The organism is Rhizorhapis sp. SPR117 (genome assembly GCF_021742065.1).
This window is the reverse complement of sequence record NZ_JAKKIE010000030.1, coordinates 1-50136: the sequence shown is the minus strand read 5'-3', so window position 1 is coordinate 50136 and position 50136 is coordinate 1. Positions and strand designations below refer to the sequence as shown.

Sequence of the window (50136 nt, the reverse complement as noted above, 5' to 3'; positions counted from 1 at the left end):
TCCCCCTCCTCTCCTCGGCCGTTCGGCCGAGCAGGCGCGTAAGCGCCCCTTCCGAGACCCGCATTCGCGGCCTCGGGGGAGCCTTCGCCCGATTAGTGGATCGAGCCGAACAGCAAACGCTTGGCCTCGGCCTGATGAGTCCCGTCCCTGACGCCGATCGTCCCGCGCATATCATCGTACAACCTCGCAGCGAGGGTCTCAGGCACCTCGGCATAGGGTGCCACGACCGCAAGCGCGGCCTCGGGCGTCAGTAGTTCGCCTGGTTCCGTTCCGTGCCAAATCGTTGCTTCGCCCTCCTCCGGCTCGGCCTCGGTGCGGGTGAACACCTGCGCGAAGTAGGTTTGCAACGGCCGATCCCAACCGACGACGGCCTTGATGACGTCCGGCTGATCGTTCCTGGGCGTGAGTTCGTATCGGCTCATGATCAGCTCTTGCAAATGCGATGTTCGAGATGCCGGCCGGCCCCTTCGGCGCTGGCCAGCGCCCGCCGAACCGCGGTGACGGCACGCGACGCCTCCAATTCTGTCAGGAGGTTACGCGCGGCGCGCAAATGATCAATGGTGGGATTCCAGCTCTGGTGATCAGTAGATGGAGCCTTCCGCGACGGGCCGTGGTGCGCGCCCGAGAGGCCTGGGCCGAGCTGTGACGGTACGCTCCCTACTCGGAACCCGGGACTTCCTGACCGTGCTGGACCCCACGCCTCTCAACCAGCGCGGGCAACCGATCCTCGATCCAGTCTGTGAGCACCTCGACATGAGATGCGGCTTCCTGCCCAAACGGCGTCAGCGTATATTCCACATGCGGTGGCACCACGGGATAGCTACGCCGGATCACCAGGCCATCCCCTTCGAGCTGTTGCAGCGTCTGCGCGAGCATGCGCTCACTCACGCCGTTCACTTTGCGGCGCAACGCACTGAAGCGAAGTGTGCCTGTCTCCGTCGCCTATGCTGGCGGGACGCTGCCAGCGCATTGTCAGCGGTCAGGCGGCCGGGACCTGCTCCATACGGACGTCCATGGTCTCGCGGCCGATTACGGCCACGAATTGCGCGCCTTCGGGAACGAACCATTGGGTTCTGTATGCGAGTATGGCGCGCAGGCGCTCGAGAAGTGCTGCTTCATCGCCCAGCAGGAGACGGGTCGCCATTTCCTGCGCATCGAGCAGGAAGCGATCGTGTTGGGTATCCCAGCTGTCGGCCTCGCGGTCATCGCTCGAGGAGAAACAGGCATTGTCGAGGAGGTCGACAAGTTCGGCGGGGTTCACGGCCTCGGGGGAGGCGAACACGACATTGGCTTCCTCGAAATTCCAGAAATGCGCATCGTCATATTCGATCACGACCGGCGCCGGGATCACGATCGTTTCGCCGGTCTTCCCTGACAATTGCAGGACGAGGTCAAGACGGTCGGCCACACCATTTGTCAGACCGGGGAGTTCCCCGCTGTCATAGGTGAACGTCTCTCCATTCTGCTCGATTTCGAAGCGCAGGCCCGAGATTCGAGGCAATGCGTCATACCAGCTGTAACCTCGCATCGCATCGTCAGGCTCCGCCAGTCGCCCGTCAAAACGACCATCCCTTGCGAGCGCGAAATGGGCGCACTGTTCAATGGGAGGTCCGAAATCGTCGACCAAAATGAGATCGTTCGTCGAGGTCAGGTTCTGGCGGCTGGACCCGCTATTGTAGTCGGCCATCGCCGGCGCCCATGACTGAAGCTCGCTACGCGCCTCAGGGAGGAGGACACCGAGATCGATCGATTCTTGCCAGTCCGCGAAAGAAAGACGGTGGCTGCCGAGCGCCTGGATATGCCGGTAGATGGAGAGGCGGACCGCAGCGCGCAGATACTGCAGCGCGCTGTTCTCGACCATCTCCTTGCGGGCCGGAAGCACGAGCTGCAACTCGGGCGCATCGATAATGTCGATCTTGGCGGCCCAGTGGCGATCCTTCTCCGCCACCGTCGGGAGGAGCGAGGCGACGGTCACGCCATGGAAGTTGATGCTCGGGCTGAAATGCCGGTGAAGATAATTGCGATAGATGCCGATGCGGACGCCGTCCTGCTCGACGATCGTCTCTGCTCCCTTCAACCAGTCCTCGCGGGGCAGATCCTGGCCGTTGAGCTGAACCGGAAGCGGACAATAACGCGCGGCGCGTTGTGCGACGGTTTCGAGCGATTTGGGCCATTGCTCGTCGATCGGTACGCGGATCTCGGTTCCGAAAGGATGCGTACAGGGCGCAACGGCGATGGGCGCGCCGGACTCCCAGTCGCCAGAGGCGATGCGGATCGACCAACCATCGCCGGTCGAGCGTGGGCAGGAACGGACCTCGACGTCGCGACCAGCGAGGCTGAACACGCCCATGCCGGCGGGGTCCTCTCGCCGCGCGATATCGTCACCCCAACCGGACCGGCCGAGGGCGAGAATGACCGATGGATCTTCAATCCCGGCGCCATCGTCGACAATAGCGAGAAACGCAGCCTCATCGGCTTCGATGACTTTGAGGTCGACAGCGCTCGCACCTGCCCGGCGCGCGTTCTGGATGAGCTCGGAGAGAATGTCACCGAGCGTATTATTGAAAAGGCGCGTGACCTTGGTGACGGCGGCGGGATCAACCCGGCTGTGGATGACGGTGGGAAGGGACATCTGGGGCTCCTCGACAAGTGGAAATTCTCCACCTGCAGCCCTCCTCCACTTTTCCCGGACCGACGGGGCGCTTAGGGGTCGCCTCGCGCTCAATAATCCTCGGCGAGCATGATCGTGAGCACGCGCCGCGTGAGCGACGCGTCCGCTGGATCGTCCGATCCGAATTCGAGGGCGGGATCGTAATAGTCGATCTTGAAGAGGATGCGCTCGCCCCGAAGATCGAAGGCGCCGAAGTCTCGCTCGGGGCCGTCGTCTGGGGCGAAATCATACCGGCGGACGGCGGCGAGGAGTTCGGCCTGGGCAACGATTTCACGAACCGCGTCTCCTTCGCCTGCGAGACGTGAGAGGCATGTGCGGGTTACGATGAGGCGCGCGGCTGGATCGAAGCCCTGGCGGCAACGATCGTTCAAGCGGGCGATCTGTTCTGTAACAGGGATGGTCATGCTGCCTCCTTCAGGCAGGCGTTGAACTGCTCGAGCCACTCGGCCATCGCCGGGCGGTCGGGGAGTGGGACATGGGCCGCCACATCCTGGAACCGGATGAGATCGGCAGGCGCGTCACGGATGATCGCGTCGATATCGGCAGCGGGCAGGAGCTCCTCGGCGCGAATGAAATCGGTCATCCGGCCCGACCGCGTGCGCGTCGAGCGGCGCCACAGGCCTTCGACGGTCCTAAGGCGCGGGGCAGCCCTCGCCTCGACCAGCACGATCAATCGCAGACACCAGGCAGGAAGGGCGCGAACCTCATCCGGCTTCATCGCGCCGCAGATGAAGCAGCTCGATTTTGGCGGCACTGGAAGACCAGCCGCTTCGATCCGGGCAATACAGGCGGCGCGGTCCCAGCCCCATTCACGCAGGGGATAACGGCATTCGAAAAGGTCGCTTTCGATGGTCGAAGCGTGCGCGTATCGCCGCGTGTCGGCCGGCGATGCGTCGTAGCCGATGAGCCGGACGACCTTCTGACCTCGCGCCCAGGCGTCCTTGGCGGGCTCCCACTGCTTGAGAAAGGCGTCCTGCGGAGCGACCTTCCATTTGAGCGAGCACGAATGGCGCCCCAGAGAAATGCTCGGCAATGTGGCGTTCGTCAAAACGTTGGAGAGCAGATCGAAATAGGGCGGCCAGTGCTTGAAGCGGCGCGGTGTGTAGCGCACCGTCACATAGGGGATGCCCCGTGCCGCCATCCAGGCGGCGATCATCTTTTGGTAGGCGTAGGTCTCAGGTTTCTCGACGCCAGGATCGCCCGTGATCACGAGGTCGGGCGGCGTGCCCCGGCTTTCGAGTTCGAGAAGGAGCGCGGTGCTGTCGACACCGATGCCATAGGCCAGGACGACGGGTTGTGGCGCATCGACACGGATATAATCGAGCGCACGTGCGGGAACGGGGCCGGCCTCGGCCGGGACTGCGGTGAGATCGCGCATGGGGATATCCAAATGGGCTTGAGCAGAGCTTTTGCTCGATCACCCCTTCCCACTCCCCTCTCACCTGGACGGCTCGGCCTTCGAGCGCGAGGACGAGCGCACACCAGCGCTCTCGACCTAGGCGGAGCCGGCGACCGGACCGTCCGGCGCGTTGGCGAAACGATGCCTGTGTCAGCCGCAGCAGCCTAACTTCGCTGTCGGCATCGCCTGTCCGCAGCAGGCGTCGTCAGCGGCGTTTCCGGAAAGTGCGCTCAGCTTCGGGCTGTTCCCATAGTCCGTCGCATCGCCGCTGGTGTAGAATGCTTCCCACACCACACCCTGGGGATCGGCGATCCAGCTTTTTTCAGACTTGGCATAGCAACAGGTCGTCGCACCTTCCTCCAGAACCGGTCGATCGGCGGCGCTCAGGCGGCTGTAGACTTCCGCCAGTTCATCCTGGCTTTCGACCTGGATGCCGAGATGCTCGATGCCTTTGGCCGCATGGCTGTTGGCCGAGATCGCAAAGTTGACGCGCGGATCATCGAGCATCCATTTCGCGTAGTCGGGCTTCACCACCGTCGGCTCGCTGGCGAACAGCGTGGAATAGAAACGGATCGATTGGTCGAGATCTGCAACCCCGACGTGCACATGCAGGCGTTTCATGCGGACTTCCTTTCCGATGAGGATGTCGCTGGGGCTGCGCACGAAGCCTCGGTACCGCACGACGTGCTGCCGGCACAGCAGTTCTCCATGAGATAGCCCATGAGAGCGTTCATCCCCGCGTAGTTGGCAGAGTAGACGAGAGAGCGGCCGTTGCGCGTCTGGTTTATCAGTCCAGCCCGGTTGAGCTGAGCCAGATGAAACGAGAGCGACGAGTTGGGTATGTCCAGTTCGGCGGCGATAGCGCCGGCTGGAAGACCCTCAGCGCCCGCGCGCACCAGAAGCTTGAACAGCGCCAGGCGATGTTCCTGGGCGAGTGCTCCGAGAGCCAGGATTGCCTCACCGGGTTGCAACGGACTTCTCCTCATTTCGAGTAAAATCGAAACATGGCGTCCACCTTCACACGTCAACGTTAATTTCGAGTTTTATCGAAATAAGCGTTGTGCCTGTTACGCTTTCTCCTGTGGTGGAACCAGTGCGCCATCGATCGAGGCAAGGATTTCCGCGGGAGCAATGACCGGCCGATCCGCTTCGACCCGCTCCGAATAGCGATCGACCAGTTGATCGACATGCGGGCGGAGCAGGACAGTGAAACGCACCAACTCCTCTACCACGTCGACGATCCGGTCATAATAGCTCGACGGCTTCATCCGTCCGGCCTCGTCGAATTCGGTATAGGCTTTGGCCACGCTCGACTGGTTGGGGATGGTGAACATCCGCATCCAGCGGCCGAGGACGCGCAAGCTGTTCACGCTGTTGAACGATTGTGAACCTGCGGAAACCTGCATGACGGCAAGGGTGCGACCTTGCGTCGGGCGCCTGCCCTTCAATGCCAGCGGCAGGTGATCGATCTGAGATTTCATGATCCCGGTGATCTGGCCGTGCCGTTCCGGGCTGCACCAGATCTGTCCTTCGGACCAGAGCGAATGCTCGCGCAGTTCGTGAACCGCCGGATGATCGTCGTCCTGGACCTGATCGGGCATGGGCAGATCGGAGGGATCGAAGATCCGCGTCTCGCAGCCGAAGAACTGGAGCAGGCGCGCGGCCTCTTCAACCACGAACCGCGAATAGGATCGTTCGCGCAAGGAGCCATAGAGCAGCAGGATGCGCGGCGGCGGATCGAGTTCGCCCAGACCCAGCGTCGGACGACGATGAGCATATTCAGGCTTGAGCGCCGGAAGATGGTCGGGATCGGCAAGCGTCCGCAACCTGGCCAGACCCGTGTCGTTCATGCCCGGACCTCAGCCGGAACGCTGCCGGGAAACCAGCGCCGCCCGAACCAGAAGGCGACGTTTACCAGCAGGATCAGCACCGGCACTTCGACCAGCGGGCCAATGACTGCCGCGAAGGCCACCGGCGAGGCAAGCCCGAAGGCGGCGATGGCAACCGCGATGGCGAGTTCGAAATTGTTGCCCGCGGCCGTGAACGCCACTGCCGTCGTGCGCGGATAATCGCTCTCGATCAGCTTGCCCATGAAGAAGCTGACGCTGAACTGAACCACGAAGTAGATGGTGAGCGGAATGGCGATACGCAGTATGTCGCCCGGCAGTGTCACGATCTCATTGCCCTTGAGGCTGAACATGGCGACGATGGTGAACAGCAGTGCGACGAGCGTTATCGGACTTATTCTGGGCAGGAAACGGGTTTCATACCATTCGTTGCCCTTGGCTTTCACCAGCCATCTGCGCGTCAGAAATCCAGCCAAAAACGGTATGCCGAGGTAGATCAGCACCGCCTCGGCGATGGTCCAGAAACTGACATGGATGACGCTTCCCTCAAGCCCGAACAGCGGCGGCAGGAAAGCAAGGAAGAACCACGCATAAACACTGAAGAACAAGATCTGGAAGATCGAGTTGAACGCGACCAGCGCGGCCACATACTGGTTGTCGCCCCTGGCAAGCTGGTTCCAGACGATGACCATGGCAATGCAGCGGGCCAGCCCGATGAGGATCAGGCCCGTCATGTATTCCGGCTTGTCGCTAAGGAAGATGACCGCGAGCGCAAACATCAGCACCGGCCCGATGATCCAGTTCTGGATCAGCGAGATCGCCAGCACCCGCTTGTCTTCGAATACGCGCGGCAGTTCCTCATAACGCACCCGCGCGAGCGGCGGATACATCATCAGGATCAACCCGATAGCGATGGGCACGTTGGTCGTCCCCCAGGACAGGCTGTCGATCGCCTTGGGCAATCCTTCGAAGGTTGATCCCAGGCCGACGCCGAGCGCCATGGCGAGAAAAATCCAAAGGGTTAGATAGCGATCGAGGAACGACAGGCGTTCACGCTTGGGCTGTGCGGTCATCTTGATCCCTCGTTCAGCCGGTGACGCGATTGCCGGTGGCATCGATCACCTGTTCGCCGTCTTCCTTGGCGATGACGCCGCGCTGACCAGCCGGAATTAGGTCGAGTACCTCCTCGGATGGACGGCAGAGCTTCACACCCTGCGGCGAGACAACCAGCGGGCGGTTGATGAGGACCGGATGCTTCATCATCGCGTCGATCAAATGGACGTCGGAAAGATCAGGATTGTCGAGCTCAAGGTCGGCATAGGGCGTGCCCTTCTCGCGGAGCAGGGCGCGCGGCGTGATGCCGGCGCGGGCGATGAGGCTTTCCAGCAAGGCACGCGAAGGCGGAGTCTTGAGGTACTCAATGACATGCGGTTCGATCCCGGCATTGCGGATCATGGCCAGCGCATTGCGCGAGGTTCCGCATTCGGGATTATGGTAGATGACGATGTCGCCCGATTGATCCTGGTGGGTCATTCGCTTGCTCCTGCCTTGGCGCTGGCGCCCTCGCTTTGGCCGATTTCCTCGAGCTTTCGCCGCGTCGCCATCTCATCGAGGCTGGCGAGCGGGAGTGCGAGGAACAGCGAAATGCGGTTCTGCAAGTAGCGCAGCGCCTGCATGAAGGCATCGCGCTGACCAGCGCCTTCGACTGATGCCGGGTCCTCGATGCCCCAGTGCGCCGTCATCGGATGGCCGATCCATACGGGGCAGGTCTCGCCTGCGGCGTTATCGCAGACGGTGAAGATGAAATCGAATTGCGGCGCGTCCGGCGCGGCGAACTCTCCCCAGCCTTTCGAGCGCATGCCCGTTATGTCGAAGCCCATATTCTCAAGTACGGAAATAGCCATCGGGTGAACCTCACCCTTGGGCTGGCTGCCGGCACTCCAGGCGCGGAAGCGGCCTTCCCCCAGCTTGTTCATGACGGCTTCGCCGAGGATCGAGCGGGCACTGTTGCCGGTGCACAGGAAGAGCACGTTGTAGGTCTTGTCGGGGCCGATCGTGTCGGACATGAGAGCACCCTCAGGCATTGCAGTTGAGTTCGCCGAGCAGTTCGGCACACATTTCAGGGACGCCTTGACAGCAGTCCTGCATCAGGAAGGCGAGCAGCCGGCGCATCCCCTCATAATCGGCACGGTAGTGGATGAGCCGGCTTTCCCGCTCGGATTCCACCAGACCCGCCCGTTCGAGAATGCCCAGGTGATGCGACATGGTGGACGGCGGCACATTCGCGGCCTGCGCGATAGCACCGGCTATCAATCCCTCCGGGCCAGCCTTCACCAACATGCGAAAAACAGACAGGCGCGTGTCGTGCGCGAGCGCGCCGAGCGCCTCGACGGCCGAGACCTGCGGATTGAATTCCTTCATGATCTATTCCATCCTTCCAACCTCATCGAATAATCGTGGATAGCCCACATAGTCAATCGATATTTCGAGCATGATAGAATGATCTGCCGCCATGGGATAGCCGGTGGTCTGTTTGATCATGGCCGATGCAACCATGCGGAGGGGCGCATAAGCGCATGCGCATGATCAGGGTCCATCCACCGGAGACCTCTTGGTAGCCCTGGCCGAACCGACGAGACTCGCTGCGCTCGCGATCGTCAGGGACGGTCAGGAACATTGCGTATGCGAACTGATGGACCTGTTCGATATATCGCAATCCCGAATTTTCGCCAGCATGGGTCGCCATCGTCGATGTCGTGTTCGCCGCGCATGCCGATAGAAGCCCTCTTCCGATCAGACAGAAAGCCGCATGACATGATGATCCAGGTACTCCCATCCAGGCATTCGCCGGTAGTCCGTGCCGCAGGCTTGCCCCAAGCGGACGCTCTTCACCGCTGGCTGCAGGCCTGATGACCACGCAGCACGACATCGTCATCATCGGCGGTGGCCAGATGGGGTTGTCACTGGGCTATTATCTTCGCCGTGCAGGGGCCGATTTCGTGATCCTCGACGCCGAAGCTGGGCCCGGTGGTGCATGGCGCCATGGGTGGGATTCCCTGCGCCTGTTTTCCCCCGCCGGATACAGTTCGCTGCCGGGTTGGCTGATGCCGCCGCCCGCGCATGAGGGGTATCCCACGCGCGATGACGTCCTTGATTATCTCGCTCGCTATGAGGCCCGTTACGAATTCCACATCGAGCGTCCCGTCCGGGTGAAATCCATCGAACGGGCCAGCGATCGTCTGGAAGTCGTGACGGACAAGGGCAGGATTGCCGCACAGGCGGTTGTCAGCGCCACCGGCACCTGGTCTCACCCCTATATTCCCGAGATCGAGGGGCGCGATCTTTTCAACGGCGTGCAGGTCCATTCGGCCCACTATGTCCGGCCGGAGGATTACAGCTGCCAATCAGTGCTCGTGGTTGGCGGCGGCAATAGCGGCGCCCAGATCGTTGCCGAACTCGCGCCCGTAGCACGCACCCTCTGGGTAACGACCCACGACCCCCTGTTCCTGCCCGACGATGTGGATGGCCGCGTCCTGTTCGAACGCGCGGTTGCGCGGATGAAGGCTGGACCGGGCGATACACCCGTGGGCGGCATCGGCGACATCGTCATGGTCCCGCCGGTCAAGGAAGCACGCGCCCGCGGAGACCTGGCTTCTGTCCGGCCCTTCGAACGGATGACGGCCGAGGGTGTTGTCTGGCCAGATGGTTCCAGGATGGCCGTCGATGCGATCATCTGGTGCACCGGCTTTCGGCCCGCGCTCGATCACCTGGCGATGCATGGCGTGGTCGAGGACGATGGCCGGGTGCTGGTCGATGGCCAACGGTCGATCAAGGAACCCCGCCTGTGGCTTGCGGGCTATGGCGACTGGTGCGGACCGGGATCGGCCACGCTCATGGGCGCAGCCAGGACCGCCCGCGACCTTGCCGGAATGCTCGGCAATGTGGTGTTGGTCAAAACGTTGGAAAGCAGTCGAAATAGGGCGGCCAGCGCTTGAAGCGGCGCGGTGCGGAGCGCACCGTCGCATAGGAAACGCCTCGCGCAGCATGGCGACGGCACCGGAACCAATTTGGACGGTGAGCCCGCCTCACTCCGCCTCTCGGCCCCTGCTTTGCAGCTAAATCAAGCATGGTTCCACAATGATGTACTATACATCAAATTACCATCTTCACACATTTTATAGAAATATGGTAACTCACTAAGCACATTCCGAACATGCATAGCGGCTCGCGCCTGGAACCGATTCCTGTCCAAGCACACGGTAGGTGATCCTCTCGATCGCGGGCAGATTCCAGCGGCAGCGATTTGGATGATCCGCCCACTCCCCCGACCCGAGGGAGCGCATTCCAAGAACTATACGAGGTTGCAGATGTCCAAGATCAAGATTCAGGCAAATATCGTTGGCTGGGGACATACGGCATTTGGAAAGCTGTCCGGAGATACGATTGAAAGCCTTATCGCGTCTGCGGCAAAGCAGGCAATTGTCCATGCCGGCATCGATCCGCGCGATATTGATGCCGTTTGGCTGGGGCATTTCAACTCCGGCATGGTCCCCGACGCGTTCTGTTCGTCGATGATCCTGGGGGCGCACGACGCCTTGCGCTTCAAGCCGGCAACGCGCTGCGAAAATGCATGCGCATCGGGTTCGGCTGCGCTCTATTCGGCGCTGGACGCAGTCCAGAGCGGGCGGATCAAGGTGGCCCTGGTCGTCGGGGCAGAAAAGATGACCGGCCTCGACACCGCAGGCGTCACGAAGGCGCTATCCGGTGCAAGTTATCAGCCCGAAGAAGCCGAGCTCTCCTTCCCGGCAATATTCGCGCAATTTGCCTTGGCCTATGCTGCGCGGCATGGCGACCCGACCGACGCAATGGCGCGCATTGCGGTAAAGAACCATCGGAATGCGCTTCTCAATCCTCTCGCGCACATGCGTAAGGAAGTCGATCTCGACTTCTGCCTGACGGCCTCCGATCGCAATCCGGTGATTGCTCCGCCGCTCAAGGTTACGGATTGCTCGCTTATTTCCGATGGCGCGGCAGCCGTTATCATTGCTCACCCGGATGTCGCTCGCGAACTTGAACGTGCGATTGGCTTCCGTGCGGCAGAGCAGGTCAACGACTTCCTTCCCCTTTCCCGAAAAGATCTGGCCAGCTTCGAAGGCCCCCACCTGGCATTCAAGCGGGCTTACGACGCTGCGGGAATTTCCGTGAATGACCTGAACTTCGCCGAGGTCCATGATTGCTTCACGATCGCCGAGTTGCTGACACTTGAAGCCATGGGCCTGTGCAAACCCGGCGAAGCAAGCCAGCTTGTACGGGAAGGTCAAACTGAACGTGGCGGGCGGTTGCCCGTCAATTTGTCGGGCGGACTGAAGGCCAAGGGCCATCCGGTTGGTGCAACCGGCGTATCGATGCACGTCATGGCGGCTCGCCAGCTTTCCGGGGATGCCGGAGAAATGCAGCTTCCCGGTGCCGAGCTTGGCGCTTGTTTCAACATGGGCGGCGGCGCGGTGGCAAACTACGTCTCGATCCTCGAGCCTGTCAAAGTGTAATCGCAGCCATGGTCATCGGGATAATCATAGTCATCTCGCTGCTGCTTATGATCCTGTTCTTCGGCGTCACGATCGCGGGGGGCCGGGCACATGATCGGCGCAACGCCGAGTTGGCTGAGCGCAAGCGGCAACGCCATAAGTGCGACAGGGACACGACACCTTGAAATGCATGTGGAACATCCCGCTCTGCGCGTTCCCCGTCCGCTTGCGCTCTTGATCTAGCAGCACGCTCACACTTGGTTTGAGCAGGCAATGTCTGCGTCGGGCCCCGATTAGGATGGAATGAAATGGGTGACGCATCTCTTGAGCGCGAAGCGCTGGATTTTCACTCTACCGGTCGGCCCGGGAAGATCGAAATCGTTGCTACCAAACCTATGGCGACACAGCGCGATCTCGCGTTGGCTTATTCGCCAGGGGTAGCAGCCCCCGTACAGGCAATCGCAGCCGATCCAGACGCTGCCTACGATTACACGGCCAAGGGCAATCTGGTTGCGGTGATCACCAACGGAACCGCGATCCTCGGTCTCGGCAATCTTGGGGCTCTGGCATCAAAGCCAGTGATGGAAGGCAAGGCGGTGCTGTTCAAGCGCTTTGCCGACGTCGATTCCATCGACCTCGAGCTTGCAACCGAAGATGTCGAACGCTTCATTTCCGCGGTGGAACTGCTGGAGCCGAGTTTCGGCGGCATCAACCTTGAAGACATCAAGGCACCAGAATGCTTCATCATCGAGCAGACGCTGCGCGAGCGTATGAACATTCCCGTATTCCACGATGACCAGCACGGCACTGCGATCATCGCCGCTGCGGGTATCATCAATGCCGCGCACCTGACCGGACGCGATCTCAAAGACCTGAAAATGGTCGTGAACGGGGCCGGGGCCGCGTCGGTGGCCTGCACTGAACTCGCCAAGTCGCTCGGCGTGCGGCATGTGATCATGTGCGACAGCAAGGGAGTCATCTACCAAGGCCGCACCGAAGGCATGAACCAGTGGAAGTCGGCTCATGCCGCAGACACCGATGCGAGAACCCTCGCGGACGCGATGGACGGAGCGGACCTGTTCCTGGGCCTGTCAGTTGCTGGTGCAGTGACTGCGGAAATGGTCGCCTCGATGGCGCCGCGTCCGATCATCTTCGCTTTGGCAAATCCGACCCCGGAGATCCTGCCAGAGATCGTGAAGTCGATCCGCGCCGACGCGATCATCGCGACGGGACGATCAGACTATCCCAATCAGATCAACAATGTCTTGGGCTTCCCCTATATCTTTCGCGGGGCGCTCGATGTGAGGGCGACCACGGTCAATGACGCGATGAAGGTGGCCTCCGCGAAAGCCATCGCCGAGTTGGCCAGGCAGCGCGTTCCCGAGGAAGTGGCTGCCGCCTATGGCGGCAGTGTGGGCAGCTTCGGTCCCGAATACATCATTCCAACGCCTTTCGATCCTCGCTTGATCGAAACGGTTCCGTCGGCAGTCGCTCAAGCAGCCACGGACTCGGGTGTCGCCCGCCGACCGCTTACCGATGTCGCAACCTACCGCCAGGCACTACGGGAACGATTGAACCCAACCACAGCTGTCCTGGCCTCGGCCCAGGAGTTGGCCCGCTCGCGATCGACACGGATGATCTTTGCAGAGGCCGAGGAGGATACGGTCCTGCGTGCAGCCATCGCATTTCACGAGGGAGGATATGGCACGCCGATCCTCGTCGACCAGAACGAGCGGGTGCGCGAAAGCCTCCAAGGTTTGGAGTGCGATCCGGCCAACTTGGAAATCCACAATGCGCGGATTCTCCAAAGTCGGGTAGCACCGTCAGGCGGGCAAGATGTCCCGCTCGATCAGCCATGTGCGCAGGGTCAGCACGCCTGCCACGCCGGCGGCCAGGGCGAAGGATCGGGCATCGAATGCGATCCACGCCCCGGCGCCCAGCAATCCGCCAAACAGGAAGGCGAGCCAGAAGGATGCATGCAAGCCGATCTGGCGGTGGTTGGCGCCGCTGCGCCCTCCGGCCAGCGCCTCACCAAAGCGGGCGATCTGAGCTGAGGGGGACATGGCCTCCTGCAGGTCGGAATTGTCGCGTTCGAAGACGCAATGGGCGCCGCCCATCGCCATTGCGAGGAATACAGCTGGGGCGAAGGCAATATGGGCCTGGACCGCGACATAGGCGGCGACCAGGACAAGGGCAGTCGTCAGGAGAACCAGGGTGCGTCTGAATTGCGTCGCACGGTGCGCTATCAGCGTCATCAACGTGACGCCGGCAACGAAGCTGAGAACCATGGCGCCCGCAAACAGAGCGACTGCATAGCTCTGCGGCAGATTTGCGCCCAGAACCGTGGCGTTGGCGTCGGGCGAAGCCAGGAAGACATGGCCAAAAGCGAGAAACCCGATCGCATTGACCAGTCCTGCCAGCGCCGCCAGCAAGGCCGCCAATTGCACCAGTGCGCGCTGGGCCCTGCCAACTTCCAGTGAACTGGGGCGACGTCTCAACAGGCCGGGATCGCTCATCGTTCGCCCCTCACCCATGCCTTGCCGACAGCCGTTCGATGATGAGAGCAATGCTCTGGCCGTCGAACCTGACCGTCAGACGACTCCATGCGCTGGATGGTGGGCAGGGAAAGTCCGGCAAGCTCGGCCATCTGGTGCTGGTCAAGTCCGAGAAGGGCGCGCGCGGCCCGCATTTGCTGCGACGTGATCATAACCTGCTCTAATGATGTTTTATACATCAATATGCAGTCTTAACAATTTAAGATGAAGTTGTATATATGCCTCATGCCATTCATTCGATCAGTCCCTGGGGAGCAAAGCCTCGCTGGCGGCGTTAACGCCCCCCTCAGGCTGATCCCGCGTGACCCAAGCGACTTTCGGGTCATGGCCCCGTTCCACCATGCCGGTGGATTGCTCTGTGAAGCTGAGCTCAAGCCGTTCGCAGCGGCGGGGCTGATGTCGGACATCGTCCGCGTCATCAACCAGGGCAACAGCCGTGGACCGCACGTCACTCGCGGCGCGAAGCGGGAGGCCCCGGATGAGCGATAAAACAATGCCGCAGCTGCTTCTTCCCAGGCGGCGGCAGGCGGAAGCCCGCGAATCTGCTGCGGAGCCTTCGCGTTCAGCGGAATGTGCCGACAAAGCGCACATGTCCCGCGTCCGGCGCCCCAAACTTTCGCTGCGCTACCGACCGCATGACCTCGCGACCGATCTTTGAAGCGTCCCCGTAAATTGTTCCAACAGACCGAGAGAGGCCATTGATCACATGACCCTGACCCTCACCAAGCCGGAAATCACCGTCAAGCCGGGCGGCCGTCTGCACGAAAACCTCGATACGCCACAATTGGTGGAACTCGCGTTGCGGCGCGGCGAAGGCCGCATGTCGGAACATGGCGCGCTGGTGGTCGAGACAGGCACCCACACCGGGCGCTCGGCGCAGGACAAGTTCATCGTCCGCGATGTCGAAACCAAGGACGACGTCTGGTGGGGACCGTCCAACAAGCCGATGAAGGGAGGGGCCTTCGAGAAGCTGCGCGAAGACTTCTACAAGCACCTGTCGACACTCGACGATGTGTTTGTGCAAGACCTGTTCGGCGGGTCTCAGCCGGAATTCCGCGTCGGCGTGCGGATCATTACCGAACTGGCCTGGCATTCAAGCTTTGTACGCACCATGCTGGTGCGGCCAACCGCAGACGAGCTTAAACAATTCTCTGCCGACTATACGATCATTGATTTGCCGAGTTTCCGCGCCGATCCCGAGCGCCATGGCTGCCGCTCAGAGACGGTGATCGCCATCGATTTCATGAACAAGCTGATCCTGATCGGCGGCACCGGCTATGCGGGCGAGATGAAGAAGGCGGTCTTCACGGTCCTCAACTACGTCCTGCCCCGGCAAGGCGTCATGCCGATGCACTGCTCGGCCAATATCGGACCCGATGGCGACACCGCGATCTTCTTCGGTCTTTCGGGAACCGGCAAGACCACCTTGTCCGCCGATGCCTCGCGCACGCTGATCGGCGACGACGAACATGGCTGGTCGGATACCGCCGTCTTCAACTTCGAAGGCGGCTGCTATGCCAAGATGATCTGTCTGTCGGCCGAGGCCGAACCCGAGATCCATGCAACCACGCAGCGCTTTGGCACGATCCTCGAGAACGTGGTCATGCATCCGGAGACCCGTGCGCTCGATCTCGATGACGCCTCACTCGCCGAGAACAGCCGCGGCGCCTACCCAATCCATTTCATCCCCAACGCTTCGTGCGAGAATATGGGGCCGGTGCCCAAGACCATCATCATGCTGACGGCCGACGCCTTCGGTGTGCTACCGCCGATCGCCCATCTCACACCGGAACAGGCGATGTACCATTTCCTGTCTGGCTACACGGCAAAGGTGGCGGGCACCGAGCTAGGTGTGACTGAGCCGGAGGCCACATTCTCGACTTGCTTTGGCGCCCCCTTCATGCCGCGCCATCCCAGCGTCTACGGTAATCTTCTGCGCCGGCGTATTGCCAGGGGTGGGGTCGATTGCTGGCTGGTCAACACGGGCTGGACCGGCGGCCAGCATGGCACCGGCTCGCGCATGCCGATCAAGGTGACCCGCGCACTGCTCAATGCCGCGCTGTCGGGCAAGCTTAAGCAGGCGGAGTTCCGTATCGACCCCAATTTCGGCTTCGCGGTCCCGATCGCGGTCGAAGGCGTCGATAGCAATATCCTCGATCCGCGCGCGACCTGGGAAAAGCCCGATGCATACGACCAGGCGGCACGCGGCCTTGCCGACCGCTTCCGCCGCAACTTCACGCAGTTTGTCGCGCATGTCGATGAGAGCATCCGGGCTGCCGCGCCTCCCGGGATGTTCGATGCCTGATTTCATGCAGACACCCTTTGACCAATTACGAGAAAAGCCAAAGTCCATGCCAGTCCATGAGCCTGGATCCGTGACCAGCAGCCTCGTCCTGCCCGCCTCGGGTTGGGCCGCGATACTGCGCGGTCTGCGCGGGCATTGTCCGCGCTGCGGCGAGGCCCGGTTGTTCATGCGATTTCTCAAGCCGATCCCACGCTGCCCGCAGTGCGCGCAAGACTGGACGCACCAGCAGGCCGATGATTTTCCGGCCTATGTCTCGATACTCGTGACCGGACATCTGATGGCGCCGCTCATCATCGCGCTGGTCCGCGACGCGGACCTGTCCGTCCCGGCGCTTATGGCCGTTATCCTGCCGCTCGCCATGACGCTGATGATCGGACTGCTCCAGCCCGCCAAGGGCGCCATCATCGCCTTGCAGTGGTGGTTCGGCATGCATGGTTTCCGCAAGGAGCGTCCGGGAACGGTCCCGGACGAAGCCGAATCATGACGACAGTATTCCGCCCGCTCGCAGTGACCGGGATCGGCGAGGCCGTGAGGTTTTGAAAAGCGTGCGAACAGCCTCATTCCAGATCGGCCCAGGAGACCTCAAACCGGGGCGGCCGGCACCCTGTATTTAGCCCATATCTGTTCACGGAGTAACCGGACTTGCCACAGAGCAAAGTCATCGCGCGTTATGAAGACGCGATTTCAACCGGGCAATTGCGCCCCGACGACGCACAGCGCCAGGTCGCGCACCGCTTCGGCAAGGCTGTTGCCGAACTGGAAGCGCAAGCACAGCGGCCTGGTCTCATGGCTCGCATCACCCGGCGCAAACCCGAGCCTGTCCGGGGTGTTTACCTCTGGGGCGGCGTCGGGCGCGGCAAGTCGATGTTGATGGACCTGTTCTTCGACTGTGTCGATATCGCCGACAAGCGGCGGGTTCACTTCCATGAGTTCATGCAGGAAGTGCATGATCGGCTGCGCGTCGAACGCGCGAAGGAGGCGGGCGACCCGATTCTGCCGGTGGCCGATGCGATCGCAGGGGAGGCCCGGCTGATTGCGTTCGACGAGATGATCGTCACCAATTCGGCTGACGCCATGATCCTGTCCCGGCTGTTTACCCGGATCATCGGCCACGGCGTCACGATAGTCGCGACATCGAACCGGCCACCCCAGGATCTCTACAAGAACGGCCTCAATCGCGAACATTTCCTGCCGTTCATCGCGCTTCTGAAGGATCGGCTCGATGTGCTCTCGCTCGACGGCCCGACCGATTATCGCCTCCAGCGCCTGGGCGGCTTCCAGACCTGGCATGTCCCCAACGGTGACGCTGCGACCGAAGCCCTGAGCCGGGCCTTCTTCCGTCTGACCGACTTCCCGGTCGAGGACCGCGAGCACGTTCCCTCCGAAACGGTCGCGATCAAGGGCGGGCGGGAACTGTTCGTGCCCAAATCGCTCAAGGGCGTGGCGGTCTTCTCGTTCAAACGGTTGTGCGGCGAGCCGCGCGGCATACCCGACTACCTGGCCCTCGCGCATCGCTATCACACCGTCATTCTCGTCGGCATCCCGGTGCTGGATGCAAACCGGAAATCGCAAGCAGCGCGATTCAAGACCCTGATCGACACGCTGTACGAGAATGGCGTCAAGCTGCTCGCTTCCGCCGATCGTGATCCCGACACGCTCTACTGCGCCTCTGAGGATGCGTTCGAGTTCGAGCGCACCGTTTCGCGTCTCAATGAAATGGGATCGCACGACTACCTGGCCCGCGGCCATGGCGTCAGCGACGAGAGGAGCGCCGCACGATTGGACGATCAGTCTCGTCCGATCCCAATTCTCGATCAGGCCCATCCTGCAACGGACGGAGCCATGTCATGACACAAAAACCACTGCTCAAACCGACAACCCGCAACAGCGACTTCTATCTGATCCGGCTCAACACGTGCCTGGAAGAAGCCGAGGAAGCCACCCTGCCGCGCGTCCGGGATCGTTGCCTTCGCGCGGCCGCGGCATGGCAGGAAATGTACGAAAAGGCGCAATTGTTCGAACGGCGCCTTGGGCGCTGAGCGGGGCATGAGCAATCCTTTGGTAGATTTGTCGGTTTGCACGGAGTGGTACGCCCCGGATTGTCAGACGAAGCGGCATGCCTGTGACAGATAGCTGTTCCACCTATGCGCTGCATTCAGACGCCACGACGGACGTCGCTGAACTTGACGCCACCGAGATCGACATATTCCTCGAACACATTGACGAGATTGATCGGGAGCAGCGGTGGAGCGCGCGATTCGAGGCGACATCCTCGCAGCTTGATGGCGAGGAAAACGACTTTGTTGCGCCGTTGGTCTTTGAACTTGGGGACATCAGGAGTTTGTTGGCGAACTGGGCTTTTGTTCAAAGCGCCATGAGCATCACCGACCCGGTCCGGCTGATGCTTGAATATACCCAGGCCATGATGGGCTTCCTGCTGTTCAATCCATCACCAGAAACGGTCGAGATCATCGGTCTGGGCGGCGGCTCTCTGGCAAAATACTGTCACAAGTTCTTGCCCGGGACTTCGATCCGCGGGGTGGATGTCGATTGGAATGTCATCGACGTCGCCGATCAGTTTTGCATGCCACCCCGCAGCGACCGCTTTGAGATAATCTGGGCTGACGGTTCTGACTTCGTGGTGACCGATCAGCGATCGACCGATATCCTTCTTGTCGATGGCTTCGACAGCAGCGGACAACCTCCACAGCTCTGTTCGCCGGACTTCTACCGCGCGTGCCGCGCCCGGCTCAACGCTAACGGAATTCTCGTCGTCAATTTGTGTGACCATGCCGGGAAGAATGAGCCCATTCTGCGGCGCCTGCGTGAATGTTTTGGCAGGATCATCACCATATCCGTCGAAGTCGGAATGAATCTCGTCGTCTTCGCGTTCAGGGACGAGCGCGACAGATTCGACCGCGAAAAGCTGCGTGAGGCGGCGATGATTTTGCAGCGAGAGCATCCCCTGCCGATGGCAGGCCTGGTGGAAAAATTGCTCTGGTAATCAGCCATCCGAAAACATCGCCAGAAGCGCTCAATGCTCCTCCGGCATGTCGTAGGCGGGCCAAAACTCATGCACTCGGCCAGTGGATGAATGGATCAAGCTGGCAGCGCGGTGGGTTCGAAGCCCCGGCCTACCCGCGAAAGGCTGCTCGGGCATGCTGTGACCTGCCCTGACGCCCCTCCTCTTCCGCCCTTGCCGTTCATGACGTTTCCCTTCGGCGGTTCCATCTTGCAACGAGCACATATCGCCGATAGATAGTAATAGATTACTAGCTTTCGAAAGCGCAAACAATGAATGGGCGTTCCAGGCATCTCCCCGCTGACGAGCGACGGGCGGCGACCGTGGAGGCGGTGGTCGACCTGGCTGCGGAACAGAACCCGAGCGACATCACAACGACGGCCATCGCCCAGCGAATGGGACTGACCCAGGGGGCGCTTTTCCGTCACTTCCCGAGCAAGGACGCTATCTTGCAGGCGGTCATGTCCTGGGTGACCGAGCGCTTGCTCGCCCGCGTGGACAAGGCAGCGGAAGAAGCCGCATCGCCGGCCGCTGCCCTTGAGGCGGTCTTCATGACGCATATCGATTTCGTGTCTGATCATCCCGGTGTGCCGAGAATGCTGTTCGGGGAGTTGCAACGACCGGGCGAGACTCTCCCGAAGCGCATGGCCCAGACCCTGATCCGCCACTATGGCGAACGGCTGCGTGGCCTGCTCGAAGCCGGGAAGGCACAGGGCGAACTGCATGCGGACCTCGATCCGGATGCCGCAGCCACGCTGTTCATCGGCACGATCCAGGGTCTCGTCATGCAATCCATGCTGGCGGGCGATGTGGCCCGCATCCGTAGCGATGCGCCCGGCGTGTTCGCCATTTATCTGCGCGGTATCGGAGCAGCATCATGAAGAGCATCCGACTGTCCAGCACGGCAAAGCGGGTCATACTTGTTGCTGCTATCGTCGCAATAATCGGTGCTGGATGGCTGTGGATGCAGCGGGGCAGCCGCGACGGTGACGCACTCACCCTATACGGCAATGTCGACATTCGGGAGGTCCAATTAGCCTTCCGCCAGTCCGGCCGCGTCGCGCAGATGCTGTTCGATGAAGGCGATCATGTCGAACCGGGCGCGCGCGTGGCGACTCTCGACGCGCAACCGTTTGAGGAAGCGCTCGCCGCGGCCGATGCGGCCGTAGCGGTCGCGCAGGCAGACCTCGACAAATTGCGCCGCGGCCTGCGTCCGCAAGAGATTACCCAGACGCAGGAGGCCCTCAATCAGGCCTTGGCCGTGGCCAGGGATGCGGCGCGCAATTTCGATCGTCAGAGCCAGTTGCTCGCTTCAGGCGCCGCCAGTCAAAAGACGGTCGATGCCGCGCGCGCCGCGCGCGATCAGGCCGTCGCCAGTGTCAATGCAGCCAGGGCCGCGCATTCGCAAGCCGCGGAAGGCTTCCGCAAGGAAGATATCGCGGCGGGGCAGGCACACCTCACCGCCGCGCAAGCAGCACGCGCCCAAGCGGCCACCGCGCTTGCCGACACAACACTGCTTGCGCCCAGCACCGGCACGATCATCGCACGGGTGCGCGAACCCGGAAGCATGGTTGTCAGCCAGAGCCCGGTTTACAGCCTCAGCCTGGACAGGCCGGTTTATGTGCGCGCTTATGTCGGCGAATCGGATCTGGGCCGCATCGCGCCCGGAATGCGGGTGCGCGTTCGCAGCGACTCGTCCGACAAGACCTATCAGGGCCAGATCGGGTTCATTTCGCCGCGCGCCGAATTCACGCCAAAAACGGTCGAGACCACGGATCTGCGCACGGATCTGGTCTATCGTTTGCGGATTGTCGTCACCAACGCAGATGCGGCGCTTCGCCAGGGCATGCCGGTGACCATCGAGGTCGATGCCGGACAAGCCTCCGACGCGCGCACCAAAGGCCGCTAACATGCTGTCCGGTAGCACAATATCGGACCCGCCACCTGATCGGACCGGTGATGTCGCGGTTGTCATCAATGGTCTGAACAAGCATTTCGGCGGCGCGCCTGCCTTGCAGGACCTCAGCGCGCAGATACGCTACGGCCGCCTGACCGGGCTGGTTGGCCCGGACGGTGCCGGCAAGACCACCCTGATGCGCATCCTGACCGGCCTGCTGGTGCCGAGCAGCGGCCGCGCCACGGTGGCGGGCTTCGATGTGGTGGCCGACAATGACGCCATCCACGTTGCGACCGGCTACATGCCGCAGCGCTTTGGCCTCTACGAAGACCTGTCGGTCCTGGAGAATATGCGCCTTTATGCGCAGTTGCGCGGCATGGACGCCGACGGACACGCCGACCTGTTTGCAGAACTGCTCGACTTCACGCGTCTTGCCCCCTTTACCGGGCGTCTGGCGGGCAAGCTCTCCGGCGGCATGAAGCAGAAGCTGGGGCTCGCCTGCGCGCTGATGGCCCGGCCTGCCGTACTGTTGCTCGATGAACCGGGCGTCGGTGTCGATCCGGTCAGCCGTCAGGATCTGTGGCGCATGGTGCAGGCGCTGACCGACGAGGGGATGGCCGTGGTCTGGTCGACCGCCTATCTCGACGAAGCCGAACGCTGCGACAGCGTGCTGCTGCTCAACGAAGGGCAACTCGCCTATGACGGGCCGCCCGGAGAGTTGACCGCGCGCCTCACAAACCGGAGCTTTCGCCTCGAACAGGTTGGCGATCAGCGGCGGGCCGTGCTTGCCGAGGCGCTCGATCTGGACAGTGTCGGCGACGGGGTGATCCAGGGCGCCGGTGTCCGCGTGGTGTTGCGCGCCAAGGCAGGGACAGAACAGATCAACGCGCTTGCCGACCGGGTCGAGGCGCGGCTCAGAGCGGTGCCCGCCCGCTTCGAAGACGCCTTCATCGATCTCCTGGGCGGCGGCCCGGGCGGCACATCGGCGCTCGCCGAGGGGTTGTCGCCGGTCGAACTTGCTTCAGACGTCGCCGTTTCCTGCCGGGATCTGACGAAGCGCTTTGGTGACTTCACAGCCACAGACACTGTGAGCTTCGAGGTCCGCAAAGGCGAAATCTTCGGCCTGCTCGGGCCGAACGGCGCCGGCAAATCGACCACCTTCAAGATGCTGTGCGGCCTGCTCAAACCCACCAGCGGCGAGGCGCATGTGGTGGGGCTGGACCTGCGCCGGGCGACCGGCGCGGCCAAAGGCCAGCTTGGCTATATGGCGCAAAAGTTCTCGCTCTACGGTTTGCTGTCCGTGCGGCAGAACCTGGAGTTTTCCGCCGGCGTCTATGGTTTGGACGGCGCCGCGCGGCGGGCGCGGATCGACGAGATGATCGACATCTTCGGCCTGCAGCCCTGGCTCTCGGCGGCGCCGGACTCGCTGCCGCTCGGGGTTAAGCAACGCCTGGCGCTGGCCTGCGCGGTGATGCATCGCCCGCCCGTGCTGTTCCTGGATGAGCCGACCTCCGGCGTCGACCCCATCACACGGCGCGAATTCTGGACCCATATCAACGGCCTTGCCCGCAAGGGCGTGACGGTGATGGTCACCACCCATTTCATGGACGAGGCGGAATATTGCGACCGGCTGGCGATGCTCTCCCGCGCCCGGTTGATCGCGCTCGACACGCCGGACGCGCTTAAGCGCCGCGCGGTCAGCGGTCGCCGGCCGGACCCGACCATGGAAGACGCCTTCATTCATCTGGTCGAAGCCGAGGACCGCGCGGAGGGCGTTGCCGCATGACCGGCGCGAGCGGACCGCGAACGGGCCTCCCGGCCATGCGCCGCTTCGACCCAAAGCGGCTTTGGGCGCTGGTACGCAAGGAAAGCCTGCAGGCGATACGTGATCCGTCCACGCTGCTGATCGCCTTCGCCCTTCCGGTCGTGCTGCTGCTCCTGTTTTCCTATGCGGTGTCGCTGGACGTGCGTGCGGTGCGCATCGGCGTCGTGCAGGAATCCGGGTCCGCTTCGGCGCAATCGCTGGCCGCCGCCTTCGCCGGCACCCGCTATCTGGACGTCACCTTCGCTCATGACCGGCGCGAGGTCGCGGAACGGGTCGTCTCGGGCAGCTTGCGCGGCTTTGTGGTGATACCGCAGGATTTCGAGCAGCGCCTGGCCGCGCGCGGCGCGCAGCCTCTGGTGCAGATCATCGCCGATGGCTCGCAGCCCAATACGGCGAACTATGTCGCCAATTATGCACAGGGCGTGGTGCAGAACTGGCGGGGCGGGCTGGATGGCGAAATACCCCGCGCAGCCGTCACGATGGAGCCGCGCTACTGGTTCAACGCCGAACTGGAAAGCCGCCGCGCGCTCGTGCCCGGCGCCATCGCCATTGTCATGACCATCATCGGCACCATGCTGACCGCGCTGGTGGTGGCGCGCGAATGGGAACGCGGCACGATGGAGGCGGTGCTCTCGACGCCCGCATCGGTCGCGGAAATCCTGATCGGCAAGCTCCTGCCCTATTTTGCGCTCGGCATGCTGGCCACGCTTGGCGCGACGACGTTGGCGGTGTTCGTGTTCGGCGTGCCGCTGCGCGGATCGCTGGCCGCGCTCCTGCTGCTTTCGGCCACTTTCATGGTGCCGGCGCTGGGCCAGGGGCTGCTGATCTCCTCCGTCACCCGCAACCAGTTCCTGGCCGCTCAGATCGCGTTGTTTTCGGGCTTTCTGCCGGCCTTCATGCTGTCGGGCTTCCTCTATGAGATCGACGCCATGCCCGCGCCGATCCGGGCCATCACCTGGCTGATCCCGGCGCGCTATTTCGTCGCTTCGCTGAAAACCGTCTTTCTGGCCGGAGACATCTGGGCGATCCTGTTGCCGAACCTGCTGGCGATGGCTGTCATCGGCCTGCTGCTTTTCCTGCTGGCAAAACGCGCCACGCGCAAGAATCTGGAGTGACGAGCCATGGCGCGGCACAATGGCTATCTCTCTATCACCCGATTGCGAGCGCAGTTCATCAAGGAAGTGCTGAGCATCCTGCGCGACCCGCGCAGCCGCATGATCGTGTTCGTGCCGCCGCTGCTGCAACTGCTGGTGTTCGCCTTTGCCGCCACGCTGGAAGTGCGCAATATCGATATCGCCGTACATAATCAGGATGCGGGCCGCTGGTCCCATGAACTGGTGACACGGCTCGATCGGGCCGACTTCATCACCCAGGTGCATCGCGTGACCGACAGCCAGGAGCTGCGGCGCCTTATCGACCAGGGCAAGGTCATCGCGGCGCTCGATATCCAGCCGGACTTTTCGCGCGCAATCGCTGCCGGCGACACTGGCCGCGTCCAGCTGCTGGTCGATGGCCGGCGCAGCAATTCAGGGCAGATCACCGCCAGCTATCTCTCCGCCATCGCCGCCGAAGTCGGCGCGGAGGCAAATGCCGGCACCGGGCCGGCAACGCCGGTGGCGGTGCGCAACTGGTTCAATCCCAATCTGACCTACCGCTGGTTCATCGTGCCCGGCCTCTCCGGCATATTGGCGTTCTTCAGCGCGCTGCTCATAACCTCGCTATCGATCGCCCGTGAGCGCGAACTGGGAACCTTCGATCAATTGCTGGTGTCGCCAACCTCTACGCCGGAAATCATCATATCCAAATCCCTGCCGGCGCTGGTCATCGGCACCATGCTCGGGCTATTGATGATGGCGGCCGCAGCGGGGCCGTTCCAGATACCGTTCAACGGCTCGTTTGGGCTGCTGCTTGTCAGCCTCATTCTGTTCATCCTGTCGGTGGTGGGCATCGGCCTGATGATTTCCGCGATCAGCGCGACCCAGCAGCAGGCCATCCTTGGCGCCTTCGCCATCGGCGTGCCATCCGTTCTGATGTCGGGCTTCGCCACGCCGGTCGAGAACATGCCCATGCTGCTGCAATGGCTGGCTCAGGCGATTCCACTGACCCATTTCCTGATCATCGTCGAAGGCAGCTTTCTGAAAGCGATGACGCCCGGCGATATTCTGGCGAGCCTTTGGCCATTGGCGTTGATCGCGTTGGTATCGCTCACCATGGCCACCATTTTCGTTCGAGGACGGCTGCAATGATATCCACCCCCCATCGACGGTCGCGCGCCGCACTAGTGATAGCCGGCTGCGCCTCGTTGACGGCCTGCGTCGTCGGCCCCGACTATCGCGCGCCGCCTGCCGTTGACACGGGCGGCGGCTGGACGCGGCCAGTTGACCAGGCTTCCGCGCCAGCCGAGCTTGCCCGCTGGTGGTCCACGCTCGGCGATCCTGAACTGGAGAGACTGGTCGACACCGCACTGGCGCAAAATCTCGATATCCGCCAGGCCGCCGCGCGGATCGACGAAGCGCGCGCCCTGCGGGATCGCGCCGCTGGCCGGCAACTGCCCACTGTTGCCGCGGGCGCCAGCGTGAACCGGCGCCGGCAAAGCGAAAACGGGCCGCTGCCGATCGGCACCATTCCCGGCCTCGAGGCGTCGCAGACGATCTATGATGCCGGTTTCGACGCGAGCTGGGAAGTGGACCTGTTCGGCGCCAACCGGCGGGCGCTGGAAGGCGCGAGCACCCGGTTGCAGGCCACGCAAGCCGAAGCGCAGGGCGTGCGCATGAGGATCGCCGCCGAAGTCGCCCGCACATGGTTTGAGGCGACCGGCGCCGGAGAGGAATTGCGCGCGCAGCGAGCGGCAGTCGCGACGTTTCAGCAGACGTTGGAGCTCACACGCAGCCGCGCCGCGCTCGGCGATGTGTCCGGTGCCGATGTGGACGCCGCCCATGAACAGTGGGCCGCGGCCAATGCCCTGTTGCCGGGTATAGAGGCGCGGCAGCGCGGAGCGGTGCTCGGCCTTGGTGTCCTGCTCGGCGCACCGCCGGAACGGGAACTCAAGCTGCTCGATACCGCCGCGCCGGCGCTGGCTTTGCCGGCGCTGCCAGTGGGGGAACGGGCCGACATATTGCGCCGCCGCCCCGATGTTCTGGCTGCTGAACGCCAACTGGCCGCCAGCACCGCCGACATCGGCTTGGCGACGGCGGAACTGTTTCCCAAGCTGTCCATCGGGGCCGGCGGCGGGTTCCAGGCGCTCAGCACAGGCGAATGGTTCGACGGGTCCAGCGCCCGCTTCTCGATCCTGCCACTCATTTCGTGGCGATTGTTCGACGGCGGCCGCGTGCGCGCGGAGATACGCGCCCGTAAGGCCGTTCAACGGCAGGCGGCGCTGGGCTATGAGCAGGCCGTATTGACCGCACTGGGAGATGCCGAGCGCGCATTGGGCGATTATAACGCCGGCCTTGATACAGTGGCGCGTCGGCAAGCGGCGCTGGATGCCTCACGTCGGAGCCTCGGTCATGCCGAGGCACGTTTTGCTGCCGGCGATATCGCGCGGGTGGAGTTGCTGGCGGCCCAGCGCCTCCTGCACGAGGCTGAAACCGCCTATGTCCGCGCGCATGCCACAACTGCTGTGCAACTGGTGGCGGTGTACAAGGCGATCGGCGGTGGCTGGGACTTGTCCAATGCACCGTCCTCGGCTCCGGTTTCGTGACCGGCCATGTCGATTGGCCGCTCACCGCCCTCTGCGTCGTGGGCGGATTTCGATTGATATGATACTGGGAGGGCTATGATGAACAATTCCGGCGGGAACAGCGAAGCGCTGGCCGCGCACGACTGGGCGGGTGAAGCCGGCGCGCGCTGGCTCGGCCAACTCGACCGTTTCGAGAGCATGATCGAGCCGATCGGCGAAGCGCTGCTCGCCCGGGCCGCCTATGCCGCCGGGGAAAGGGTAGTCGATATCGGATGCGGCGGAGGCTGGACGACCAGAAGGATCGCCGCCGCGGTTGGCAACACCGGGCTGGCCCTTGGCCTCGATCTATCGCCCGATCTGGTGGCGGCCGCCAGCGAGCGGGCGCGGCGCACCGGCCTTGCCAATATCCGCTTTGTTCAGGGCGACGCGGCGACGGCCATGCCCGAAGAAGCTCCCTTCGACCGGCTGTTCTCCCGCTTCGGCACGATGTTCTTTCCCAAACCCTATCGCGCCTTCGCCAATCTGCGCCGGATGCTGCGCGCCGGTGGACGGCTCGACATCGCGGTGTGGGCGCCGATCACCGACAATCCGTGGCAACGCAATGTCATGGCCACGATCCGCCGGCATATCGACTTCCCCGCGCCGCAACCGCGCGAGCCTGGTCCCTTTGCGCTGGGCGAACAGGACTATGTAACCGATCTTCTGCAAAGCGCCGGTTTCTCCGACATTGCATTCGACGCCTGGAATGGCGATCAGCGCGTCGGCGGTCCCGGCAGCGATCCCGGCAGCGATCCCGAGAGCGCCACCCGCTTCGTGCTCGATGGGATGCAGATTGGCGATATCGTCCGGGCAAGCGGGGAAGACACGCGCGCGGCCATTCACCGTAGCCTTGTCGAACTGTTCGAGCGCAATCGCGACGGTGAAGGTGTTCACATGGCGGCGAAAGCCTGGCTGGTGCGCGCCCGCGCGTGATGCGACGTCAACCGCCATCGTCATCATGATGTACCCACAGACTGTGGGAATCGATCTCCAGCCTGAGCAGCGCGCGGGCCGCTTCCGATCGCGCCATGATCTCGGACCGGCGCGCTTCATTGGCCTGGCGGCGGGCATAGAGCAAATCGGCAAGGTCTATCTGACCAAGCTGGTAGCCACGCTCGGTTCTGGCAAGCGCGTCGCCGGCGCTTTGCGCTGACAGGTCGGCGCTTTTCCATGCTTCGAGCCGCAAGGTGGCATTGGACAGATCCGCATCGGCAATGGCCGTCACCGTCCGCTGGACGGACATATGCTCAAGCTGTGCGGCATTGCCTTCGGCAGAGGCCCGGTCCGCCGCCGCGCGTCTGTGGCCGCCCCCCAACGGCATCGACATGACTATTCCCGCGCCCTGTTCCATGCCGCTGCGCTCGCTGAACAGCCGGACGCCGAAGGAAGGATCGGCGATCCGGTCCGCGCGAATGCGCCGCGCGACAACCGCCAGCCGCTGCGCTTCGCGATCCGCGGCGCGGATTTCATGGCTGCGTTCGATCACCAGATCCCGCATCGCGGCCAGCCCCTGCGGTGGAAGCGCCGGCACGGCTGTTTCCGGCGGCTCGGCAGGCAGCGGTATTTCGGGGAAGTTAGCGGCCAGCGCCACGCGCGCCTGTTCGCGCGCCGCAAGCGAGGTCGCGACCTGGGCCTGAGCTTGAGCCAGCGCCGCTGTCGCCTGATCGACATCGAGCGCCGCCGCATCGCGCAGGGCAACGCGCCGCCGCAGCGCGGACAGCTCCTTTTCCAGCCAGCGCACCGTGACAAGGTCGTTTCGATACAGCCCGCCGGCGACCAGCCAGTCGTTCCAATAGCCGGACAGCAGCAAGGCCGCCTGATGCCTTGCATCCTCCATCCGGTTTTCCGCGACCTCTATGCCCAGAGCGCCCGCCTCGCGGTCGAGCGCGGCTTTGCCCGGCAGACGGAACGGGCGGCTGATTGTGGCATCGAATTCGTCATAGCCGCCTTCGCGATCGACGCTCCGGCGAACATAGCTGCCGGCAACCGCAATCTCATGGCTTCCTTTGGCCAGCATGTCGCGGTCGGCACGGGCGGCGTCCACCCGTGCCCGCGCGGCCGCCACGCTCGGATGATTGTCCAGCGCTTCGGCAACCTTTTCGACCGGCGGCAAATCGGCGCGCTGGGCAAGAACCCCGGCGGGCGTGAGCAATGCGAGAAACGCCCCGAGGACAATCGGCGATCTCATACGATTCTCCCCCGGGCTGAAACCGGGACGGTATGCCACCGCACCGGCAGCGACCGTTTCGATTGCGTGACCGCGCCTACCAGCGCGCCCAGGGCGCCCTCATCGACAATCAGTTCCAGCGCGCTGCGCCGCAACAGTCCCGAAACCCGTTCCGCCGTGCTGGCGTCGCCGAAGTCCCAGCCGCGCACGGCCTGCTCGGCGATATGGATCGGCGCGTCGCAGGCGGCGCGGAGTGCGTCGGTCACGCTATCGGCGTCATGCGACGCGCAATGGAAGGTCAGGAGGATGTCAGCCATTGTCGGTTTCTCCCGCGCTTTCACCGAAACGCTCGAACAGGATTGGCAGCAGAATGAGCGTCAGCAGGGTGGAGGTGATCAGACCGCCGATCACGACGATGGCGAGCGGCCTCTGGATCTCCGATCCCGGGCCGCTCGCGAACAGCAGCGGCACAAGGCCGAAGGCCGTGATACTGGCGGTCATCAGCACGGGACGAAGGCGGCGTTCAGCGCCGATCCGTACCGTCTCGGCCATGCTTCGCCCATCGGCCCGGAGCTGGCGGAAATAGGTTACCATGACCAGCCCGTTGAGCACCGCGATGCCAAGCAGGGCGATAAATCCCACCGACGCTGGAACCGACAGATATTCTCCCGAAGCCCAGAGCGAGACGATCCCGCCCACCATGGCGAACGGAATGTTGACAAGGATGAGCACGGATGCACGCAGGGAGCGCAGCGTCCCTAAGAGAACGAAGAAGATCAGCAGCAGCGCGATGGGAATGACGAGCGCCAGCCGGGCCGAAGCGCGCTGCTGGTTTTCGAACTGTCCGCCCCAGACGATGCTGTAGCCGGAAGGCAGTTTGACCTTCGCGCCGACCTCGGCCTTCGCTTCATCGACATAGCCGACCAGATCGCGCCCGGAGACGAACGCCTGCACCAGCGCGAAGCGCGACCCGTTCTCATGGTCAAGCTTGACCGGCCCCTCTGTCCGCTCGATCCGCGCCATGTCGCTGACCCGGGCGACAATTCCGGCGGGCGTGTGCAATTGCAGATCGGTAAAGCGGGCGGGATCGGCGCGCAGCGTCTCATCGCCGCGAATGACGATCGGCACGCGCTTCTGGCCATCGGCGACGACGCCGACATGGACGCCTTCGATCTGCGCGCGCAACGCATCCTGTATCTGGTCGACCGGCATGCCGAAGCGCCCGGCGGCGGCGCGGTCGATGTCGAGCTGGAGATAGTCTACGCTGTCATTGGCGACGGTCAGCACTTCGGATGCGCCATCGACGTTTGACAGAATCTCCTGCACCTGACCCGCGAGATCGCCCAGCGTCGCCAGATCCGGCCCGAAAATCTTGACGGCAAGATCGCCGCGCGCACCGGTCAGCATTTCGGAAACCCGCATCTCGATCGGCTGGGTGAAACTCGGCTCGATGCCGGGCAGGCCTGCCATCGCCTTGCGCATATCCTCGACGATGAGATCCTTGTCGCCGCGCCATTCGGAGCGCGGCTTCAGGCGGACGAAGCTGTCGGTCTCATTGGGGCTCATCGGATCAAGTCCGATTTCGTCCGATCCGACGCGCGCGATCACGTCCTGCACTTCCGGCACGCGCATCAATGCGCGCTGCGCGGCCATGTCGCCCTGAACCGACTGGTCAAGATCGATGGAGGGCAGCTTGGTGAGCTGGACGATGATAGAGCCTTCATCCATCGTCGGCATGAAGGTCTTGCCGACCGCGCCATAGGCGATGCCGGCGATGACCAGCCCTGCCGCCGATAGTCCATAAACCAGCCGCTTGCGCGCGAAGGCGCCATCGAGGAGACCCCGGTAGCGGGGACCAAGCTGGCGCATCAGCCACGGCTCACCATGATGGCCGCTTTTCAGGCCGAAGGATGCAAGCACCGGAACGAGCGTGAGCGCGAGCAGGAGCGAGCCGGCCAGCGCAAAGACGATGGTGAGCGCAACCGGCGCGAACAATTTGCCTTCAAGGCCCTGCAGCGACAGCAGCGGCAGGAACACCAGTGCGATGATGGCGATACCGGCCGAGACCGGCACGATGACTTCACTTGCCGCCTGATAGACGAGGTTGAGGCGCGGGGTTCCCTCCTCGTGTGCCCGGCCGAGCCGTTCGACGATATTTTCCACCACCACGATCGACCCGTCGACCAGCAGGCCGATGGCGATGGCAAGACCGCCAAGGCTCATGAGATTGGCCGAAAGGCCCATGCCCTGCATGAAGAGGAAGGTGATGAGCGCCGCCAGCGGCAGAGTGGCGGCGACAATCGCCGCCGCACGCCAGTCGCCAAGGAACAGGATGAGCAGCACGACGACAAGGACGGCCGCTTCGAGCAAGGCTTTCTCGACCGTGCCGACGGCGCGCGCGATCAGGTCGGAGCGGTCGTAAAAAACATCGACATGGGTGCCTGTGGGCAATGTGCTTTCGATTTCCGCAAGGCGGGTGCGGACACCATCCACCACCTGCCGCGCATCGGCGCCGCGCAGGGCGATCACCAGCCCCTGAACCGCTTCGGCCTGACCGTTTTTGCTGACCGCGCCATAGCGCGTCAGGCTGCCGGTTCCGACCGTCGCCAGATCGCCCAGCCGAACGATGCGGTCGTTGCGGCTTTGAACCACCAGTTGCTGTAGATCCTCGACCGACCGGATTGCGCCGACCGCGCGCACGATCAGCGATTCCTCGCCGCTTTTCAGCCGTCCCGCGCCATCGTTACGGTTGCCGCTTTCAATCGCCGTCTGGATGTCCGCGATCGAGAGGCCTGCCGCCGCAAGCGCAACGGGATCGGGGCGGACTTCGAAGGTTCGCACAAAGCCGCCCAGCGCGTTCACATCGGCGACGCCCGGCACGGTGCGAAGCGCGGGGCGGATGGTCCAGTCGAGCAGTTCACGCTTTTGCTGAAGCGAGAGCGGTCCCTCGATTGTGAACATGTAAATGTCCGAAAGCGGTGTGGAAATCGGGGCAAGGCCGCCGCTGACCGACGCGGGCAGATCGGGCAACACGCTCGACAGGCGTTCGGCAACCTGCTGACGCGCCCAATAGATGTCGGTGCCGTCGACAAAATCTATGGTGATGTCGGCAATGGCATATTTGGCGGTGGATCGCAGGATGGCCTGATCGGGAATACCGAGCATTTCCATCTCGATCGGCGTGATGACGCGGCTCTCCACCTCCTCGGGGGTCATGCCCGGCGCCTTCAGGATGACTTTCACCTGCGTCTGGGCGATGTTCGGATAGGCATCGACCGGCAGCGTCACGAAGGCCCAGGCGCCAAGCCCTGCAACCGCGAGGGCGAGCGCGAGAACGAGCAGACGCCAGGACAGCGAGGCGGCGACTAGCGAACGCAACATGGCCCGGACCTATCGCGACAAGGCGAGCGCCTTGAGTGCGCTCGTGCCGGAAATGACCACCTGCTCGCCCGGCCTGACGCCTGAAAGCAGCACGGTTTGTCCCTCGACGGAACCGCCCCCAGATCCACCCAGCGTTACGTCGCGGATCGCATATCCGCCGCCAGTGGCGACGAAGACGATAGTCTTGTCCCCGATCATGGCGATCGCACCAGAAGGCACGCTGACGGCACCGGCCGGGGCTGGGCCGGACAGCGACATGCTGGTCGCGCGGCCGGCGATGATGCCCGGCCCGGCAGGAATCTCGGCCTTGAGAACGACCGAGCGGGTGGCAGGGTCTATCGTCGACCCCACGGCCGTGACCCGGCCGGCGATGTCGGGCTCGATCAATACGGTCATGCCCGGGCGGGCCGTGCCGACGAGCCGTTCGGGCAACTGGCCGACAACCTCATAGCGGTTGGCGGCGTCGATCACGTAAGGCGCGGTGGTTCCGTCCACCGGATTGCCCGTCTGGACGCTGGCGGTCGTGACGCGCCCCGCGATCGGCGCGGTCAGCGTATAAGTGCCGCTCGCGCCCACGCCATTGACCATTTTGAGGATGCGCGCCTTTTCGGCGACATCCGCGCCCGCTTCGGCCGCCAGCGCAACGGCTTCATCGGCGCGCGCGCCAGCGATGATGCCTTCGCGGGCAAGCTGCGAGAGCCGGGCCGCGTTCGACCGCGCCACGCCCGCCCGCGCATTGGCGCGGGTGAGGTCGGCCCCCATGGTCAACACATCGCGGCTGGAAATGATCGCAAGCGGCTGGCCCTGCCGGACCGTATCACCTTCGACCACCAGCGTCCGCATGACCACGCCGGGAAACGTTGCGGCCACCGCCACGCGCGCGTTGGCGGGCGGCTGGATCACCGCCGGAATGACGGCGATGGGCGCTTCAATCGCGGCGATGGCGGGCACAAGGCGGATACCGAGCTGCGCGGCCTGTTTGCGATCAACCGGCAATATGCCCGGCGCCGCTTTCCCGGCTTCAGCGGGTTGGAGGCTGGGCTCAGGGGCCGTGCCGGATCCGGCAAACCACCAGACACCAAGCACCAGCACAATGACGGCAACGCCGGCAAGGAGATAGTTCCGCTTCGACATGGGCTTCGCCTAGTGCGCGAAACTGACGAGACCCTGACGAGGCCAAAATGCGATCAGGCGCCGGGGAAGTGCAATGACAATTCCCGCGCGACAGGATCGGTGGTCAGCTCTCCACCGTGCGCCGCCATGATCCGGTCAACGATCGCCAGACCAAGCCCGGCGCCGTTGGTGCTGGCATGGTCCGCCCGGCTATGCCGCCGCACAAGTTCGCGAAGCCGATCGGTCGACAGGCCCTCTCCGCCGTCACCCACCGCGATCACCGGATCTGGGCCAACCCTTATGGTCACCGTGCTCCCGGTTGGCGTCACCCGGACAGCATTCTCGATGAGGTTCCGCAAGGCGGCGGCGATCGCTTCGCGCCGGCCCCGCGCCACGGGATGCCCGCTACCTGCATCGAGCGTGATGGCTTTCCCTTCCGCGATGATGCCTGGCGCCAGAAGGCTGACGACATCGCGGGCGATCTCGACAAGGGACACGGATTCCAGCGGGAATTGCGCGGCGGATGCGGCGTCAATTTGGGCCAGCAGCATGAGCTGGTCGATCAGGCGACGCATCGCGGCGACGTCATGCTTCAGGCGCGCGGAGTCGTCATGGTCGAGCCGGTCAAATTCGAGCGACAGCACCGCGAGCGGCGTGCGCAGTTCATGCGCGACATCGGCGGCAAAATCTTCCTGGCGCATGGCGGCCTCGTCAAGACGGCCGAGCAGATCGTTGACGGCGTCCGTGAACGGCAAGGCTTCGGCCGGCATATGAGAGGTATCTATCCGAAAGCCGCGTTCATGCCCGCGCGCCGCCTCGATCGCGGTTGCGGCTTCCTCAAGCGAGCCGAAAGCCTGCCGGATCACCCGCCGCACGACGAACGCGACGGGCACCATCAGCACGATCACGGGCAGCGCGACATGCTTCAGCATCTCGCGCGCGGCATGTATCAGCGCGTCCTGCGCCGTCAGATCGTCGAATGTCAGGCTGTAGAAAAAGACCACCGCCGCGAGCAGCAGCAGGGCGCCGACAAGGCCGACGAGCGCAAGCCCCCGGGCAAGCTTACGCGACACGGAGCGCCGATAGGTCATGCCGCGACGTCCTTCAGCATATAGCCGACGCCGCGAATGGTGTGGAGCGCGCCAGTGGCGCCGGCCTCGTCCAGCTTCCGGCGCAAGCGGGATACCGCCGCTTCCACGGCATTGGGCGTCACCGGCTCATTGAAATTGTAGAGCGCGTCCTCGATCATCTCACGACGGACGACGGTCCCCGCGCGCCGCAGCAGCAGTTCCAGCAGGTCCGCTTCCCTGCGCGACAGATCGATAGCGCATTCCCCGCAGCGCGCCGTTCGCGCCGCCGTGTCAAACTGGAGGTTGCCTGCTTCCAAAACAGGCTGCCCGCGCGGGCCGGGGCGGCGGAGGAGCGCGCGAATACGCGCGGCCAATTCGTCGATCTCCACCGGCTTGACGACATAATCGTCGGCGCCGGCGTCAAGCCCTGTGACCCGGTCCTCGAGCGCCCCACGTGCGGTCTGGATGATCGCGGGCGGCATTTGCCGGTACTGGCGGCGGTTCGCCAGCCAGGCGACACCATCGCCGTCCGGCAGGCCGAGATCGAGCACGATCGCGTCATAGACCGCGCCGCCCAGCGCGCTGTCCGCGTCAGACAGGCACGCGGCGATGTCGCAGGAAAAGCCCCGGCGCTCGAGCCCCGAGACCGTGAGATCCGCAAGGCGAGCATTATCTTCGATCACAAGGACGCGCATCTACGCCCGTACTCCCACCATGCCTGAATCCTTTCAATCGGGGCCGTCATCCCTCATATCGCTGTGGCGCATTTGTGCCATGAGCATCGCCTGTCTCCTTGGGCTCCGCCATAGGAGAGATTGCTGACGGCGCGCTGACGAATGCGGGGAAGCGATCACAACCGGGTCAGACAGTCGCTCCGAACAGGCTGCCCACCCCTGCCGTCAACGCCATTGCCAGGGCGCCCCAGAAGGTGACGCGGATGATCGACCGCATGATCGGTGCACCGCCGGCTTTCGCGCCGAGCGCGCCAAGCAGGACGAGGCACAGAAGCGAAACCGCGACCACGAGCGGTATCAACTGCTGCGCTGAAGCGGCAGTAACCACCGCCAGCGGCATGATCGCGCCGGCGCTGAACGTCGCGGCGGATGTAAACGCGGCCTGCAGGGGCCGCGCCGTCGATATGTCGGAAATCCCCAGCTCGTCGCGCGCATGCGTCCCAAGCGCATCGCTCGCCATGAGTTGATCGGCAACCGTGAGCGCAAGTTCGGGCTCCAGACCACGCGACGTATAGATGTCCGCCAGTTCCTGCCGCTCGAATCCAGGCTGCGTGGCAAGTTCGGCCTTTTCGCGGGCCAGGTCGGCCTGTTCGGTATCGGCCTGCGAACTGACCGAGACATATTCGCCGGCAGCCATCGACATGGCGCCGGCGACAAGCGCGGCGATGCCGGCAACGAGAATGCCCGATTGGTCCGTCCCTGAAGCGGCGACACCGACAATCAGGCTTCCTGTGGAAACGATACCGTCATTGGCGCCAAGAACCGCCGCCCGGAGCCAGCCAATGCGCGACACGGCATGACGTTCGGAGTGGATGTGCAAGCGGCTCATAGGATCTCCAGCCAGGGGACGGCGCAAGACCATGACCGCATTTGCTGACCAAATCCTGACGCGCTGCGAACTCCAGCGCTAATTGAAATGGAAAGGCAGCGCGAAATCGAGTTCTTCCGCATCGAGACTTTCGGGCGGGCGCGGAAAGGGCGCTGCAAGACGAACCGTGCGAAGGGCGAGCCGGTCAAGCTGCGCGTTGCCACTGGACCGGTCGAGCGAGAGTCCGCGCAAATCGCCGCGAGGACCGATGGAAAAGGAAATCAGCGCCTCGCCCTCAAGGTGGAGGCCCGCCGGACGTCTGGCGGCAATCCATGCCCACAGCCGCCGGATATAGGTCTCGCGCGCGGTGCTGACCGTTGAAGACGCGGCCGGCGACAAAGCGGGGGCTGGAAGCGGCATTGCGACATTCAGCCTTGCAGGCAGAGGCGAAGCTGCGACCGGTAGCGCCAAGACAGGCTGATCGGAGACAGGCCGATCGGGCGGTGTCCGCGGCCCTTGCCGCTCGCGCGACGCTGGAGTTGTATTCGGGGGCGTCACCTGATTTGCCGGTCTGGGGGCGGCTTTCGGTCGGCGGACAGACGGCTGTTCGGTTTCGAGCGAAGGCAGCGCCATGATCGTGACCGTGACGGGCTCCTCCCGCCTTTCGGGGATAAGGCGCAGACTTTGGCTCCACAGGCCATAGGCCGCGAGAACACCTGCATGCAGGGCAAGCGACACGAGGAACCCGAAAGCCCTCGTATCGCTTGCCGGGGCCAGCCGGAACTTTGCGCTGGCGGCCATGCCTCAGAACTTCGCGGTCAGGCCGATGTTGAAGGAGCGGCCACGGCCCGGCACTGGCCGCAAGTCGCCGGTCGCCTTGTAATCGCCGAGCGACATGCCGCCCAGCGGCAGATCATAGCCCTTGTCGAACAGGTTCTGAACGTCCAGGCCCAGCCGATACTTGCCCCAGGCATAGCCCGTGCGAAGGTTGACGAGCGCATAGCCGTTCGTCCGGGATTCGTTGCGCGTGGCGTCGACCCGGTTCTTGTCCGCCACGACCGCCAGTTCGACCGTACTTTCCCAGCCGCCAAGCCGGTGCTCCAGCGCAAACGTCGCGTTGAACGGCATCTGATGGTAGAGTGACCCGCCGTCGTCCAGATTGCGCCCGCGCAGCCAGCTTGCCGTTCCTATCAATTTCGCGGTTCCGGCCGAGGACGACTGCCACAGCGCAAGCGATCCCGAGACATCGACGCCATAAAGCTCAGCGTCGCGGTTGGCGAAGCGAAGCTGCACAAATCCCGTCGGCATGCCCATCATATTGGTGAAATCAGCCAGCTTCACGACGTCGATATAATTGTGGACGCGCGTATAAAAGGGGGCGATCCTGAGCGACCAGCCATCGGCGGCGGCGCCTTTCAAACTGACCGCGGCGCTCACGGTATCGGCTCGTTCGGGCTTCAGGCCGGGATCACCGACATAGCCATTGCCATCACCGAACCAGCCGATCATCCGGCTCGACATCGAACCGCGGCCCCAGCTGTAGCGTTCATAGACGGTGGGCGAACGGCTCTTGCGCGCATAGCCCAGTTCCAGGGTCGCCTGCTCGCTCAGCGCATAACGGACAAGAGCCGTGGCGCTCCAGTTGCTGTCATGCCGCTTGCGATCCGCCGCGTTGAACGCGGTGGCCGCCATCGCGTCGGCCATGTTCATCATCGAGGTGGAATAGGGCTGGACCTCGCCGGTGTTCATCCAGACCTGATCGTTGCGCACGCCGATCAGCGTGGTGATTTGCGGCGTCCACTTCGCCTCCCACTCGGCGAAGGTGCCGAGCCGGTCGCGCTTCGCGCCGTTGATATTGATATAGGTGTTCGGCCCCATCATCATGTTGCCCGCGACTGCCGGCCAATAGTCGTTGAGCCATTGGTGGTGGAACTCGCTGCCGAGACGCAGCGTGTCGCGACTGGACAGCACTATGTCGCCCTTGAGCGTATAGCCGGCGCTGTGCGTCTCGGTGTTCATGGGCATGCCGCCGTTTGCGCTGCCGCCCTTGTCCGCGAGGAAATTCATCCGATGGTCGGTGTCGCGATAGAAGGCGCGCAGGTCCAGATCGCCCCAGTCGAAAGCGCCCTTCCAGTGGCCGTTCAGATACCAGGACTTATTGGAAGTCATGTCCATATACTGGTTCGCAAAGCCCTCATAGGGCGCGTACTGATAGCCGCCCTTCAGCTCGAACAGGCCGATATCGGTTTGCGCGGCGAGACTCAGCGCATGGTCCGTTTTCTTATATTCGGTCGAACGGACGATGCCGTCATGGTCGCCGCCTTTGTAATTGTCGGACTGGGTGAAGGAACCGGCATAGCTGAGGCTGAGCCGGTCGCTTGCCGCCGTGACCGAAAGCGCGCCACCGAAACCGTCACCATTGCTGCGATAGAAGGCAGAGAGCTCTCCCGTCAGTAATGTTTCGCCAGCTTTGGCGAACCGCGGTGTCTGCGTTTCGACGGAAATCGCCCCGCCGATGCTATCACCGCCCATGCTGACCGGCGTCACCCCGGTGATGACGCTGATCGCATCAATCGTCTGCGGATCGGTATAGGATAGCGGCGCATTCATCTCGTTGGCGCAGGCGATGTCGATCGGCACGCCATCGACAAGAACGGTCAACCGACGGATTTCGAGGCCCCGGATCACCGGCAGCCCGGAAAACCCGCCAGCGCTGTAGCTGCTGACCCCAGGCAGGCGGCTGATCACCGCCGTCGTATCGCTCGTTCCTGATTGCAGCGGCGCGATCCGGTCACGTGACAGGGTCTCGGATGACACCGGGCCGGTAGGAAGATCATCGGAATCGATCTCGATCGAAGGAAGGACCTGCGTGTCCTGTGCAAAGACGTTCGCGGCCGACAGGCCATAGAGTATTGCAGCCGCGCTTGCGGCTTTGGAAATGACAGACATGGAAATATCCTGATCCGGGCGCGCGGCAGTCCGCACGCCGTTGAAAAATGAACAGCGAAGAGGATCAGGCGGCTGTTGGCGGTCCTATTGGCGGAGGACGCAGGAATGGCGAGGCAGAGGGCAGCACGAAAGATACGGCAAGAAAGCCCATCGCCAGGATGAAGGCGATGGCGAGCGCCAGCAGGACCGGATCGGCGGCGGCGAGCGCCGGCGAGGACAGACCCGAGAAAGCGCAAGGCATTTCGGCCTGCTTGTGATCCGCAGGATCGTGATCGCCGGATTGACCGGGGATCTCCAGCATGGCCGTCTGCAGACCCTGGCCCGAGCAGAGCTGGACCAATATCGCACCGGACGAGACGGTCGGCATGAACCCGGCCGGCACCAGCACCTTCATCATGAGCGCAGCGCCGGCCAGCCAGACGGCCAGCCAGCGATGCCGGGCAAGGAAGGAACGAAGCGTGGTCACGGGAAGGGTTCTCTAGGAATCGGCTCTGCTGATGTCGAGATGACAAGTCGTATTTTTTGGATATATCGCCTTGGCTTAGCGCATCGCGAAGAGCTCCTGGTGGAAACGCTTCGCCACGGGGAAGCCCAGCGCTGCGAAGTCCCGGCGCAACATTTCACCAAAGCCGATGGGGCCGCAAAACCAGATGCTGGCCTCCCTCCATTCGGGCACGGTAGCGCGTATCCGTTCGCCATCGAGGCGGCCATCGCGCGTATCGATCAGAACATGCAGGCGAATATGGGCTGCCGCCGCATCCGCTTTCAGCTTGTCCAGCGCCTCCTCGTCAACTTCGGCCGTGGAGTAGAACAGATCGATTTCCGGGCGCGCTCCACCGGCGCTCTGGGCCAGATACTGCATTCGGGCAATGAACGGCGTGATGCCGATACCGCCGCCGATCCAGATCTGACGGGCGCAATCGTCATCGAATGAGAAGCATCCATAAGGACCCTCGATCCTGACCTCCTGGCCGACATGCAGTTTTTCGGGCAGGCGGCGCGTATGATCCCCCAGTCCCTTGGCAATGAAGGTGATCCGCCGCTCCTGCTCGCTCCAGGCGGACGCGATGGTATAGGGGTGCGGTCCTTCGGCCGGGTCCGACACGGCAAAGGCGAACTGGCCGGGTCGGTGGCCCGGCCACCCCTGCTCCACGTCGAGCGTGGTCTCGAGCGCCCGCACGCCCGGATAATAATGGATGGCGGTGATCCTGCCCGACACCTGCCGGTTCCGGCCTGCGCGGCGCAACAGAACGAGTATCGCCGCCCATGTACCGTAGGAAAGCAGCACCGCCAGCGTGAGGCCGAACGGAGACATCCAGTAACCGAACGTCGTCAGGACCACGGCGTGGAAGACCAGAACGAGATAGACCAGCGCCAGAAACCGATGCGTCCGGTAGAAGAAGCTGTAGGGAATACGCTGGATGAGCGCGACCGCGATCAGCGCAACCACGGCATAAAAGGCCCACTCGCCCAGGCCCTCCGCCGTGTGGCGGAGATTGGCGAACAGGGCTTCGACAGGATTGCTTGTGGGCGGTTGCGGGCCACGCGACGGTCGTTCGAGCCAGCCCCATCCCACGGCCCATTTCGGACCCTTCGCCCACAGCCAGTGAACGATTGCCGTGACCAGTGCCGCAATGCCGAGCCATTTGTGGATCCGATACATCTTGTCCAGCCCGCCCAGCCAATGCTCAGGCCAGCGCGGGCGGATGGCGAGGATCATCGCGACGCTCATGCAGATGATCGCCAGGACACCGCTATACTGCACCGCTGCGTTGCGGATCGCGAAAAAGCCGGATGACCGGAATACGGAAAGGTCCGCCAAAAGCCACAACAGGGTGACCATGGCGGCCAGGCCCCAGAATGTAAGTCGCAGGTTGCGCATTTTGATCCTTGCCCGGCCTTTGTGCCAATTGTTCACTTCACCCTGTAGCGATCGGGCCAGCTTTGGGATTGATTTCGGACAAGAAGCCAGGGGCGTCTTGCTCGGCGCATGCGAACATCGCCGCCAAATCTGACGGGAACCTGACGAGCATTACCCGATATTCGATATTGTCAGGCCTCTCAGCGTGACAACGCCGCATATTCAGGCCCAGGCTGGATGACGCTTTCCGACCTCATGCCTTCAGGGGGCGATCTTCCTCTTTGAGATCGGGATCAGCTCTCGAGTCCATCGCCAAAGATCAGCCAATGAGGCGAAGGTGTACCCTTGGCTCCTTCCTCGGCATAAGCGCGAAAATACACCACCGTGCAGAGCTTAGGCCGTCTGATCGATGAGGGAGCTGACGACTATGTCGATCAGGGGGACTCGTTGCGCCGGACATGATCCGCCGCCTTGCCGGCCATGCTCCAGACGGTGATGAACATGGCGGCGATGACGGGACCGATAATGAGCCCGTTGAAGCCGGCGACCGCGATACCGCCGAGCGTCGAAATCAGGATCAGCGGATCGGGCATTTTGGTTTCCCGGCCGACGAGGATCGGACGCAGCACATTGTCGACCGTGCTGATGATGAGGGCGCCGCAGGCAATCAGGATCAGCCCTTCCGTTATCGATCCGGTGAAAAGCAGGTACAGCGCAACCGGAACCCAGACTATTCCCGTCCCCACTGCGGGGATCAACGACATCGCGCCCATCAGCGTGCCCCACAAGGCCGCTCCGGGAATACCCAACAGAGCAAAAACCACGCCCCCAATCATGCCCTGGGCCACGGCGACGACAAGCGATCCCTTGATCATCGCCCTGATGACCTGGACGAAACGCTCGCTCAGGGCATCATAGAACTCGCGATCGAGCGGTACGGTCGTCGCGATCTTTTCGGCGAGGCTTCGCCCATCCCTGAGCAGAAAAAAGGTGAGGTAGAGCGTGACGCCGAAGGCAATGACCAGAGCGGCCGCCGATTGACCGAGGCTCAAGGCCGCGGACGACAGTGACGACAAGGCGCCGGTCAGAACCCGGGATATCGTCCCGGCCGCGTCAGACGCCCCGCCCAAGGCCGACTGCAACATCGGTTGGGCCCAGTCCGGTGCGGCCGCAAGAACCTTCTCAACGAAGCCGTTGGGGTTAAACCCGCTGGCGGAGACATTCTGATACGCATGAACTGCTTCGTTGAGGACGAGCGAGGCCAGCAGGATCGACGGAACGATCACCAGCGCGATGATGACGAGCAGCGTCAAGAGCGACGCCAGGCCATCCCGACCGCCAAAACGGGCCGACAGGCGCTCCTTCATGCCGATGAACATGATCGCGAAGATAACGCCCCACAGGACAGCGCCCGCATAAGGGCTGATCACCCACAGAAACGCCGCCGACACGGCAACGACGACCAATCCGAAAACAAAGCTGTGAAGTCGCATGATATTTGCCCTCGGACGGTAAAGACACGTCGAACAGTACACGACCGACGTGCACCGCTGATCAAGGAATAATGTGCGACGTCCCGACATCCTCGCAGGGAATGAAAACGTGACGACAGCCAGGCAGTCGGGACATCACGGCGAGCCTGACCACCAGCCCGCCGCAGCGCAATGACACATTGTCTTGCCGCTGCAACATGACCGTCCTAGCTTATTGACCGGAGCAATCAGAAACAGGGGATCTTACGATAGGAGGTCGCCTTGTTCCACGCGAGTCCCATGATCGCCGCAGCCCCTTGGGCTCCCGAATCGCTCGTCGTCGATGCGGTGCGTTGTTGGCGTGAGGCGATTGACCGCCAGCGGCCGGTCCTCCCGACCTTGTTTGCCCGACTCGAAACCCATCATGCCGGATTTCTCGCCCCCGCCATTGCCGCCTTGCTCGCCGTTCATGAGGCCTGGTTGGGTCAGCGTTTTCGTGCCGGTGAGCCGGCCAGAGCCGATCTCACTGAAGACGAAAGGCGCCTGTTCACGCTGCTCGAGACAAATGCCCTGCCCGCAAGAGAAAAAGCCGCCAATCCCGGCCTTGCGGGGCCACTGCATGTTGCGCTGCGTTCGACACGGATCCTGATACGGCGCGTGCTTGGCAGGGACATCGGCCACTTTAGTCCATCGGCTTGTCACGCGCCCATCTTCCTTGCGTCTCCCGAACGCGCCAAAGGCAATGCCCGCACCTCATGCGGAGGGGCAGCGGATCAGGCTTTCGCCTGAGCAGGCCCTGGGTCGGCCACAACTCGTCATTTCAGACTCGGACTGTCACCTTGAGGTAGGTCGCGGGGATTTCCGTTGAGTCTGCGCCGCCGCGATTTTCGCTGGCGAAAAGCTTTTCCAGTTCCGCCTGCAGATCGTCGCGCCGGCCATCCTTATCGGCCGCGTCGAACGCGTTCATGGTCGGGCCGTAATAATCGCGAAACACGGACAGGAACGCCGATGACGGCCCTGCATAGCGGAACGTGTAAGTCGCACGCTCGCAGGCGATGTTTTCCCGACCGATGCCCGCCGCGCCGAAGCGCTCGTTGACCTGATCTTCCAGCCCCCAGCTGATCGGGCTGACGAAGCCTTCCGGCGGTGGCGGGGTGTAGGCGGCGCAGATCTGCAGGATACGGGCGACGAGCGTCGGGTCCCCGGGTATCCAGTTGCCCATGACGATGCGTCCGCCCGAGCGGGTCACGCGCACCATCTCGCGCGCAGTGTCGAACGGCCTGGGGGCGAACATCGCGCCAAACATGCTGACCACCAGATCGAAACGCCCGTCGGAGAGATCATCGAGCGACGAAGCGTCGCCCTGCTGGAAATGAAGATTGTCCAGTCCCGCTTCACGGGCGCGACGAATGCCTGCCGCAACCAGGTTCGAGGCGATGTCGACGCCAAGAACCCTGGCGCCTCGCCGCGCGGATGGCAGGGCGGTTGTCCCGTCGCCGCAACCAAGATCGAGGACGTCCATCCCGGGGCCAACATCCAATGTGGCGATGAGCGCGTCTCCGCTGTCCCGCATGGTTGCGGCGAGGCGGGTGAAATCACCCTTCTCCCACAATGCCCTGTTCGGATTGATGATCGTATCTGTCATGGTCAGAACCTCTCATTTTCGAAGGCGGCGGTTCAGTTCGTGGCCAGCAGGCACTCGCTGGCGATAGCCTCGACGTGCCGGTGATCGGTCCCGCAACAGCCGCCAAGGACCTGTATCTGGGGGTGGCGAGCACGCAACGCCCGATAGCGCAGCGCGAGGTCGCGGGGGTCGCCGGCATCCAGCGCGGTCATCGCGTCGAGTTCGGCATGGCTGCAGCGCGATGCATTCGCCCGGATGCCCCGGATGCGCGCCACCCAATCCGCGTCCTCATCCAACGTCGTCGCGAAATGCTCCGGATGTGCGCAGTTGATCATGTAATAGGCGGGATAGTCCTCGGTCGCCGCGTCAACCACCTCAATGGCGGCGCCGAGCGGATCGCCTGTCGGCAGGCGCCCATCGGTTTCGACCGTGAAGGACAGGACGAACGGCCGGGCAGTAGCCGCCGCTGCGCGGGTGATGCCGATCGCCTCGTTCACATTGTTCATCGTGAACGCCGACAGCATGTCCGGCCGGGCGGAAGACAGGATCGCGGCCTGATGGCTATGATAGTCCTCTGCCTCGATGCGGCTCATGATCCGGCCCGGATCATAACCGTCTCCCCGAGGCCCCATGCATCCGCTCACCAATATGGGGAAGCCATGGGGTTCAAACGCGTCACGCAATTCATGCAGCAGATCGACCGAGGCGACATTCAGGGCATCGAGTTCCGCTGGCGTCAGGCCCAATGGCACTGCCCAGTCGGGGCTTGCACGCCAGCTCACGCTCTCCAGCACGAAGCCCGCGCCATGCCGCGCCGCCAGTTCCAGATAAGGCCGGTAATAGTCCTTCAACGCCTGCCGGCCGCTTTCGGTCCGCAGAAGCGAGATCGACGCGAAAAACGGCAGGTCGATGCCGTGATTATAGATGAGATCCGTTTCGAGGCCCGCATCGGTGAGGAACAGCCGGTCGAATGGCGGAAGCGGTGAAAGGGTATGAGGGCGCATGATCCACTCCATTATCCTGTTATGCGCCCAATTTTACGCGCGGCAATCCGGCCAATCTACCGGGCACAGGGTCAGCTATGGTCGAATGGCGGTAAGGCCCGGTATATGCTAACAAAGTGCATCCGCGACATCACCCGAGTGACTGCCATGTGCCCTGCCGCGCCCCGGCAAACTCTACCTTCGGTACAGTTGTCGACCCGCAAACGGTCGCAAACGCACGAGCGGCTGCTCGACTTTGCCTATGACGCGATCATCCAGAAGGGCTTCGCCGCGACGTCGATCGAGGAACTGGTCGAGGCGGCCGGGATTACCAAGAGCGGATTCTTTTATCATTTCAAGGACAAGAATGATCTCGCGCGTCAGTTGCTCGAACGCTATCTGGCGGAGAGCGAGATCGTGCTGGACCAGCTCGAGGTTCGGGCGAGGGAACTTCATGACGATCCCCTGCACGCCTTCCTGATCTTCCTGAAACTATATTCGGAAATGGTCCGCGACATGATCGCGCAGCATCCGGGCTGCATCGTCTCCACGCTGACCTACCAGGACCGGCTGTTCGACGAGACCGTGGTGCGCCTCAATCGGGAGGGAATGCTGGCATGGCGCGCACGGTTCCTGCGCTGGCTGGAAGAGATCGTCCCGGTGCATCCGCCGCGCGTCGCAGTAGACATCTCCGACCTCGCCGACCAGATGACCGTCATCGCCGATGGCAGCATCATCATGCAGCGGGCCTTGGCCGACCCTTCGATTTTGGAGCGGCAGGCAATGCTTCATCGGTCGATGGTACGGCGCCTGTTTCTTGACAACTGATCTGAGCGGGTAATGGATAGCCTCCAGTCAGGTTCTCTCTTTTGTTCGGGAATGGCGAAGTCACCCAGGTGCACGTCCACAAGCAACCCGAAGGGAGACCCGATCTAGAGATTCTCGAGATGAAGGATCTGGGCGACAACGTGTTCTATGGAGGCTGGCCAGGCGCTGCGTATGCGACAGGATCAAGGCTTGCAGGTCACGATCCGAACGGATTGAATAGCGGCACTCCAAAGGCCGTGAAATCAGTTGTGTTGCGCGTGACGACAGTGAGGTTGTGGATCTGCGCGGTCGCTGCGATCAGCGCGTCCTCATAAAGATGGTCTGGTTGGCGATGCATGAGCTTCGCCCAGAGCCTGAAGATCGCCACGTCGGCAGACAAGATGTTCCATACCGACGCCAGTTCATCAGCCCAGGCTTCGATCTGCGCCGCCCGAAGTGGATCCTGCGTCCGCGTAATCTCGATGCCGGCCTGAATCTCTCCCAAGGTGACCGCCGAAAGGTAAAGGTCGGCATCCTCCTGGGCTTCCAGCCAGGCAAGCACGGCGCCGTGGGGACGAGCACGACGAAGCTCCGAGACGATGTTGGTGTCGAGAAGGAACATCTACAATGCTTTGGCAACGCGGCGCTTACGGGCACCCCGGGCAGGAATCGCAAGGTCGCCGCGTTCACGATCCGAAAGGAGCAATTGCTTAAGCGTGGGGCGCGAGCGTTGTTGAATTCGATGCCATTCGGCCGCAGGCACGAGCACCGCCGTTTCGACACCTCGCTTGGTGACCATTTGCGGGCCCTGTGCGGCACAAGCCGCCAGCAATTCGCTGAAGCGTGCTTTGGCATCCTGTACAGGCCACGACTTCATCTCAATTCTCCTAACAGACTAGTTATATGACTAGTCTTTGGTCATATTCAAGACCGCCCCGCGGGTTATATTTCAGGAAACGGGCTCACCATCGGCAGCATAGACCCGGCTCCGGTGATATTCGTGGTCGCCCGCCTCGTCGACAAGATAGCCGGACACCTCTTCGGCATAGTCCGCCTCAAGCACGCCTGCAGCACCTGGGATTAGGCGAACGCCAAAACCGTTGGCAAAGAGAAGGCGATCAGCCTCCTTCATCGCTTCATTCTGACCATGGGCGGTAACGCCCAGTTTTGACGCGGACGGTGGCATAGACGTGAACGAAATGGGTTGGAGCGGACATGCTGATCTCCCTTGTGGGATGCAAATGATCATGTGGCGACAGGCTCAGTGTTGTTGCTCCCTAAAGGTCTGACAGACCCTCATGGGTTGGGCAGTCGATAAATTCGCGCCCGATTTCGGGCCACAAGTCCGCAGCGGCCTCGCACACAGGCTCGATCTGGAGCCGCGCCAGCGCGTCAGGTCCCGCGAAAGGAGCAGCCGCCCCGGCTCCAGCAAGAGGATGAAAGCCTGAACCGGAAATGACGATGACGGTCGCCTCCTCGCTACCGGGGCAACGCGTTGACCGTTCGCGCGTTGAATCACGCGAAGGAGACTGCCCATGCCCGCCACGTCAAAGGCCCAGCAGAAAGCCGCCGGCGCCGCGCTCGCTGCAAAGCGCGGCGAACAGCCGAAATCCAAGCTCAAGGGGGCGTCCAAGCAGATGGAGGAATCCATGACGGAGAATCAGCTCGAGGAGTTTGCGAGCACCAAGCGCAAGGGACTGCCGGCCAAGAAAGGCTGAGCGCCTTCGCGCAATCATGGATTATCCCGTTACGCCGGACGGACGCTATTTCGTTGTGCGCGGACGGCTGTGGCGAATGTCGAACCCGTCGCTCCACCCCGATACGCGCCACCGGCTGGTCAAGGAGCTGATGACGGCGCGGCGAGCTGTAGGCGTCGCCAAGCGTGGGTGACGCTGAGGCCGAGGCTGATGCCCATGCGTCAGTCGATGAAGCAAAGCGCGCGCTAGGTGAACGCGGGCCGGTCTGGTGGAGTGACGGCGCCCCGGATTTCAATCGACATATGGCGCGGACCGCGCCTTACGCTGAATGGTTCGACAACCTTCCCAACGCCTCTTGATAGAGCGCTGATCAATTCCAAATCTTGTTAGGCCGACCCCGTCGGCCCTGGATCAATGCAGCGACCTGAAACGAAAGGAGGCCCATCATGTCGCAGCCTGTTTCCCGATTTCTTCACCCTTTTGATATCGCCAAGCATCCCAGCCTCGAGCCGGAGGTGAAGCGCGCCATCCTCGCATCCTGGGCGTCCGACCGCGTGGCGGTCGAGAACCAGCCATCGCTGAGGAAGCCGCCCGGCTTCGACAAACCCGTCCGCCTCGATGATGTGCTCGCGGCCATGCGCACACTTGACCAAAAGGGGCGCTCGGGCGGCCAGGCCACGCAGTGAGCCAAGGCATCAGGCAGCTGGCGCGAGCGCGACGGCCGGACCATCCAGATCCGTCTGCCCTTTGCCGACATCATGGAATTCGCGCTGGCGCTGCTGTCGCTATCACCGGCCGAGCTGGAGGCGCTGGGCTGGACCTTCGCCGATCGCAAGCGCCTGCTCGATCACTTCGTGCGATCGGGGAAAGCGGTTCAGGGAAAGCCGTTGGACGAGATTGACGAGGCGACCGTCACCTTGCGCCTACCGCAGCGTGACGTGATGCGATTGCAGATTTTCGCGCGGCGAGAATTGCCGAAGGCGGCGAGCAACGCGGCCATGATCAACCGGGTGCTCGCCGCGATCGGATAAGCGCCGCAGCAAAGCGCATGCGGGCCGGACGGCCAGCAGCACAGCATCGGCGCCGGGTCGGCGGGGAGACGCGGCCCATTGGGCAGACGGGAAGAATGGCGAACGCAGCGGAAAGCCAGGCCCTCGCGTGCACAATAATTCTCGGCCGACTCGCGATCGGGAAACCGCAGCTCGATCGTTTCCAGCGGATCACCGCCGCCTGTCCAGCCCGTCAGCGGATCGATCGTGGGTGCCCAGCGCGCCTTGAAGCGGACCCGCCATCCGCGATTCCGGCGGCCACCCTGGTTGGCGGCCACCGGGAGCGGTTCGACAATCGCCTCGGCGTCTGCGGGAAATGCGCTCCCCCAAGACGAAAGGCGCTGATAGTCATTGGCGAGCGGCCCAGGACGCAGGTCCCGGGCCATGTCGTCAAGCCGCCTTGCCATTGACCGGAATCCGGCGAACATTCTCGTTCGCCGCCTCCGACCTGGGTAGCGTGACGGTCAGCACGCCGTTCTTGAAGGTCGCCGCCGCCTTGTCGCGGTCGATGCCCTGCGGCAGGCCGATGCGACGTTCGAAGCGACCATAGCTCCGCTCCGAATAGCCGCGCTCCTTGTCCTCGACCTGCGCGCGCTTCTCGCCGCGCAGCGTCAGGACGCCGTCCTCGACGGTGATATCGACGTCCTTCTCGTCGAGACCGGGAAGTTCGGCGGTAACGCGGATCTCCGTGTCGGTCTCGCCAAGCTCGACATGCGGCCAGGCAAGGTCACGGCCGACACCGCCGAAGCCGGGTATGCCGAAGCCGCGGAAGACATCGTCGAACAGGCGGTTCACCTCGCGGTGCAGCGACAGCAGCGGGTGATGGTCGGGCTCCTGGTCGCGCTTGGCGCTGACCGGAACGGGAAGCCGGTTTTCCTGCCGGCTCCAGGGTATGAGATCACGAATGGCCATGATGGTCATCTCCTTTCTGGCTGGAATGGATCGTGGCCTGCCGGCCCGCCAAAAAGGCGGGACCGGCAAACCGTGGGTCAAGGATCAGGCCGCTTCGCGGGCCTTGTCCTTGGGCGCCTCGATGCGGTCGTTGGCAGTCGTGCTGCCGGCGATCGCGATCTTGCGGGGCTTCATGGCCTCGGGGACGACGCGCCTGAGCGCGATCGAGAGCAGACCGTTCTCGAAGCGGGCATCGCCGGCCTCGATGAAGTCCGCAAGCTGGAAGCGCCGCTCGAATGCACGCGCCGCGGTGCCGCGGTGCAGATATTCCCCCTGGCCGTCGTCCTCGGCACGCGTGCCGGTGACGGTGAGCAGGTTCTGCTGGGCGACGACCTCGATATCTTCGGGTCGGAAGCCCGCGACCGCGAGCGTGATGCGGTAGCTGTCCTCGCCATCCTTCAGGATGTCGAAGGGCGGATAGCCGTCATCCTCGCGAGCCCCTGCCTCGAGCAGGTTGAACAGGCGATCGAAACCGACCGTCGAACGCCGATAGGGTGTGAAGTCAAATGCGGTTCTCATTTCCAAATCCTCCTAATGAAGCGATCTGGGCATGAACTGCGCCGGAACAGAAAGAGCCGGCGCCCTCTATGTCCAGCCGGACCCGAACAGCGGCGCCCGGTATGATTTAGCTAAGGCGTGTGGACATTTAGCGCATAGCGATCTTCAGGGCCGCAAGGTTGATCATGGCGCGGTAGCTCTGATCAGT

The 50136-nt window shown here is 63.1% G+C and carries 54 protein-coding genes and 4 pseudogenes; 24 read left to right on the top strand and 34 right to left on the bottom strand.

What is annotated here, in order from left to right:
- Positions 1-92: 92 nt before the first annotated feature.
- The 12 genes and pseudogenes from L3X40_RS12760 to L3X40_RS12705 form a co-directional block, all read right to left on the bottom strand.
- A complete protein-coding gene (locus L3X40_RS12760; RefSeq protein WP_067111170.1) occupies positions 93-422 on the bottom strand; it encodes a hypothetical protein in 330 nt (109 codons plus the stop codon).
- 235 nt (positions 423-657) lie between these two features.
- Positions 658-921, bottom strand: a pseudogene (locus tag L3X40_RS12755) (winged helix-turn-helix transcriptional regulator); the annotation flags it as partial.
- A 58-nt stretch (positions 922-979) separates the two neighbouring features.
- Positions 980-2632 (bottom strand): ATP-binding protein, encoded by a 1653-nt coding sequence (locus tag L3X40_RS12750; protein ID WP_067111160.1) that lies wholly within the window; start codon positions 2630-2632, stop codon positions 980-982.
- 89 nt (positions 2633-2721) lie between these two features.
- On the bottom strand, positions 2722-3075 hold the full coding sequence (locus L3X40_RS12745; protein ID WP_067111157.1) for a DUF3768 domain-containing protein: 354 nt from the start codon (positions 3073-3075) through the stop codon (positions 2722-2724).
- Entirely contained in the window at positions 3072-4049 is a 978-nt protein-coding gene (locus tag L3X40_RS12740) for a hypothetical protein (RefSeq protein ID WP_237365950.1), read from the bottom strand. Before L3X40_RS12740 ends, L3X40_RS12745 begins: the two co-directional genes overlap by 4 nt.
- Positions 4050-4220: 171 nt before the next feature.
- Positions 4221-4691, bottom strand: a complete 471-nt coding sequence (locus tag L3X40_RS12735; RefSeq protein ID WP_067111152.1) for an ArsI/CadI family heavy metal resistance metalloenzyme — start codon at positions 4689-4691, stop codon at positions 4221-4223.
- The gene (locus L3X40_RS12730) at positions 4688-5041 is read right to left on the bottom strand and encodes an ArsR/SmtB family transcription factor (protein ID WP_237365949.1); all 354 of its coding nucleotides are present in this window, start codon (positions 5039-5041) and stop codon (positions 4688-4690) included. The genes L3X40_RS12735 and L3X40_RS12730 overlap by 4 nt, the downstream gene beginning before the upstream one ends.
- A gap of 96 nt (positions 5042-5137) precedes the next feature.
- A complete protein-coding gene (arsH, locus tag L3X40_RS12725) occupies positions 5138-5920 on the bottom strand; it encodes an arsenical resistance protein ArsH (protein ID WP_067111146.1) in 783 nt (260 codons plus the stop codon).
- Positions 5917-6990: an ACR3 family arsenite efflux transporter gene (gene arsB / locus L3X40_RS12720; RefSeq protein WP_067111143.1), complete on the bottom strand. Its 1074-nt coding sequence runs from the start codon at positions 6988-6990 to the stop codon at positions 5917-5919. The genes arsH and arsB overlap by 4 nt, the downstream gene beginning before the upstream one ends.
- A 13-nt stretch (positions 6991-7003) precedes the next feature.
- The gene (gene arsC / locus L3X40_RS12715; protein ID WP_092959536.1) at positions 7004-7450 is read right to left on the bottom strand and encodes an arsenate reductase (glutaredoxin); all 447 of its coding nucleotides are present in this window, start codon (positions 7448-7450) and stop codon (positions 7004-7006) included.
- On the bottom strand, positions 7447-7983 hold the full coding sequence (locus L3X40_RS12710; RefSeq protein WP_092959534.1) for an arsenate reductase ArsC: 537 nt from the start codon (positions 7981-7983) through the stop codon (positions 7447-7449). The genes arsC and L3X40_RS12710 overlap by 4 nt, the downstream gene beginning before the upstream one ends.
- 10 nt (positions 7984-7993) lie before the next feature.
- Entirely contained in the window at positions 7994-8338 is a 345-nt protein-coding gene (locus L3X40_RS12705; RefSeq protein WP_092959532.1) for an ArsR/SmtB family transcription factor, read from the bottom strand.
- Between the two features lie 190 nt (positions 8339-8528).
- Here L3X40_RS12705 and L3X40_RS12700 point away from each other — a divergent pair, with 190 nt between their 5' ends.
- From L3X40_RS12700 to L3X40_RS12685, 4 genes and pseudogenes are all read left to right on the top strand, one after another.
- A complete protein-coding gene (locus L3X40_RS12700) occupies positions 8529-8696 on the top strand; it encodes an ArsR family transcriptional regulator (RefSeq protein WP_092959530.1) in 168 nt (55 codons plus the stop codon).
- A 130-nt stretch (positions 8697-8826) separates the two neighbouring features.
- Positions 8827-9912 carry an ArsO family NAD(P)H-dependent flavin-containing monooxygenase gene (locus L3X40_RS12695; RefSeq protein WP_092959528.1) on the top strand — a complete coding sequence of 362 codons (1086 nt, stop codon included), beginning with the start codon at positions 8827-8829 and terminating at the stop codon, positions 9910-9912.
- A gap of 372 nt (positions 9913-10284) precedes the next feature.
- Positions 10285-11463: an acetyl-CoA acetyltransferase gene (locus L3X40_RS12690; protein ID WP_092959526.1), complete on the top strand. Its 1179-nt coding sequence runs from the start codon at positions 10285-10287 to the stop codon at positions 11461-11463.
- A gap of 287 nt (positions 11464-11750) precedes the next feature.
- Positions 11751-13238: pseudogene (locus tag L3X40_RS12685) on the top strand (phosphate acyltransferase); the annotation flags it as partial.
- Positions 13239-13265: 27 nt separating this feature from the next.
- Here the strand turns inward: L3X40_RS12685 and L3X40_RS12680 are convergent.
- Entirely contained in the window at positions 13266-13958 is a 693-nt protein-coding gene (locus L3X40_RS12680) for a YoaK family protein (RefSeq protein WP_082797156.1), read from the bottom strand.
- 62 nt (positions 13959-14020) lie between these two features.
- Positions 14021-14149, bottom strand: a pseudogene (locus tag L3X40_RS12675) (helix-turn-helix domain-containing protein); the annotation flags it as partial.
- Between the two features lie 172 nt (positions 14150-14321).
- Between L3X40_RS12675 and L3X40_RS12670 the strand changes: the two are divergent.
- The 13 genes from L3X40_RS12670 (at position 14322) to L3X40_RS12610 (ending at position 27697) form a co-directional block, all read left to right on the top strand.
- A complete protein-coding gene (locus L3X40_RS12670) occupies positions 14322-14486 on the top strand; it encodes a hypothetical protein (protein ID WP_237365948.1) in 165 nt (54 codons plus the stop codon).
- A gap of 217 nt (positions 14487-14703) precedes the next feature.
- A complete protein-coding gene (locus L3X40_RS12665; protein WP_237365947.1) occupies positions 14704-16302 on the top strand; it encodes a phosphoenolpyruvate carboxykinase in 1599 nt (532 codons plus the stop codon).
- Positions 16303-16348: 46 nt separating this feature from the next.
- Positions 16349-16786 (top strand): DUF983 domain-containing protein, encoded by a 438-nt coding sequence (locus L3X40_RS12660; protein ID WP_067111121.1) that lies wholly within the window; start codon positions 16349-16351, stop codon positions 16784-16786.
- A gap of 158 nt (positions 16787-16944) precedes the next feature.
- Complete coding sequence (zapE, locus tag L3X40_RS12655; RefSeq protein ID WP_082797154.1) at positions 16945-18153, top strand: cell division protein ZapE; 1209 nt, start codon at positions 16945-16947, stop codon at positions 18151-18153.
- A complete protein-coding gene (locus L3X40_RS12650; RefSeq protein WP_067111118.1) occupies positions 18150-18341 on the top strand; it encodes a hypothetical protein in 192 nt (63 codons plus the stop codon). The genes zapE and L3X40_RS12650 overlap by 4 nt, the downstream gene beginning before the upstream one ends.
- 77 nt (positions 18342-18418) lie before the next feature.
- The gene (locus L3X40_RS12645) at positions 18419-19306 is read left to right on the top strand and encodes a hypothetical protein (protein ID WP_067111115.1); all 888 of its coding nucleotides are present in this window, start codon (positions 18419-18421) and stop codon (positions 19304-19306) included.
- 290 nt (positions 19307-19596) lie between these two features.
- Positions 19597-20205, top strand: coding sequence for a TetR/AcrR family transcriptional regulator (locus tag L3X40_RS12640; protein ID WP_067111111.1), 609 nt, complete (start codon positions 19597-19599; stop codon positions 20203-20205).
- Positions 20202-21233, top strand: a complete 1032-nt coding sequence (hlyD, locus tag L3X40_RS12635; protein WP_067111109.1) for a secretion protein HlyD — start codon at positions 20202-20204, stop codon at positions 21231-21233. Before L3X40_RS12640 ends, hlyD begins: the two co-directional genes overlap by 4 nt.
- Before the next feature lies 1 nt (position 21234).
- Positions 21235-23007, top strand: coding sequence for an ATP-binding cassette domain-containing protein (locus L3X40_RS12630; protein WP_092959510.1), 1773 nt, complete (start codon positions 21235-21237; stop codon positions 23005-23007).
- Positions 23004-24161, top strand: coding sequence for an ABC transporter permease (locus L3X40_RS12625; protein WP_237365946.1), 1158 nt, complete (start codon positions 23004-23006; stop codon positions 24159-24161). Before L3X40_RS12630 ends, L3X40_RS12625 begins: the two co-directional genes overlap by 4 nt.
- 6 nt (positions 24162-24167) lie before the next feature.
- Entirely contained in the window at positions 24168-25292 is a 1125-nt protein-coding gene (locus L3X40_RS12620; protein ID WP_067113248.1) for an ABC transporter permease, read from the top strand.
- Positions 25289-26746 (top strand): efflux transporter outer membrane subunit, encoded by a 1458-nt coding sequence (locus tag L3X40_RS12615; RefSeq protein ID WP_067113245.1) that lies wholly within the window; start codon positions 25289-25291, stop codon positions 26744-26746. Before L3X40_RS12620 ends, L3X40_RS12615 begins: the two co-directional genes overlap by 4 nt.
- A 75-nt stretch (positions 26747-26821) precedes the next feature.
- The gene (locus L3X40_RS12610; RefSeq protein ID WP_445177186.1) at positions 26822-27697 is read left to right on the top strand and encodes a class I SAM-dependent methyltransferase; all 876 of its coding nucleotides are present in this window, start codon (positions 26822-26824) and stop codon (positions 27695-27697) included.
- 7 nt (positions 27698-27704) lie between these two features.
- On the opposite strand, the gene L3X40_RS12605 is transcribed toward L3X40_RS12610, so the two are convergent.
- The 12 genes from L3X40_RS12605 to L3X40_RS12550 form a co-directional block, all read right to left on the bottom strand.
- Entirely contained in the window at positions 27705-28952 is a 1248-nt protein-coding gene (locus L3X40_RS12605) for a TolC family protein (protein ID WP_067113241.1), read from the bottom strand.
- Positions 28949-29248 (bottom strand): DUF3240 family protein, encoded by a 300-nt coding sequence (locus L3X40_RS12600; protein WP_067113239.1) that lies wholly within the window; start codon positions 29246-29248, stop codon positions 28949-28951. Before L3X40_RS12600 ends, L3X40_RS12605 begins: the two co-directional genes overlap by 4 nt.
- On the bottom strand, positions 29241-32312 hold the full coding sequence (locus tag L3X40_RS12595) for an efflux RND transporter permease subunit (RefSeq protein ID WP_237365945.1): 3072 nt from the start codon (positions 32310-32312) through the stop codon (positions 29241-29243). Before L3X40_RS12595 ends, L3X40_RS12600 begins: the two co-directional genes overlap by 8 nt.
- Positions 32313-32321: 9 nt before the next feature.
- Positions 32322-33446: an efflux RND transporter periplasmic adaptor subunit gene (locus tag L3X40_RS12590; protein ID WP_237365944.1), complete on the bottom strand. Its 1125-nt coding sequence runs from the start codon at positions 33444-33446 to the stop codon at positions 32322-32324.
- Between the two features lie 53 nt (positions 33447-33499).
- Positions 33500-34516, bottom strand: coding sequence for a sensor histidine kinase (locus tag L3X40_RS12585; protein WP_067109769.1), 1017 nt, complete (start codon positions 34514-34516; stop codon positions 33500-33502).
- Positions 34513-35190, bottom strand: a complete 678-nt coding sequence (locus L3X40_RS12580) for a winged helix-turn-helix domain-containing protein (protein WP_067109773.1) — start codon at positions 35188-35190, stop codon at positions 34513-34515. Before L3X40_RS12580 ends, L3X40_RS12585 begins: the two co-directional genes overlap by 4 nt.
- Before the next feature lie 166 nt (positions 35191-35356).
- Positions 35357-36058 (bottom strand): VIT1/CCC1 transporter family protein, encoded by a 702-nt coding sequence (locus tag L3X40_RS12575; protein WP_237365943.1) that lies wholly within the window; start codon positions 36056-36058, stop codon positions 35357-35359.
- Between the two features lie 78 nt (positions 36059-36136).
- The gene (locus tag L3X40_RS12570) at positions 36137-36838 is read right to left on the bottom strand and encodes a TonB family protein (protein ID WP_237365942.1); all 702 of its coding nucleotides are present in this window, start codon (positions 36836-36838) and stop codon (positions 36137-36139) included.
- Between the two features lie 3 nt (positions 36839-36841).
- Positions 36842-38986, bottom strand: coding sequence for a TonB-dependent receptor (locus L3X40_RS12565; protein WP_237365941.1), 2145 nt, complete (start codon positions 38984-38986; stop codon positions 36842-36844).
- Positions 38987-39050: 64 nt separating this feature from the next.
- Positions 39051-39452, bottom strand: a complete 402-nt coding sequence (locus L3X40_RS12560; RefSeq protein WP_174521655.1) for a hypothetical protein — start codon at positions 39450-39452, stop codon at positions 39051-39053.
- Between the two features lie 75 nt (positions 39453-39527).
- Positions 39528-40868 carry a ferredoxin reductase family protein gene (locus L3X40_RS12555; RefSeq protein WP_237365940.1) on the bottom strand — a complete coding sequence of 447 codons (1341 nt, stop codon included), beginning with the start codon at positions 40866-40868 and terminating at the stop codon, positions 39528-39530.
- Between the two features lie 413 nt (positions 40869-41281).
- Positions 41282-42340: an AI-2E family transporter gene (locus L3X40_RS12550; protein WP_067109789.1), complete on the bottom strand. Its 1059-nt coding sequence runs from the start codon at positions 42338-42340 to the stop codon at positions 41282-41284.
- Positions 42341-42601: 261 nt separating this feature from the next.
- Between L3X40_RS12550 and L3X40_RS12545 the strand changes: the two genes are divergently transcribed.
- Positions 42602-43108, top strand: coding sequence for a hypothetical protein (locus tag L3X40_RS12545; protein WP_237365939.1), 507 nt, complete (start codon positions 42602-42604; stop codon positions 43106-43108).
- 31 nt (positions 43109-43139) lie between these two features.
- On the opposite strand, the gene L3X40_RS12540 is transcribed toward L3X40_RS12545, so the two are convergent.
- Both L3X40_RS12540 and L3X40_RS12535 read right to left on the bottom strand, forming a co-directional pair.
- Positions 43140-43964: a class I SAM-dependent methyltransferase gene (locus L3X40_RS12540; RefSeq protein WP_067109796.1), complete on the bottom strand. Its 825-nt coding sequence runs from the start codon at positions 43962-43964 to the stop codon at positions 43140-43142.
- Between the two features lie 32 nt (positions 43965-43996).
- Positions 43997-44947, bottom strand: coding sequence for a homocysteine S-methyltransferase family protein (locus L3X40_RS12535; RefSeq protein WP_067109870.1), 951 nt, complete (start codon positions 44945-44947; stop codon positions 43997-43999).
- A gap of 105 nt (positions 44948-45052) precedes the next feature.
- On the opposite strand from L3X40_RS12535, the gene L3X40_RS12530 reads away from it, so the two are divergent.
- Positions 45053-45754: a TetR/AcrR family transcriptional regulator gene (locus L3X40_RS12530; RefSeq protein ID WP_199739997.1), complete on the top strand. Its 702-nt coding sequence runs from the start codon at positions 45053-45055 to the stop codon at positions 45752-45754.
- Between the two features lie 196 nt (positions 45755-45950).
- Here the strand turns inward: L3X40_RS12530 and L3X40_RS12525 are convergent, their stop codons facing one another.
- The 3 genes from L3X40_RS12525 to L3X40_RS12515 form a co-directional block, all read right to left on the bottom strand.
- On the bottom strand, positions 45951-46355 hold the full coding sequence (locus L3X40_RS12525; RefSeq protein ID WP_067109802.1) for a type II toxin-antitoxin system VapC family toxin: 405 nt from the start codon (positions 46353-46355) through the stop codon (positions 45951-45953).
- Positions 46356-46610, bottom strand: coding sequence for a type II toxin-antitoxin system Phd/YefM family antitoxin (locus L3X40_RS12520; protein WP_082797110.1), 255 nt, complete (start codon positions 46608-46610; stop codon positions 46356-46358).
- 72 nt (positions 46611-46682) lie between these two features.
- Positions 46683-46865 carry a hypothetical protein gene (locus L3X40_RS12515; protein WP_237365938.1) on the bottom strand — a complete coding sequence of 61 codons (183 nt, stop codon included), beginning with the start codon at positions 46863-46865 and terminating at the stop codon, positions 46683-46685.
- Between the two features lie 403 nt (positions 46866-47268).
- On the opposite strand from L3X40_RS12515, the gene L3X40_RS12510 reads away from it, so the two are divergent.
- The 5 genes from L3X40_RS12510 to L3X40_RS12495 all read left to right on the top strand — a co-directional run bounded on the left by L3X40_RS12510 (position 47269) and on the right by L3X40_RS12495 (position 48461).
- On the top strand, positions 47269-47451 hold the full coding sequence (locus L3X40_RS12510; protein WP_067109805.1) for a DUF3008 family protein: 183 nt from the start codon (positions 47269-47271) through the stop codon (positions 47449-47451).
- 16 nt (positions 47452-47467) lie between these two features.
- A complete protein-coding gene (locus tag L3X40_RS22435) occupies positions 47468-47623 on the top strand; it encodes a hypothetical protein (protein WP_311768329.1) in 156 nt (51 codons plus the stop codon).
- A complete protein-coding gene (locus tag L3X40_RS22430; protein WP_338331143.1) occupies positions 47616-47789 on the top strand; it encodes a hypothetical protein in 174 nt (57 codons plus the stop codon). The genes L3X40_RS22435 and L3X40_RS22430 overlap by 8 nt, the downstream gene beginning before the upstream one ends.
- Positions 47790-47876: 87 nt before the next feature.
- Positions 47877-48116: a hypothetical protein gene (locus L3X40_RS12500; protein WP_067109808.1), complete on the top strand. Its 240-nt coding sequence runs from the start codon at positions 47877-47879 to the stop codon at positions 48114-48116.
- A gap of 72 nt (positions 48117-48188) precedes the next feature.
- Positions 48189-48461 (top strand): hypothetical protein, encoded by a 273-nt coding sequence (locus L3X40_RS12495; RefSeq protein ID WP_237365952.1) that lies wholly within the window; start codon positions 48189-48191, stop codon positions 48459-48461.
- 110 nt (positions 48462-48571) lie between these two features.
- Here the strand turns inward: L3X40_RS12495 and L3X40_RS12490 are convergent.
- The 3 genes and pseudogenes from L3X40_RS12490 to L3X40_RS12480 form a co-directional block, all read right to left on the bottom strand.
- Positions 48572-48865 (bottom strand): annotated as a pseudogene (locus tag L3X40_RS12490) (NADH dehydrogenase ubiquinone Fe-S protein 4); the annotation flags it as partial.
- Positions 48866-48869: 4 nt separating this feature from the next.
- On the bottom strand, positions 48870-49391 hold the full coding sequence (locus tag L3X40_RS12485; protein ID WP_067109818.1) for an Hsp20/alpha crystallin family protein: 522 nt from the start codon (positions 49389-49391) through the stop codon (positions 48870-48872).
- An 84-nt stretch (positions 49392-49475) separates the two neighbouring features.
- On the bottom strand, positions 49476-49949 hold the full coding sequence (locus tag L3X40_RS12480; protein ID WP_237365937.1) for an Hsp20 family protein: 474 nt from the start codon (positions 49947-49949) through the stop codon (positions 49476-49478).
- Positions 49950-50136: the final 187 nt, after the last annotated feature.

What these genes read in the sequence shown, in the direction of transcription:
- L3X40_RS12760 (WP_067111170.1), bottom strand. Translation starts at nt 422, where the DNA reads ATGAGCCGATACGAACTCACGCCCAGGAACGATCAGCCGGACGTCATC.
- L3X40_RS12750 (WP_067111160.1), bottom strand. Translation starts at nt 2,632, where the DNA reads ATGTCCCTTCCCACCGTCATCCACAGCCGGGTTGATCCCGCCGCCGTC.
- L3X40_RS12745 (WP_067111157.1), bottom strand. Translation starts at nt 3,075, where the DNA reads ATGACCATCCCTGTTACAGAACAGATCGCCCGCTTGAACGATCGTTGC.
- L3X40_RS12740 (WP_237365950.1), bottom strand. Translation starts at nt 4,049, where the DNA reads ATGCGCGATCTCACCGCAGTCCCGGCCGAGGCCGGCCCCGTTCCCGCA.
- L3X40_RS12735 (WP_067111152.1), bottom strand. Translation starts at nt 4,691, where the DNA reads ATGAAACGCCTGCATGTGCACGTCGGGGTTGCAGATCTCGACCAATCG.
- arsH (WP_067111146.1), bottom strand. Translation starts at nt 5,920, where the DNA reads ATGAACGACACGGGTCTGGCCAGGTTGCGGACGCTTGCCGATCCCGAC.
- arsB (WP_067111143.1), bottom strand. Translation starts at nt 6,990, where the DNA reads ATGACCGCACAGCCCAAGCGTGAACGCCTGTCGTTCCTCGATCGCTAT.
- arsC (WP_092959536.1), bottom strand. Translation starts at nt 7,450, where the DNA reads ATGACCCACCAGGATCAATCGGGCGACATCGTCATCTACCATAATCCC.
- L3X40_RS12710 (WP_092959534.1), bottom strand. Translation starts at nt 7,983, where the DNA reads ATGTCCGACACGATCGGCCCCGACAAGACCTACAACGTGCTCTTCCTG.
- L3X40_RS12705 (WP_092959532.1), bottom strand. Translation starts at nt 8,338, where the DNA reads ATGAAGGAATTCAATCCGCAGGTCTCGGCCGTCGAGGCGCTCGGCGCG.
- L3X40_RS12695 (WP_092959528.1), top strand. Translation starts at nt 8,827, where the DNA reads ATGACCACGCAGCACGACATCGTCATCATCGGCGGTGGCCAGATGGGG.
- L3X40_RS12690 (WP_092959526.1), top strand. Translation starts at nt 10,285, where the DNA reads ATGTCCAAGATCAAGATTCAGGCAAATATCGTTGGCTGGGGACATACG.
- L3X40_RS12680 (WP_082797156.1), bottom strand. Translation starts at nt 13,958, where the DNA reads ATGAGCGATCCCGGCCTGTTGAGACGTCGCCCCAGTTCACTGGAAGTT.
- L3X40_RS12670 (WP_237365948.1), top strand. Translation starts at nt 14,322, where the DNA reads ATGGCCCCGTTCCACCATGCCGGTGGATTGCTCTGTGAAGCTGAGCTC.
- L3X40_RS12665 (WP_237365947.1), top strand. Translation starts at nt 14,704, where the DNA reads ATGACCCTGACCCTCACCAAGCCGGAAATCACCGTCAAGCCGGGCGGC.
- L3X40_RS12660 (WP_067111121.1), top strand. Translation starts at nt 16,349, where the DNA reads ATGCCAGTCCATGAGCCTGGATCCGTGACCAGCAGCCTCGTCCTGCCC.
- L3X40_RS12650 (WP_067111118.1), top strand. Translation starts at nt 18,150, where the DNA reads ATGACACAAAAACCACTGCTCAAACCGACAACCCGCAACAGCGACTTC.
- L3X40_RS12645 (WP_067111115.1), top strand. Translation starts at nt 18,419, where the DNA reads ATGCCTGTGACAGATAGCTGTTCCACCTATGCGCTGCATTCAGACGCC.
- L3X40_RS12640 (WP_067111111.1), top strand. Translation starts at nt 19,597, where the DNA reads ATGAATGGGCGTTCCAGGCATCTCCCCGCTGACGAGCGACGGGCGGCG.
- hlyD (WP_067111109.1), top strand. Translation starts at nt 20,202, where the DNA reads ATGAAGAGCATCCGACTGTCCAGCACGGCAAAGCGGGTCATACTTGTT.
- L3X40_RS12630 (WP_092959510.1), top strand. Translation starts at nt 21,235, where the DNA reads ATGCTGTCCGGTAGCACAATATCGGACCCGCCACCTGATCGGACCGGT.
- L3X40_RS12625 (WP_237365946.1), top strand. Translation starts at nt 23,004, where the DNA reads ATGACCGGCGCGAGCGGACCGCGAACGGGCCTCCCGGCCATGCGCCGC.
- L3X40_RS12620 (WP_067113248.1), top strand. Translation starts at nt 24,168, where the DNA reads ATGGCGCGGCACAATGGCTATCTCTCTATCACCCGATTGCGAGCGCAG.
- L3X40_RS12615 (WP_067113245.1), top strand. Translation starts at nt 25,289, where the DNA reads ATGATATCCACCCCCCATCGACGGTCGCGCGCCGCACTAGTGATAGCC.
- L3X40_RS12610 (WP_445177186.1), top strand. Translation starts at nt 26,822, where the DNA reads ATGATGAACAATTCCGGCGGGAACAGCGAAGCGCTGGCCGCGCACGAC.
- L3X40_RS12605 (WP_067113241.1), bottom strand. Translation starts at nt 28,952, where the DNA reads ATGAGATCGCCGATTGTCCTCGGGGCGTTTCTCGCATTGCTCACGCCC.
- L3X40_RS12600 (WP_067113239.1), bottom strand. Translation starts at nt 29,248, where the DNA reads ATGGCTGACATCCTCCTGACCTTCCATTGCGCGTCGCATGACGCCGAT.
- L3X40_RS12595 (WP_237365945.1), bottom strand. Translation starts at nt 32,312, where the DNA reads ATGTTGCGTTCGCTAGTCGCCGCCTCGCTGTCCTGGCGTCTGCTCGTT.
- L3X40_RS12590 (WP_237365944.1), bottom strand. Translation starts at nt 33,446, where the DNA reads ATGTCGAAGCGGAACTATCTCCTTGCCGGCGTTGCCGTCATTGTGCTG.
- L3X40_RS12585 (WP_067109769.1), bottom strand. Translation starts at nt 34,516, where the DNA reads ATGACCTATCGGCGCTCCGTGTCGCGTAAGCTTGCCCGGGGGCTTGCG.
- L3X40_RS12580 (WP_067109773.1), bottom strand. Translation starts at nt 35,190, where the DNA reads ATGCGCGTCCTTGTGATCGAAGATAATGCTCGCCTTGCGGATCTCACG.
- L3X40_RS12575 (WP_237365943.1), bottom strand. Translation starts at nt 36,058, where the DNA reads ATGAGCCGCTTGCACATCCACTCCGAACGTCATGCCGTGTCGCGCATT.
- L3X40_RS12570 (WP_237365942.1), bottom strand. Translation starts at nt 36,838, where the DNA reads ATGGCCGCCAGCGCAAAGTTCCGGCTGGCCCCGGCAAGCGATACGAGG.
- L3X40_RS12565 (WP_237365941.1), bottom strand. Translation starts at nt 38,986, where the DNA reads ATGTCTGTCATTTCCAAAGCCGCAAGCGCGGCTGCAATACTCTATGGC.
- L3X40_RS12555 (WP_237365940.1), bottom strand. Translation starts at nt 40,868, where the DNA reads ATGCGCAACCTGCGACTTACATTCTGGGGCCTGGCCGCCATGGTCACC.
- L3X40_RS12550 (WP_067109789.1), bottom strand. Translation starts at nt 42,340, where the DNA reads ATGCGACTTCACAGCTTTGTTTTCGGATTGGTCGTCGTTGCCGTGTCG.
- L3X40_RS12540 (WP_067109796.1), bottom strand. Translation starts at nt 43,964, where the DNA reads ATGACAGATACGATCATCAATCCGAACAGGGCATTGTGGGAGAAGGGT.
- L3X40_RS12535 (WP_067109870.1), bottom strand. Translation starts at nt 44,947, where the DNA reads ATGCGCCCTCATACCCTTTCACCGCTTCCGCCATTCGACCGGCTGTTC.
- L3X40_RS12530 (WP_199739997.1), top strand. Translation starts at nt 45,053, where the DNA reads ATGCTAACAAAGTGCATCCGCGACATCACCCGAGTGACTGCCATGTGC.
- L3X40_RS12525 (WP_067109802.1), bottom strand. Translation starts at nt 46,355, where the DNA reads ATGTTCCTTCTCGACACCAACATCGTCTCGGAGCTTCGTCGTGCTCGT.
- L3X40_RS12520 (WP_082797110.1), bottom strand. Translation starts at nt 46,610, where the DNA reads ATGAAGTCGTGGCCTGTACAGGATGCCAAAGCACGCTTCAGCGAATTG.
- L3X40_RS12515 (WP_237365938.1), bottom strand. Translation starts at nt 46,865, where the DNA reads ATGAAGGAGGCTGATCGCCTTCTCTTTGCCAACGGTTTTGGCGTTCGC.
- L3X40_RS12510 (WP_067109805.1), top strand. Translation starts at nt 47,269, where the DNA reads ATGCCCGCCACGTCAAAGGCCCAGCAGAAAGCCGCCGGCGCCGCGCTC.
- L3X40_RS22435 (WP_311768329.1), top strand. Translation starts at nt 47,468, where the DNA reads ATGGATTATCCCGTTACGCCGGACGGACGCTATTTCGTTGTGCGCGGA.
- L3X40_RS12500 (WP_067109808.1), top strand. Translation starts at nt 47,877, where the DNA reads ATGTCGCAGCCTGTTTCCCGATTTCTTCACCCTTTTGATATCGCCAAG.
- L3X40_RS12495 (WP_237365952.1), top strand. Translation starts at nt 48,189, where the DNA reads ATGGAATTCGCGCTGGCGCTGCTGTCGCTATCACCGGCCGAGCTGGAG.
- L3X40_RS12485 (WP_067109818.1), bottom strand. Translation starts at nt 49,391, where the DNA reads ATGGCCATTCGTGATCTCATACCCTGGAGCCGGCAGGAAAACCGGCTT.
- L3X40_RS12480 (WP_237365937.1), bottom strand. Translation starts at nt 49,949, where the DNA reads ATGAGAACCGCATTTGACTTCACACCCTATCGGCGTTCGACGGTCGGT.